The organism is Ruegeria sp. CDSC042, assembly GCF_059610745.1.
The window spans coordinates 57,672-113,083 of the sequence record NZ_JBXWOF010000008.1; the positions used below are offsets into that span (position 1 = coordinate 57,672).

Annotated in this window: 58 protein-coding genes (1 of these 58 only partly in view); 22 read left to right on the top strand and 36 right to left on the bottom strand. The window is 58.3% G+C overall.

What is annotated here, in order from left to right:
• A protein-coding gene (locus AC2FHX_RS15620; RefSeq protein WP_496702648.1) for a permease crosses the window boundary here: on the bottom strand, positions 1 to 477 show its 5' portion. It extends 555 nt beyond the left edge of the window; only the first 477 of its 1,032 coding nucleotides appear in the window; it begins with the start codon at positions 475 to 477; its stop codon lies beyond the left edge, outside the window.
• Positions 470 to 778, bottom strand: a complete 309-nt coding sequence (locus tag AC2FHX_RS15625) for an ArsR/SmtB family transcription factor (RefSeq protein ID WP_496702650.1) — start codon at positions 776 to 778, stop codon at positions 470 to 472. The genes AC2FHX_RS15620 and AC2FHX_RS15625 overlap by 8 nt, the downstream gene beginning before the upstream one ends.
• A 135-nt stretch (positions 779 to 913) precedes the next feature.
• On the opposite strand from AC2FHX_RS15625, the gene pdxR reads away from it, so the two are divergent.
• The 6 genes from pdxR to AC2FHX_RS15655 all read left to right on the top strand — a co-directional run bounded on the left by pdxR (position 914) and on the right by AC2FHX_RS15655 (position 9,817).
• On the top strand, positions 914 to 2,374 hold the full coding sequence (pdxR, locus tag AC2FHX_RS15630; protein ID WP_282021956.1) for a MocR-like pyridoxine biosynthesis transcription factor PdxR: 1,461 nt from the start codon (positions 914 to 916) through the stop codon (positions 2,372 to 2,374).
• 126 nt (positions 2,375 to 2,500) lie between these two features.
• On the top strand, positions 2,501 to 4,279 hold the full coding sequence (gene xsc / locus AC2FHX_RS15635) for a sulfoacetaldehyde acetyltransferase (RefSeq protein WP_142637005.1): 1,779 nt from the start codon (positions 2,501 to 2,503) through the stop codon (positions 4,277 to 4,279).
• Positions 4,280 to 4,284: 5 nt separating this feature from the next.
• Complete coding sequence (gene pta / locus AC2FHX_RS15640) at positions 4,285 to 5,298, top strand: phosphate acetyltransferase (RefSeq protein WP_496677819.1); 1,014 nt, start codon at positions 4,285 to 4,287, stop codon at positions 5,296 to 5,298.
• Positions 5,299 to 5,385: 87 nt separating this feature from the next.
• A complete protein-coding gene (locus AC2FHX_RS15645; protein WP_496702653.1) occupies positions 5,386 to 8,199 on the top strand; it encodes a molybdopterin oxidoreductase family protein in 2,814 nt (937 codons plus the stop codon).
• Positions 8,196 to 8,945, top strand: coding sequence for a 4Fe-4S dicluster domain-containing protein (locus AC2FHX_RS15650; protein WP_496702654.1), 750 nt, complete (start codon positions 8,196 to 8,198; stop codon positions 8,943 to 8,945). Before AC2FHX_RS15645 ends, AC2FHX_RS15650 begins: the two co-directional genes overlap by 4 nt.
• The gene (locus tag AC2FHX_RS15655; RefSeq protein ID WP_281973086.1) at positions 8,945 to 9,817 is read left to right on the top strand and encodes a dimethyl sulfoxide reductase anchor subunit family protein; all 873 of its coding nucleotides are present in this window, start codon (positions 8,945 to 8,947) and stop codon (positions 9,815 to 9,817) included. Before AC2FHX_RS15650 ends, AC2FHX_RS15655 begins: the two co-directional genes overlap by 1 nt.
• Before the next feature lie 99 nt (positions 9,818 to 9,916).
• Here AC2FHX_RS15655 and dapA read toward each other — a convergent pair whose 3' ends face one another.
• Positions 9,917 to 10,789, bottom strand: coding sequence for a 4-hydroxy-tetrahydrodipicolinate synthase (gene dapA, locus AC2FHX_RS15660; protein ID WP_496702656.1), 873 nt, complete (start codon positions 10,787 to 10,789; stop codon positions 9,917 to 9,919).
• Positions 10,790 to 10,922: 133 nt separating this feature from the next.
• Between dapA and AC2FHX_RS15665 the strand changes: the two genes are divergently transcribed.
• Positions 10,923 to 12,887 carry a lytic transglycosylase domain-containing protein gene (locus AC2FHX_RS15665; RefSeq protein WP_281995464.1) on the top strand — a complete coding sequence of 655 codons (1,965 nt, stop codon included), beginning with the start codon at positions 10,923 to 10,925 and terminating at the stop codon, positions 12,885 to 12,887.
• Here the strand turns inward: AC2FHX_RS15665 and AC2FHX_RS15670 are convergent.
• Positions 12,861 to 13,730 carry a DMT family transporter gene (locus AC2FHX_RS15670; RefSeq protein WP_496697645.1) on the bottom strand — a complete coding sequence of 290 codons (870 nt, stop codon included), beginning with the start codon at positions 13,728 to 13,730 and terminating at the stop codon, positions 12,861 to 12,863. The genes AC2FHX_RS15665 and AC2FHX_RS15670 overlap by 27 nt on opposite strands.
• On the bottom strand, positions 13,727 to 14,392 hold the full coding sequence (gene mnmC2, locus AC2FHX_RS15675; RefSeq protein WP_496702658.1) for a tRNA (5-methylaminomethyl-2-thiouridine)(34)-methyltransferase MnmC2: 666 nt from the start codon (positions 14,390 to 14,392) through the stop codon (positions 13,727 to 13,729). Before mnmC2 ends, AC2FHX_RS15670 begins: the two co-directional genes overlap by 4 nt.
• A gap of 49 nt (positions 14,393 to 14,441) precedes the next feature.
• Here mnmC2 and AC2FHX_RS15680 point away from each other — a divergent pair, with 49 nt between their 5' ends.
• Positions 14,442 to 15,482: an NAD(P)/FAD-dependent oxidoreductase gene (locus AC2FHX_RS15680; protein WP_496702660.1), complete on the top strand. Its 1,041-nt coding sequence runs from the start codon at positions 14,442 to 14,444 to the stop codon at positions 15,480 to 15,482.
• The gene (locus AC2FHX_RS15685; RefSeq protein WP_496692494.1) at positions 15,479 to 15,958 is read left to right on the top strand and encodes a GNAT family N-acetyltransferase; all 480 of its coding nucleotides are present in this window, start codon (positions 15,479 to 15,481) and stop codon (positions 15,956 to 15,958) included. Before AC2FHX_RS15680 ends, AC2FHX_RS15685 begins: the two co-directional genes overlap by 4 nt.
• Here the strand turns inward: AC2FHX_RS15685 and AC2FHX_RS15690 are convergent.
• The 4 genes from AC2FHX_RS15690 to AC2FHX_RS15705 all read right to left on the bottom strand — a co-directional run bounded on the left by AC2FHX_RS15690 (position 15,950) and on the right by AC2FHX_RS15705 (position 18,927).
• Positions 15,950 to 16,738: an HTD2 family dehydratase gene (locus AC2FHX_RS15690; protein WP_496677824.1), complete on the bottom strand. Its 789-nt coding sequence runs from the start codon at positions 16,736 to 16,738 to the stop codon at positions 15,950 to 15,952. The two genes, AC2FHX_RS15685 and AC2FHX_RS15690, sit on opposite strands and share 9 nt — an antisense overlap.
• 49 nt (positions 16,739 to 16,787) lie before the next feature.
• Positions 16,788 to 17,330: an NADPH-dependent FMN reductase gene (locus AC2FHX_RS15695; RefSeq protein WP_496677825.1), complete on the bottom strand. Its 543-nt coding sequence runs from the start codon at positions 17,328 to 17,330 to the stop codon at positions 16,788 to 16,790.
• A gap of 115 nt (positions 17,331 to 17,445) precedes the next feature.
• Positions 17,446 to 18,117, bottom strand: coding sequence for a YiaD family glycine zipper/OmpA-like lipoprotein (locus AC2FHX_RS15700; RefSeq protein ID WP_142637036.1), 672 nt, complete (start codon positions 18,115 to 18,117; stop codon positions 17,446 to 17,448).
• 117 nt (positions 18,118 to 18,234) lie between these two features.
• The gene (locus AC2FHX_RS15705; protein ID WP_271949714.1) at positions 18,235 to 18,927 is read right to left on the bottom strand and encodes a helix-turn-helix transcriptional regulator; all 693 of its coding nucleotides are present in this window, start codon (positions 18,925 to 18,927) and stop codon (positions 18,235 to 18,237) included.
• 103 nt (positions 18,928 to 19,030) lie between these two features.
• Between AC2FHX_RS15705 and AC2FHX_RS15710 the strand changes: the two genes are divergently transcribed.
• Positions 19,031 to 19,216 (top strand): hypothetical protein, encoded by a 186-nt coding sequence (locus tag AC2FHX_RS15710; protein ID WP_496692497.1) that lies wholly within the window; start codon positions 19,031 to 19,033, stop codon positions 19,214 to 19,216.
• Between the two features lie 2 nt (positions 19,217 to 19,218).
• Here the strand turns inward: AC2FHX_RS15710 and AC2FHX_RS15715 are convergent, their stop codons facing one another.
• Positions 19,219 to 19,902, bottom strand: coding sequence for an RluA family pseudouridine synthase (locus tag AC2FHX_RS15715; RefSeq protein WP_496702800.1), 684 nt, complete (start codon positions 19,900 to 19,902; stop codon positions 19,219 to 19,221).
• Positions 19,903 to 19,962: 60 nt separating this feature from the next.
• Between AC2FHX_RS15715 and AC2FHX_RS15720 the strand changes: the two genes are divergently transcribed.
• Complete coding sequence (locus tag AC2FHX_RS15720) at positions 19,963 to 20,373, top strand: nuclear transport factor 2 family protein (RefSeq protein ID WP_496702663.1); 411 nt, start codon at positions 19,963 to 19,965, stop codon at positions 20,371 to 20,373.
• Positions 20,370 to 21,086 (top strand): SGNH/GDSL hydrolase family protein, encoded by a 717-nt coding sequence (locus AC2FHX_RS15725; protein ID WP_496702665.1) that lies wholly within the window; start codon positions 20,370 to 20,372, stop codon positions 21,084 to 21,086. The genes AC2FHX_RS15720 and AC2FHX_RS15725 overlap by 4 nt, the downstream gene beginning before the upstream one ends.
• Here the strand turns inward: AC2FHX_RS15725 and rarD are convergent.
• The 10 genes from rarD to AC2FHX_RS15775 all read right to left on the bottom strand — a co-directional run bounded on the left by rarD (position 21,077) and on the right by AC2FHX_RS15775 (position 32,149).
• Positions 21,077 to 21,979: an EamA family transporter RarD gene (gene rarD / locus AC2FHX_RS15730; RefSeq protein WP_496702667.1), complete on the bottom strand. Its 903-nt coding sequence runs from the start codon at positions 21,977 to 21,979 to the stop codon at positions 21,077 to 21,079. The genes AC2FHX_RS15725 and rarD overlap by 10 nt on opposite strands.
• 142 nt (positions 21,980 to 22,121) lie before the next feature.
• Positions 22,122 to 24,575 (bottom strand): GcvT family protein, encoded by a 2,454-nt coding sequence (locus AC2FHX_RS15735; protein WP_496702669.1) that lies wholly within the window; start codon positions 24,573 to 24,575, stop codon positions 22,122 to 22,124.
• Between the two features lie 89 nt (positions 24,576 to 24,664).
• On the bottom strand, positions 24,665 to 25,639 hold the full coding sequence (locus AC2FHX_RS15740; RefSeq protein WP_496702671.1) for a GlxA family transcriptional regulator: 975 nt from the start codon (positions 25,637 to 25,639) through the stop codon (positions 24,665 to 24,667).
• An 11-nt stretch (positions 25,640 to 25,650) separates the two neighbouring features.
• Positions 25,651 to 26,541, bottom strand: coding sequence for a homocysteine S-methyltransferase family protein (locus AC2FHX_RS15745; protein WP_496702673.1), 891 nt, complete (start codon positions 26,539 to 26,541; stop codon positions 25,651 to 25,653).
• A 12-nt stretch (positions 26,542 to 26,553) separates the two neighbouring features.
• Positions 26,554 to 27,606 (bottom strand): alcohol dehydrogenase family protein, encoded by a 1,053-nt coding sequence (locus AC2FHX_RS15750; protein WP_496702675.1) that lies wholly within the window; start codon positions 27,604 to 27,606, stop codon positions 26,554 to 26,556.
• A gap of 2 nt (positions 27,607 to 27,608) precedes the next feature.
• Complete coding sequence (locus tag AC2FHX_RS15755; protein ID WP_496702677.1) at positions 27,609 to 28,085, bottom strand: cupin domain-containing protein; 477 nt, start codon at positions 28,083 to 28,085, stop codon at positions 27,609 to 27,611.
• A 19-nt stretch (positions 28,086 to 28,104) separates the two neighbouring features.
• Positions 28,105 to 30,555 (bottom strand): GcvT family protein, encoded by a 2,451-nt coding sequence (locus tag AC2FHX_RS15760; RefSeq protein ID WP_496702678.1) that lies wholly within the window; start codon positions 30,553 to 30,555, stop codon positions 28,105 to 28,107.
• Between the two features lie 15 nt (positions 30,556 to 30,570).
• Positions 30,571 to 30,951 (bottom strand): GFA family protein, encoded by a 381-nt coding sequence (locus tag AC2FHX_RS15765; protein ID WP_496692506.1) that lies wholly within the window; start codon positions 30,949 to 30,951, stop codon positions 30,571 to 30,573.
• Between the two features lie 5 nt (positions 30,952 to 30,956).
• Positions 30,957 to 31,580 (bottom strand): LysE family translocator, encoded by a 624-nt coding sequence (locus tag AC2FHX_RS15770; protein WP_281973074.1) that lies wholly within the window; start codon positions 31,578 to 31,580, stop codon positions 30,957 to 30,959.
• The gene (locus AC2FHX_RS15775; RefSeq protein WP_281973073.1) at positions 31,580 to 32,149 is read right to left on the bottom strand and encodes a helix-turn-helix domain-containing protein; all 570 of its coding nucleotides are present in this window, start codon (positions 32,147 to 32,149) and stop codon (positions 31,580 to 31,582) included. The genes AC2FHX_RS15770 and AC2FHX_RS15775 overlap by 1 nt, the downstream gene beginning before the upstream one ends.
• A gap of 117 nt (positions 32,150 to 32,266) precedes the next feature.
• Between AC2FHX_RS15775 and AC2FHX_RS15780 the strand changes: the two genes are divergently transcribed.
• Entirely contained in the window at positions 32,267 to 32,548 is a 282-nt protein-coding gene (locus AC2FHX_RS15780; protein WP_496702681.1) for a DUF1294 domain-containing protein, read from the top strand.
• A gap of 39 nt (positions 32,549 to 32,587) precedes the next feature.
• Here AC2FHX_RS15780 and AC2FHX_RS15785 read toward each other — a convergent pair whose 3' ends face one another.
• From AC2FHX_RS15785 to AC2FHX_RS15795, 3 genes are all read right to left on the bottom strand, one after another.
• On the bottom strand, positions 32,588 to 33,112 hold the full coding sequence (locus tag AC2FHX_RS15785; RefSeq protein ID WP_496702682.1) for a GNAT family N-acetyltransferase: 525 nt from the start codon (positions 33,110 to 33,112) through the stop codon (positions 32,588 to 32,590).
• A gap of 57 nt (positions 33,113 to 33,169) precedes the next feature.
• Positions 33,170 to 33,637 carry a GAF domain-containing protein gene (locus AC2FHX_RS15790; protein WP_271949692.1) on the bottom strand — a complete coding sequence of 156 codons (468 nt, stop codon included), beginning with the start codon at positions 33,635 to 33,637 and terminating at the stop codon, positions 33,170 to 33,172.
• A 73-nt stretch (positions 33,638 to 33,710) separates the two neighbouring features.
• A complete protein-coding gene (locus AC2FHX_RS15795) occupies positions 33,711 to 34,883 on the bottom strand; it encodes a thiolase family protein (protein ID WP_496692510.1) in 1,173 nt (390 codons plus the stop codon).
• Between the two features lie 100 nt (positions 34,884 to 34,983).
• Between AC2FHX_RS15795 and AC2FHX_RS15800 the strand changes: the two genes are divergently transcribed.
• From AC2FHX_RS15800 to AC2FHX_RS15810, 3 genes are all read left to right on the top strand, one after another.
• Positions 34,984 to 35,322 carry an STAS domain-containing protein gene (locus AC2FHX_RS15800; RefSeq protein ID WP_496677829.1) on the top strand — a complete coding sequence of 113 codons (339 nt, stop codon included), beginning with the start codon at positions 34,984 to 34,986 and terminating at the stop codon, positions 35,320 to 35,322.
• Between the two features lie 32 nt (positions 35,323 to 35,354).
• Positions 35,355 to 35,795, top strand: coding sequence for an ATP-binding protein (locus AC2FHX_RS15805; protein WP_496692511.1), 441 nt, complete (start codon positions 35,355 to 35,357; stop codon positions 35,793 to 35,795).
• 212 nt (positions 35,796 to 36,007) lie between these two features.
• Positions 36,008 to 37,585, top strand: coding sequence for a gamma-glutamyltransferase family protein (locus tag AC2FHX_RS15810; RefSeq protein WP_496692512.1), 1,578 nt, complete (start codon positions 36,008 to 36,010; stop codon positions 37,583 to 37,585).
• A 34-nt stretch (positions 37,586 to 37,619) separates the two neighbouring features.
• Here AC2FHX_RS15810 and hspQ read toward each other — a convergent pair whose 3' ends face one another.
• Positions 37,620 to 37,946 carry a heat shock protein HspQ gene (hspQ, locus tag AC2FHX_RS15815; RefSeq protein WP_142637073.1) on the bottom strand — a complete coding sequence of 109 codons (327 nt, stop codon included), beginning with the start codon at positions 37,944 to 37,946 and terminating at the stop codon, positions 37,620 to 37,622.
• An 80-nt stretch (positions 37,947 to 38,026) separates the two neighbouring features.
• On the opposite strand from hspQ, the gene AC2FHX_RS15820 reads away from it, so the two are divergent.
• Both AC2FHX_RS15820 and AC2FHX_RS15825 read left to right on the top strand, forming a co-directional pair.
• Positions 38,027 to 38,908 (top strand): AEC family transporter, encoded by an 882-nt coding sequence (locus AC2FHX_RS15820; protein ID WP_496677830.1) that lies wholly within the window; start codon positions 38,027 to 38,029, stop codon positions 38,906 to 38,908.
• 60 nt (positions 38,909 to 38,968) lie between these two features.
• A complete protein-coding gene (locus tag AC2FHX_RS15825) occupies positions 38,969 to 39,550 on the top strand; it encodes a transglycosylase SLT domain-containing protein (RefSeq protein WP_282021966.1) in 582 nt (193 codons plus the stop codon).
• 12 nt (positions 39,551 to 39,562) lie between these two features.
• Here AC2FHX_RS15825 and AC2FHX_RS15830 read toward each other — a convergent pair whose 3' ends face one another.
• The 4 genes from AC2FHX_RS15830 to AC2FHX_RS15845 all read right to left on the bottom strand — a co-directional run bounded on the left by AC2FHX_RS15830 (position 39,563) and on the right by AC2FHX_RS15845 (position 45,719).
• Positions 39,563 to 40,159, bottom strand: a complete 597-nt coding sequence (locus tag AC2FHX_RS15830) for a LolA family protein (protein WP_496702685.1) — start codon at positions 40,157 to 40,159, stop codon at positions 39,563 to 39,565.
• Between the two features lie 39 nt (positions 40,160 to 40,198).
• Positions 40,199 to 43,087, bottom strand: a complete 2,889-nt coding sequence (locus AC2FHX_RS15835; protein WP_496702687.1) for a DNA translocase FtsK — start codon at positions 43,085 to 43,087, stop codon at positions 40,199 to 40,201.
• A 14-nt stretch (positions 43,088 to 43,101) separates the two neighbouring features.
• Entirely contained in the window at positions 43,102 to 44,283 is a 1,182-nt protein-coding gene (locus AC2FHX_RS15840; RefSeq protein WP_496702689.1) for an aminotransferase class I/II-fold pyridoxal phosphate-dependent enzyme, read from the bottom strand.
• Between the two features lie 107 nt (positions 44,284 to 44,390).
• On the bottom strand, positions 44,391 to 45,719 hold the full coding sequence (locus AC2FHX_RS15845) for an amidase (protein WP_496702691.1): 1,329 nt from the start codon (positions 45,717 to 45,719) through the stop codon (positions 44,391 to 44,393).
• A 53-nt stretch (positions 45,720 to 45,772) separates the two neighbouring features.
• On the opposite strand from AC2FHX_RS15845, the gene AC2FHX_RS15850 reads away from it, so the two are divergent.
• Positions 45,773 to 47,035, top strand: a complete 1,263-nt coding sequence (locus AC2FHX_RS15850; protein ID WP_496702693.1) for an FAD-dependent monooxygenase — start codon at positions 45,773 to 45,775, stop codon at positions 47,033 to 47,035.
• Here the strand turns inward: AC2FHX_RS15850 and AC2FHX_RS15855 are convergent.
• From AC2FHX_RS15855 to AC2FHX_RS15880, 6 genes are all read right to left on the bottom strand, one after another.
• Positions 47,032 to 47,217 carry a Trm112 family protein gene (locus AC2FHX_RS15855; RefSeq protein ID WP_142637084.1) on the bottom strand — a complete coding sequence of 62 codons (186 nt, stop codon included), beginning with the start codon at positions 47,215 to 47,217 and terminating at the stop codon, positions 47,032 to 47,034. The two genes, AC2FHX_RS15850 and AC2FHX_RS15855, sit on opposite strands and share 4 nt — an antisense overlap.
• Complete coding sequence (locus AC2FHX_RS15860) at positions 47,214 to 47,855, bottom strand: LON peptidase substrate-binding domain-containing protein (protein ID WP_142637086.1); 642 nt, start codon at positions 47,853 to 47,855, stop codon at positions 47,214 to 47,216. Before AC2FHX_RS15860 ends, AC2FHX_RS15855 begins: the two co-directional genes overlap by 4 nt.
• 27 nt (positions 47,856 to 47,882) lie before the next feature.
• Entirely contained in the window at positions 47,883 to 48,797 is a 915-nt protein-coding gene (trxA, locus tag AC2FHX_RS15865) for a thioredoxin (RefSeq protein ID WP_496702695.1), read from the bottom strand.
• A gap of 75 nt (positions 48,798 to 48,872) precedes the next feature.
• On the bottom strand, positions 48,873 to 49,661 hold the full coding sequence (locus AC2FHX_RS15870) for an exodeoxyribonuclease III (protein ID WP_496702697.1): 789 nt from the start codon (positions 49,659 to 49,661) through the stop codon (positions 48,873 to 48,875).
• A gap of 71 nt (positions 49,662 to 49,732) precedes the next feature.
• Complete coding sequence (locus AC2FHX_RS15875; RefSeq protein WP_496730921.1) at positions 49,733 to 50,125, bottom strand: GFA family protein; 393 nt, start codon at positions 50,123 to 50,125, stop codon at positions 49,733 to 49,735.
• 228 nt (positions 50,126 to 50,353) lie between these two features.
• The gene (locus AC2FHX_RS15880; RefSeq protein WP_142637092.1) at positions 50,354 to 51,040 is read right to left on the bottom strand and encodes a response regulator transcription factor; all 687 of its coding nucleotides are present in this window, start codon (positions 51,038 to 51,040) and stop codon (positions 50,354 to 50,356) included.
• Positions 51,041 to 51,203: 163 nt separating this feature from the next.
• Here AC2FHX_RS15880 and ribA point away from each other — a divergent pair, with 163 nt between their 5' ends.
• Both ribA and AC2FHX_RS15890 read left to right on the top strand, forming a co-directional pair.
• The gene (ribA, locus tag AC2FHX_RS15885) at positions 51,204 to 52,298 is read left to right on the top strand and encodes a GTP cyclohydrolase II (protein WP_271949672.1); all 1,095 of its coding nucleotides are present in this window, start codon (positions 51,204 to 51,206) and stop codon (positions 52,296 to 52,298) included.
• On the top strand, positions 52,295 to 52,795 hold the full coding sequence (locus tag AC2FHX_RS15890) for a L,D-transpeptidase family protein (protein WP_496702701.1): 501 nt from the start codon (positions 52,295 to 52,297) through the stop codon (positions 52,793 to 52,795). The genes ribA and AC2FHX_RS15890 overlap by 4 nt, the downstream gene beginning before the upstream one ends.
• On the opposite strand, the gene AC2FHX_RS15895 is transcribed toward AC2FHX_RS15890, so the two are convergent.
• Together AC2FHX_RS15895 and AC2FHX_RS15900 are read right to left on the bottom strand one after the other, a co-directional pair.
• Positions 52,779 to 53,438 (bottom strand): YggS family pyridoxal phosphate-dependent enzyme, encoded by a 660-nt coding sequence (locus AC2FHX_RS15895; RefSeq protein ID WP_496702703.1) that lies wholly within the window; start codon positions 53,436 to 53,438, stop codon positions 52,779 to 52,781. The genes AC2FHX_RS15890 and AC2FHX_RS15895 overlap by 17 nt on opposite strands.
• Before the next feature lie 102 nt (positions 53,439 to 53,540).
• A complete protein-coding gene (locus AC2FHX_RS15900) occupies positions 53,541 to 54,578 on the bottom strand; it encodes a porin (protein ID WP_496692521.1) in 1,038 nt (345 codons plus the stop codon).
• Positions 54,579 to 54,861: 283 nt separating this feature from the next.
• Here AC2FHX_RS15900 and AC2FHX_RS15905 point away from each other — a divergent pair, with 283 nt between their 5' ends.
• Positions 54,862 to 55,350 carry a DUF3576 domain-containing protein gene (locus tag AC2FHX_RS15905; RefSeq protein WP_142637277.1) on the top strand — a complete coding sequence of 163 codons (489 nt, stop codon included), beginning with the start codon at positions 54,862 to 54,864 and terminating at the stop codon, positions 55,348 to 55,350.
• Positions 55,351 to 55,412: the final 62 nt, after the last annotated feature.

The window sequence follows — 55,412 nt, forward strand, 5'->3', positions numbered from 1 at the left end:
CACTGCGGCTAAGGCTTTTCCGATAGCAAAGGGCCATCCCAAAGCGCCAGCCGTAATCAACAGCGTCGGCGGGTCGATCAGCGGAGAGCTGAGCCAGAACGCCATAACCGCAGACAGTGGCGCCCCAAGCGCCAGTAAACCAGCAATGAACGGGATGACCTCGCAGGAACAGAATGGGGCCAACCCGCCAAACAGGGCAGCCAAAAGGATCATCCGCGTCTCGCGGCCCTCAAAGGCTCGGGCCACCATGACTTCGGCACCGGTGGCCTTGAGGTATGACAACAGCAGCACAGCAAACAGAATATATTGGCCGGTATGGGCCAGTGCCTTACCGGCAAATGTTATCACCTCCATTAGATTGCCTGGGTCGAGTATCGCCACCGCGATCAGAATGGCGACAATCACCGCCCATGGGGTTTTGATCAGGTCGAAGACGGTTTTGAACGGGGCTCGAGGGCTCTGAGTAAGGTCAGCCATCGTTTGCCGCCTTTCCAATTTCGTCCGCACAACATTCCGACAGAATGAACTGCGCGAGGTTTCTGAGATGGTCATACCGGGCACGGTTGATCGTGGTGCGCCCGATCTTTTCCTGTTCGACAACATCACCGGCCGCAAGAAACCGGAGGTGATGGGCCAGCGTCGACGGGGCAATGCCGGTTCTCTCCTGGATTTCACCTACGGTGAGCCCGGTCTCTCCGGCGCGAACGAGTGTCTTGAGGACTTTCAGTCGCGCCTCTGACCCCATCGCCGAAAATCCTGCTGCAGCGGTTTCCCACATATCCACAACTCCAATAAACTAGATTTCTAGTTATATAGAAGTATTGAAAGCTACCGTCAACAAATTCTGATCAGAATTCGTGAAAAGAGAGTGAGTCCAGATTGCTCAATCAATAAGGCCACTCTATAAGGTCTTATGGGGATTTCAGTAGATACGTTCTTTCTAGAGCTGAATGGGCAAGGCACCTTGCAGGCCCAGATTCAGCAGATGATTGCAGAAGGCATCCTGTCAGGCCGGTTCCATGTCGGAGAAAAGCTGCCCTCGTCGCGTAAACTGGCCTCGCATCTGGGTGTCAGCCGGATCACCGTGACATTGGCTTATACCGAGCTGTTGGCCAATGACTACCTGACCGCCCGGGGCCGATCTGGGTATTATGTGTCGGAAAATGCGCCAGTACCGCCTAAATACACGCCCATCCAACGGGGCACTGAGACCGTGGATTGGGACAAGGCGCTGGCCCGCCGGTTTGTAGATTCGGATGTGTTGCCCAAGCCCTGGAATTGGCGGGACTATACCTATCCTTTTATCTATGGTCAGGCGGACCGAACCCTGTTCGATCATGCCAACTGGCGACTATGCGCAGTGCGGGCATTGGGGCACAAGGATTTCGAATCGCTGACCCGCGACTATGTCGATCAGGACGATCCGTTGCTGATCGAGTTCATCGCCCGCCACACTCTGCCCCGCCGTGGAATCTCGGCCCGCCCCGAAGAAATATTGATCACACTGGGGGCGCAGAACGCACTTTGGCTGGCGTCGCGCATTCTGCTGACTCACAATCACACCGCCGTCATCGAAGACCCCTGTTACTATGCGCTGCGCAGCCTGTTGAACCATTGGGACTGCGCGGTCGTACCCATTGGCGTGGACAAGGATGGCCTGCCACCCGAGGCGCTGCCCGATGAAACGGATGTCATCTTCACCACGCCCAGCCATCAGAGCCCGACAACCGCAACCATGCCGATCACCCGTCGCCGCCAACTTTTGGATCGTGCACGGGATCTGGACGCAATGGTGGTCGAGGATGACTATGAATTCGAAATGGCGTTTCTGGGGGCGCCCTCACCCGCGCTGAAGTCCATGGACCGGGATGGACGTGTCATCTATGTGGGCAGCTTCTCAAAATCGCTGTTCCCTGGATTGCGCCTTGGTTACATGGTTGGATCCGAGCCGTTTATCCGCGAGGCGCGCGCGCTGCGCTCTTTGGTGCTGCGCCACCCGCCGGGCCACATTCAGCGCACTGCAGCGTATTTTCTGTCTCTGGGACATTACGATGCTCAGATCCGGCGCATGTCCAAAGAGCTGTCCAAGCGGCGGGATGCAATGGACAAGGCTATCGACGAATACGGGCTGTCGGTGGCCGGGCGCGGTGTGATGGGCGGATCTTCGATGTGGATGTCCGCCCCCGAACATGTCGACATGTCCCAGCTGGCGCGCAGCCTGCAAAACCAAAGCGTTCACATCGAGCCTGGTGCACCGTTTTTCGCAGGGCCAGATCGGCCACAGAACTTCTACCGGCTCGGATACTCATCCATCGCGCCCGACCGCATCGCTCCGGGCGTGAAGCTGATCGCGGATGCCATCCAAACGCAGTAGCCCGCGTCTGGACCTAATCCGCATTTCGTTTTGGACCTAACGCCATTCCGTCCCTTGGGCCACAACCGTACCCAAAGGCTGGGCTGATCGTCCGGCTTCATCCACAAATCCGCGGAGACAAATCAGATGAAAATGACCACCGAAGAGGCCTTTGTTAAAGTTCTGCAGATGCACGGGATCGAGCATGCGTTTGGGATCATCGGTTCGGCGATGATGCCGATCTCGGATATTTTTGGAAAAGCTGGCATTACGTTCTGGGATTGCGCACACGAAGGCTCGGGTGGGATGATGGCTGACGGGTACACACGCGCCACCGGCAAAATGTCGATGATGATCGCGCAGAACGGACCCGGGATCACCAACTTTGTTACTGCCGTCAAAACCGCCTACTGGAACCACACCCCGCTGCTGCTGGTGACCCCTCAGGCCGCAAACAAGACCATGGGTCAGGGCGGTTTCCAGGAGATGGAACAAATGCGCATGTTCGCGGACTGCGTCTGCTACCAGGAAGAAGTACGCGACCCTTCGCGGATGGCCGAAGTTCTTAGCCGCGTTATCACCAAAGCCAAGCGCGCCTCGGCACCGGCACAGATCAATGTTCCACGTGATTTCTTCACTCAGGTTGTCGATATCGAACTGCCTGCCGTAGTTGAATTTGAACTGCCTTCTGGCGGCGCATCAGCTGTTACCGAAGCCGCCGCGCTGCTGTCGGATGCCAAGAACCCTGTCATCCTGAACGGAGCGGGCACGGTTCTGTCTGCGGGCGGCATCGAAGCCTCGAAAGCACTGGCCGAGCGTCTGGACGCCCCGGTTTGTGTTGGCTACCAGCACAATGACGCCTTCCCGGGCTCGCACCCGCTGTTTGCTGGCCCGTTGGGTTACAATGGCTCGAAAGCCGGTATGGAGCTGATAAAAGAAGCAGACGTGGTTCTGTGTCTCGGCACTCGCCTGAACCCGTTCTCGACTCTTCCTGGCTATGGTATGGAATACTGGCCGGCGAATGCAAAGATCATTCAGGTTGACATTAACCCCGACCGCATTGGCCTGACCAAGAAGGTATCTGTCGGTATTGTTGGCGACGCAGCCACCGTTGCAACCAATATCCTGGCACAGCTGTCGGACACCGCAGGTGACGAAGGACGCGATGCACGCAAAGCGAAGATTGCGGAAACCAAGTCACGCTGGGCGCAGGAACTGACTTCGATGGACCACGAGCAGGACGATCCGGGCACAACCTGGAACGAACGCGCCCGTGCAGCCAAGCCCGACTGGATGAGCCCGCGCATGGCGTGGCGCGCCATTCAGGCAGCCCTGCCGAAAGAGGCGATCATCTCGTCCGACATCGGCAATAACTGTGCCATCGGCAACGCCTACCCATCCTTTGAAGCGGGCCGCAAATATCTGGCCCCCGGGCTGTTCGGCCCCTGTGGATACGGATTGCCATCTGTCATGGGTGCCAAGATCGGTTGCCCGGATGTGCCTGTCGTTGGATTCTCGGGTGACGGCGCCTTTGGTATTGCTGTAACCGAACTGACCGCAATCGGCCGCGATGAATGGCCCGCAGTCACCCAGATCGTTTTCCGCAACTATCAGTGGGGTGCTGAAAAGCGCAACTCGACCCTGTGGTTCGACGACAACTTTGTCGGAACCGAACTGGACACCAAAGTGTCCTATGCCGGTATCGCTCAGGCCTGTGGCCTGAAAGGTGTCGTGGCCCGCACACAGGATGAGCTGACTGCAGCCCTGAATCAGGCCATTGAGGATCAGAAGAATGGGATCACCACGCTGATCGAAGCCATGATCAACCAGGAACTGGGCGAGCCGTTCCGTCGGGACGCAATGAAGAAACCGGTCGCGGTGGCAGGCATCAGCAATGACGACATGGAACCGCAGGCCGGGGTATAATCCGCGTGAAACCGCTGCGCGCCATTCTTGGGACGGCCAGCGCGTCGGACAAGATCATCGCCCTGTCAGAGGGCGATGATCCCCGCGTCGTGGAAGGTGCGGTCAGGGCCGTAAAAGAGGACGTTGCACGGATCATCCTGATCGGCGACGGGGCCAAAATTTCGGCCCTTCTGGATGCGCATGAAGGATTTGATCCCACTCGGATAGACATTCTTGACCCGGCGCATTCCTCAATCACCACGGAACTGGCTGAAGCGCTGTTTAATCGCCGCAAGCACAAGGGCATGACCCTTGAAGAGGCAGGGCAACAGATCACCAACCGGCTGACCTTTGCCGCCATGCTGGTGCATCAGGGTATCGCTGACGGCACCGTGGGCGGAGCGGTTGAAACCACCTCTGACACAGTTCGCGCGGCGTTGCAGATCATCGGAACAGCGCCGGGTACAACAATGGTATCCAGTTTTTTTCTCATGCTGTTCTGCCAGGATCATCACGAGGTCAAAGGCGCGCGCATCTTTGCCGATTGTGGCCTGGTAGTGGATCCAAACGCCGAAGAAATGGCGGAAATTGCCCGCGCATCGGCCGCATCCTATTCAGCTTTGACTGGAAACACGGCGCGTGTGGCGATGCTGTCTTTTTCCACCTCGGGAAGCGCCGAACATCCAAAAGTATCCAAGGTCGTCGAGGCAACCCGGATCGCACGCGAAAAAGATCCGAACCTTCTGATCGACGGAGAGCTGCAGTTCGATGCCGCCTTTGTCCCCGAGGTTGCGGCGCAAAAGGCGACGGATTCGCCACTGAAGGGCGAAGCGAATGTCTTTGTCTTCCCCAGCCTGAATGCGGGCAATCTGGGCTATAAGATCGCACAGCGCATCGGAGGGGTTGAGGCAATCGGGCCAGTCCTACAAGGCCTGGCCAAGCCGGCAAATGATCTATCGCGCGGCTGTACGGCAGAGGACATCCTTCACATGATCGCCGTGACTGCTGTTCAAGCACAACATGGCGAAAACGGAATATAAGTCTCGACAAGTCCGTGAAAAACAAATTTTATTCCGGTTCCCGGCAATACTCGGGGGAATACCGGTCTGCAAACTACAGGGGCGCCTATGAACCAGCCAGTGATTGACACCTCGCCCAAAGTCTCGGACGAGATCCGGCAGACCACCTGTTACATGTGCGCCTGTCGCTGTGGCATCAACGTTCACATGAAAGACGGCAAGGTCGCCTATATCGAGGGCAACCGAGACCACCCGGTGAACAAAGGCGTTCTGTGCGCCAAAGGGTCCGCGGGCATTATGCAGGTTAACGCGCCGTCGCGCCTACGCAAACCGCTGCGCCGTGTCGGCCCGCGCGGATCGGGCGAGTTCCGCGAGATCGAGTGGGACGAAGCGATCAGCACAGCCGTCGGCTGGATGAATGAGCTGCACGAGACAGCGCCGCAAAAGCTGGCCTTCTTTACCGGTCGCGACCAAAGCCAAAGCTTCACCAGCTTCTGGGCTCAGAATTTCGGCACCCCAAACTATGCGGCCCATGGCGGCTTCTGTTCCGTCAACATGGCCGCAGGCGGCATCTACACCATGGGCGGCGCGTTTTGGGAGTTTGGCCAGCCCGACTGGGACCACACCAAGCTATTCATGCTGTTCGGCGTAGCCGAAGACCACGACAGCAACCCGATCAAGATGGGCATCGGCAAGATCAAGGCACGCGGCGCACGGGTGATCGGTGTGAACCCGATTCGATCAGGCTATAACGCCGTCGCCGATGACTGGGTCGGGATTACGCCCGGCACCGACGGGCTGTTCATCCTGTCGCTGATCCATGTGCTGATGAAGGCCGGCAAGATCGACCTGGATTACCTCAGCCGTTATACCAACGCGCCTGTTCTGGTGAACGCATCCGAAGGCCCCGAGAAGGGTCTGTTCTTGCGCGATAGTGACGGCAAACCGCTGGTGATCGACCGGGCCACAGGCGAACTCACTGCGTTCGACAAGCTGGGCGTGCGCCCGGACTTGTCGGCTACTTACGAAAAGGACGGCGTCACCCATCGCCCGGTTTTCCACCTGATGGCCGAGAAATACCTAAGCGACGAGCACGCCCCTGAGGCCGTGGCTGACCGCTGTGGCATCCCGGCCAGTCGCATTCGCGCCATCGCGGCGGAAATCGCCCGCGTCGCCTTTGACGAGGCGATCGAGCTGGATCAGGAATGGACCGATTTCCGCGGCGAAACCCATGCTAAGATGATCGGTCGCCCGGTCAGCTTCCACGCCATGCGTGGCATCTCGGCCCATGCCAACGGGTTCCAGACCTGCCGCGCGCTGCATGTGCTGCAGATCATCCTCGGTACGGTTGAGGTGCCTGGCGGCTTCCGCTTCAAACCACCCTACCCCAAACCGATCGAGGCGCATCCGACACCGCATGGCGACCGCCGCCCCGGTCGCCCGCTGGAGGGCCCGCACCTGGGCTTCCCCCGTGGCCCCGAAGACTTGCTGCTCGATGACTGCGGCACGCCACAGCGCATCGACAAGGCCTTTACCTGGGAAAACCCGATGTCGGCCCATGGGCTGATGCATATGGTGATCTCAAACGCCGCCGCCGGTGATCCTTACAAGATCGACACGCTGTTCATGTATATGGCGAATATGTCGTGGAACTCCTCCATGAACACCAAAGGTGTGATGGAGATGCTGACCGCCAAGACCGAAGACGGCAAATACGTCATCCCGAACATCATCTACTCGGATGCCTATTCCTCGGAAATGGTGGCCTATGCCGACCTGATCCTGCCCGATACGACCTATCTGGAACGGCACGACTGTATCTCGCTGCTCGACCGCCCGATCTGCGAGGCAGACGCCGCCGCCGACGCAATCCGCTGGCCGGTGATCGAGCCCGACCGCGACGTGCGAGGCTTTCAGTCGGTGCTGGTGGAACTGGCCAACCGCATGAGCTTGCCAGGCTTTACCAACGAAGACGGTACGCCGAAGTGGAAAGACTACGCTGACTATATCGTTAACCATCAGCGAAAGCCCGGTATTGGCCCACTGGCCGGGTTTCGAGGCGAAAATGGCGACAAGGAAGGTCGTGGCGAGGTCAACCCCGACCAGCTGAATCGCTACATCGAAAATGGCGGCTTCTACGTCGCGCATATCCCCGAAGGGGCGGATTACTACAAACCCTGGAACGCTGCCTATCAGGATTGGGCCGTGGGCATGGGAATCTACGACAGCCCGCAACCCTATCTGTTCCAACTCTACTCAGAACCGATGCGCAAATTCCAACTGGCCGCCGAGGGTCATGGCGACCGCCAGCCCCCGGAAAATCTGCGTCAACGCCTCAAAGACACCATGGACCCGCTGCCGATCTGGTACGAAACCGACCAACAGGGCAACGAAGGCTTCACCATCAACGCCCTGACCCAGCGCCCGATGGCGATGTACCACTCATGGGGCACCCAAAACGCCTGGCTGCGCCAGCTACACGGGCGCAACCCGCTATACGTCCCAACCAAACTGATGCGCGAACACGGGCTGCAGGACGGCGACTGGGCCAAAGTCACCTCTCCGCACGGGGAGATCACCGTGCCGGTCATGGAGATGGCCGCGTTGAACGAAAACACTGTCTGGACCTGGAACGCCATCGGCAAACGCAAAGGCGCATGGGCCCTGCAAGAAGACGCGCCCGAGGCCACCAAAGGCTTTTTGCTGAACCACCTGATCCACGAACTGCTGCCGTCAAAAGGCGATGGAATGCGTTGGGCCAATTCTGATCCGATTACAGGTCAGGCTGCTTGGTTCGACCTGAAGGTCAGGATCGAAAAGGCGGCGCCACCTTCGGATGCAGAAAGCCAGCCCGAATTCAAACCGATCAAATCACCGGTCGGCACCGGACCAAAAGATCTGGCGTGGAAGGTAGGAAAATGACCCAGCTCCCCCAATCCACAGACAAGAAAATGGGTCTGGTCATCGACCTGGACACCTGTGTCGGCTGCCATGCCTGTGTGATATCCTGCAAAGGCTGGAACACCGAAAACTACGGGGCGCCCCTGTCGGATCAGGACGCTTATGGCGGCAACCCGTCCGGCACCTTCCTGAATCGCGTACATTCCTACGAGGTCCAACCCGAACAGGGTCACGCTCAGCTGATCCACTTCCCCAAATCCTGCCTCCATTGCGAGGACGCGCCCTGCGTCACCGTCTGCCCCACCGGGGCCAGCTATAAGCGGGTCGAGGACGGTATCGTATTGGTCAATGAAAGCGACTGTATCGGCTGCGGGCTTTGCGCCTGGTCCTGCCCTTACGGCGCGCGTGAGATGGATATGGCCGAGGGCGTGATGAAGAAATGCACCCTCTGCGTGGATCGCATCTATAACGAGAACATACCCGAAGTGGACCGCGTGCCATCCTGTGTCCGGACCTGCCCCGCCGGAGCCCGCCATTTCGGTGATCTGGGCGACGCAGATAGCGATGTCAGCAAATTGGTCGCCGAACGTGGTGGCATGGATCTGATGCCTGAATTGGGCACCAAGCCCGTCAACAAATACCTGCCACCTCGCCCTAAAGATCAGATCGAGGACCAGATCGACATTCTCGCGCCCCTTCTGGCCCCGGTAGCCGAAGAGCCCAAGGGCTTTCTGGGTTGGCTCGACAAGACACTGGAGAAGCTCTGATGCATCCGGCCCCATCCGTCATTATCTTCACCACCTTGTCCGGTCTGGGCTTTGGGCTGCTGTTTTTTCTGGGCCTTGGGATGCCGGATGTCACCGGATGGGTGGCCTTCGTATTCTATGCCATGGCCTTTGGCCTGTCGGTGGGTGGGCTGATGGCCTCGACCTTTCACCTGGGCCATCCTGAACGTGCGTGGAAAGCATTCACCCAATGGCGGTCAAGCTGGCTCAGCCGTGAGGGTTGGTGCGCAGTGATCGCCTTGATTCTTATGGGCCTCTACGCGCTGGGCGCTGTCATCTTTGGTCAGCGTTGGGGTGTTCTGGGCGTCCTTGGCGCGTTGTTTTCGCTGGCAACAGTTTTCACCACCTCAATGATCTACACCCAGCTCAAGACAATCCCACGTTGGAACATGAAACTGACACCAATCATGTTTCTGAGCTTCAGCTTTGCCGGTGGCTCGCTTCTGGCCGGTCAGGTCAGCCTTGCCGTCCCTCTGTTGGTGGTCGCTGCCGTTGCGCAGACATTTTACTGGTGGCAAGGGGATAAGGCATTTGCGAACTCAGGAACAAACCTTGGCACCGCTACGGGTTTGGGGCAGCGCGGGGCAGTGCGTGCGTTTGAGCCTCCACATACAGGTACAAACTATCTTCTGCGCGAATTTGTCCACGTGGTTGGCAGGAAACATGCGGACAAATTGCGGGTCATCTCGTTTGTGCTGGCCTTCCTATTGCCGGTCATCCTGCTGATCCTGCCGTTCAACCACTTCTTCGCTCTTCTGGCTGCGCTGTCGCATGTGGCAGGCGTTGCAGTTTCGCGCTGGCTGTTTTTTGCGCAGGCCGAGCATGTCGTGGGTTTGTATTACGGCAAACGGTAAAGAAGGGGGCCAGCCCCCTTCTTGGCCCTAACAGGCCAATTCATCCCCCGAGGTATTTTTGGCCAGATGAAGATCGGATCAGGCCAAGAACACCCCTGGTTACAGCAGACCTGCGTGGTTCATGGCTGCGTCGATGGCTGTTTTGGTGCTGTCGTCCAACGTGGTCAGGGGCGAGCGAACTTCTTCGCTGCACAGGCCCAGCTTGCTGAGGGCGTATTTGGCCCCGACCAAACCGGGTTCGATAAAGATCGCCTCATGCAGAGGCATCAGGCGGTCCTGATAAGTCAGCGCTTTGGCATAATCCCCCTGCAGGGTGGCCTGCTGGAATTCGGCACATAGCTTGGGCGCAACATTCGCCGTGACCGAGATACAGCCCACACCACCATGCGCATTGAAACCCAGCGCCGTGGCGTCTTCGCCCGACAGTTGGCAGAACTCGGGCCCGCAAGAGGCGCGCTGTTGGCTGACACGCCCCAAATCTCCGGTTGCGTCTTTAACCCCAACGATCCTTGGCAACTCGGCCAGCTCACCCATCGTCTGGGGCGTCATGTCGATGACGGAACGGCCTGGAATGTTGTAGATGATGATCGGAATATCAGAACAATTATGTAGGGTACGGAAATGCTGAATTAGGCCCTTCTGGGTCGGCTTGTTGTAATACGGGGTCACCACCAGAGCGGCATTCGCGCCGACTTGCTGCGCAAATTGAACGAATCGGATCGCCTCGACCGTGTTGTTCGAGCCCGCACCAGCGATCACCGGGACACGACCGGCTGCGGCACTGACAACTTCTGCTACCACCGTTTCGTGTTCTTCATGGCTGAGGGTTGGGCTTTCACCGGTGGTCCCCACCGGCACCAAACCGGTCGAGCCTTCCTGAATTTGCCATTCCACCAAACGTTTGAGCGTGCCCAGATCCAACTCGCCATTCGAAAACGGGGTAACGAGGGCTGGCATCGAGCCTTTGAACATGACACGCTCCTTGCTGTGCGGTTAGCAATTTTTGCGCCTTGGGCAATCACATTCCTAGCAATGTGTGTTGATCCCGCTGGCGCAAGGTTTATCCTAAATGGCTCTATCCTTGGTTGGTTGGGAAATGCAAGGCATGACACGCGTTCTGGCGCTTTTGACAGCGGTGATTCTGGCATCCTTCGGGCCGGCCCAAGCCGACTCGGTGGGCGATCTGCGCGCTGGCATGTATGAAATGCGCAAGGGCGATTGGAACGCCGCGCTGCAAGAGGCAGGCCCGCGCGGATCTGTGTCACGTGACATCATCGTATGGCATTGGCTGCGCGAGGGGTTCGGAAGCTCGGGCGATGTGCTGGTATTTCTGAACCGCAGGCCGGATTGGCCGGGGCTGGCATGGTTACGGCGCGAAAGCGAACCCGCCTTTACCGGGGCTGACCCGGACCGGGTGTTGAAATTCTACGCCGGCACTGCCCCACAAACGGCGGAAGGGGCGCTGAATTTCGCCGTAGCGCTGAAGGCTAAGGGACGGCAGGGTGATGCGCAGGCGGATATCGTCACCGCCTGGCGCACGATGCCGATGGGATCGGGCCTGCAGAAAGACTATATCGAGAACTTTGAAACATTGCTGAAACCCCACCACGCGGCGCGGCTAGACCGGATGCTGTGGGACGGTCATCTGATCAGCGCAGGACAAATGCTGCCATTGGTGAATGACGATCAGCGCAAGCTGGCCGAGGCGCGGATTGCATTGCAAAAACGTGCGCCGGGTGTTGATGCCAAAGTAGGCGCGGTTCCCGATTCCGTGGCCGGATCGGCGGGGCTTGCCTTTGACCGCTTTGTCTGGCGAGACAAAAAGGAACTGGATGACAGTGCGATTGATCTGATGCTGGCGCGGTCATCCAGCCCGGATGCTCTGGGCGAGCCAGACAAATGGGCCGAGGGCCGTCGCCGGTTGGCCCGGCTTGAGATGCGCAACGGTGATATGAGCCGCGCATACAAGATTGCCTCTAGTCACCATATGACGCCGGACATGGGCTATGCCTATGCCGATCTCGAATGGCTTTCCGGGTTCCTTGCCCTGCGTCGGTTGAATGATCCCGCAACGGCTGTACGGCATTTCCAAAACTTCTCGGGCGCGGTGCAGTCACCGATTTCCAAGGGACGCGGCGGGTATTGGCTGGGTCGGGCCTATGCCGCGCAGGGGGATGCGGAAAAGGCTTATGAGGCCTATGCCATGGGTGCTGATCACCAGACCTCGTTCTACGGGCTTCTTGCCGCCGAACGGATAGGGCGCCCCTTCGACAGCGATCTGGCAAACCCGCGAAGGGCACCGCACTGGAAACAAGCGGAGTTTGCCGATTCCAGCGTTCTGGAAGCGGGGCTATTGCTGTTGCGCGCAGGTGAGGCAAACCTATCCGAGCGGTTCCTGACCCATCTGGTTGAGGGGCTCGACCCCGTTCAGGCAAGTCAACTGGGCGATTTGGTCATCGAACTGAACGAACCACATCTGGCGGTGATGATCGCCAAGCGCGCCGCGACCACCGGCGTTGTCCTGCCCGCCGCGTATTACCCGGTTCATCCGGTGGCAGATCTAGGCCTGCCTATGGCAAAGGAAATGACGCTAGCAATCGCCCGGCGCGAAAGCGAGTTTGACCCGGTTGTCATCAGCGGCGCGGGCGCGCGCGGGCTTATGCAGGTGATGCCCGCAACGGCGAAAGTTGTGGCTCGGAATATGGGCATCCTAAGCAGCCACCAAACCGGAAAACTGACCTCGGACTGGCGATATAACGCCAAGCTGGGGGCGAATTACCTGTCCGAGCTGGCAGCAGAATTCAACGGCAATGTGGTGATGATGGCTGCGGGGTATAATGCCGGGCCGGGCAGGCCGATCTCGTGGATGAAACGCAATGGTGACCCGCGCCGGGGTGAGGCCGATATCGTCGACTGGATCGAATTCATACCCTTCAGCGAGACCCGCAACTATGTCATGCGCGTCGCCGAAAGCCTGCCTGTGTATCGCGCACGGTTGGGGCAGCAGGCGTTGCCGGTGCCATTTTCCGAGGAACTGATCGGGTCAACTCTGGCGTCGTTCGCGCCATAAAGTGAACAGTCCGGCGGCAATAACCAATGTGGCCCCTGCAACAACCGCGGGTCGCAAGCTTTCACCAAAGACCGAGATTCCCAGAATGGCGCTCCACATCAGGTGAAAATAGGCAAAGGGCTGCACGGCGCTGGCCTCGGCCATTTCGTAGCACTTAATCAACAACCAATGCCCCAGAACTCCGGTCAGGCAGAGTAGGCCCATCCAAACCCAGTCACCGCCCTGCATAGGTTCCCAAAACCACACGCCCACGGCCGTCATGGCAACCGCCCCGGCGATCCCGGTCCAGAAAAAACTGGTGGCGGTAGTGTCGCGCCGCGCCGCATAGCGGGTCAGCAGGCCATAGACGGCAAACATCAGGGCCGAGATCAGCGGGATCACCGCCCAAGGGTTAAAGACGCCCACTCCCGGCTGCAGGATGATCAGCACGCCGATGCAGCCCACGCCGATGGCGGACCAACGGCGCCAACCGACTTTCTCGCCCAAAACCGGGCCGCTGAGTGCCGCCACCAGCAGCGGGTAGCAGATGAACACGGCCTGGCTTTCGATCAGGCCCAGGATGGTAAAGGCATAGACCGCGACGCAAATCTCTCCGGCCAGAAGCACCCCGCGCAGGATCTGCAGGCCAAGCTGACTGGTGCGGGCCGTGGCCGCGATACCGCCGGGTGCACGCAGCGCCAGAGCGACGACAAATGCTGCGAAGAACCAATAGCGGATCATCACGACCATATAGGTGTTATAAGTCCCGGCCAGATGGCGCGAGATACCGTCCTGCAGCGCAAAAACCACAGTCGCCGCGATCATCAGCGCGATACCGGCGCGAGTGTTGTTCTGTTGGGTCATGGCTTGACCGCCCGCGTCATGTGACGCTTGCGCCCATAGCCCGGCGCGCGGGTGACGTTGAACCCCGCGTCTTGGAGCCCGCGCCGGACGAACCCGGCGGCGGTATAGGTGGCGGCGGTTCCATTGGGCGCCGTGTGGTCGGATACCTGCTGCATCAGCTCTGCGCCCCAAAGCTCGGGGTTTTTGGCAGGCGAAAACCCATCCAGAAACCACGCATCCGCCTGCCCCGACCATGCGGACAGGGTGGACCGCGCGTCGCCCTCGATAACCTCAAGCCGCAGGGTGCCCAGATCGCGGGTACCGCCCTGCCATTGGGACAGGAACCGGTCGGCCCAAGGGGACAACTCAGGAAAGGCGGCCAGAGCGCGCGTCATGTCGTCTGGCGCCATTGGATAGGCTTCGAAACTAGTGAATGTCAGCGGGGTCGTTTGGCCAGCCTTTTCCCATTCGGACCAGACAGTCAGCAAGTTCAGGCCGGTGCCAAAACCAAGCTCGGCAATATGAAACCCCGGCGCAAACCGCGCGGGCAGGTCATTGCCCGCCAAAAACACATGCCGCGTCTCCTCCAACCCGTTCTGCAACGAGAAATAGGGGTCGTCGAAACGGTCCGAGACGGGTATCTGCCCGTCTTTCCAGGTCAGTTCGGCGCGCTGGTCTGCCATCGGGGAATCCTGTAGCTAAGCGGCGCGACACTGAACAAGGAAAAGGGGAATGGCAATGGTCGATGTGACGGTGCGAGGCGCGGGCATTTTTGGCCTTTCGATCGCCTGGGCCTGCGCAAAACGCGGCGCAAAAGTTCAGATCATTGACCCTTTTGGGCCCGGTGCCGGGTCCAGCGGCGGTCTGGTCGGGGCTTTGGCACCACATGTGCCCGAGAATTGGAATGCCAAGAAAGCATTTCAATTCGAAAGCCTGATCATGGCCGAACCCTTCTGGAAACAGGTTGAGGCGACCGGAGGCGTCTCAGCCGGATATGCCCGGTTGGGTAGGCTGCAGCCCATCGCAGATAGCCTCACGCTGGATCTGGCCTATGCACGTACGGTCACCGCCGCGGAGCTATGGCAGGGGCGGGCCGAATGGCGCGTTGTTGCAATGGATGAGGTCGGGTCGTGGTGCCCTCCCAGCCCCACCGGCTTTGTGATCCACGACACGCTTAGCGCCCGGATGCACCCAAGGCGGGCATGCTCTGCACTGGTTTCGGCGCTGGCGGTGATGGGGGTTGAGGTCAAGACCGATGCGGCCAATCAAGGGCAGATCATTCACGCCACCGGGCTTTCCGGCCTGCTAGAACTGAACGACGCCTTTGGCAAAACGGTCGGCAATGGCGTCAAAGGACAGGCGGCTTTGCTGCGGTTCGATGCCGGGGACGTTTCCCAGCTGTTTGCAGATGCCGTTCACATTGTCCCGCATGCGGATGGCACATTGGCCATCGGATCGACCTCGGAACGGGACTATGACGACCCAACCAGCACCGATGCGGCGCTGGATGATGTCCTGGATCGGGCCACGCGGGCGGTTCCGGTCCTGCACGGTGCCGAAGTGATCGAACGCTGGGCCGGGATCCGACCCCGCAGCAAAAGCCGTGCGCCGATGCTGGGTGCACATCCGCTGCACGCCGGAGAATTCATCGCCAATGGAGGGTTCAAGATCGGCTTTGGCATGGCGCCCAAAGTGGCAGAAGTCATGGCCGAACTGGTGCTTGAAGGGCGCGATGAAATCCCCGCAGATTTTCAACCCGAGGCTTCTTTGTGACCTCCCTCGACAACACCCCAGTTCGCCTGCAACCAGACGATCCTATATTGCCACAGGTGTTACGCCTGATCCGCCACAGCTTTGCATTCATGGAGGGGCGTATAGACCCGCCCTCGTCAATGCATCGCCTGACCGAGGAAACGCTTCGGCAACAGGCCCGCGACCACGAGGTTTGGATCATAGGCAATCGCCCGGATGCGGTCGTCTTTCTGACACCCAAACAGGACAGCCTGTATCTGAGCAAACTGGCTGTGGACGAAACCCGACGTGGTCAGGGGCTGGCACAGCGTCTGGTCGATCTGGCATCCGCGCGGGCGGTTGAAATAGGTTTTGCTACGCTGGAACTGAAGACACGGGTCGAATTGGTCGAAAACCATGCCTCCTTTGCCCGGATGGGCTTTGTCAAAACGGCGGAAACGGCGCATCCCGGGTTCACCCGGGCGACCTCGATTACCATGCAGAAACATTTAGGCTGAGGCTTCGGCAATCATACATTGGCGCCCGTCTGCCGCACGCACCCACAGGGTATTGCCCCTCCGGCACAGGCTCGCAGTTTCGAAATGCATCAATGCCGAGGTTGCGCGGAAAGAAAACTGCGCCAATGGGCCCATCACATCTTCCGCAAACAACATCAGGTGCTGCGCCAAAAGCGGGCCATGCACGACCAGCCCGGGATATCCTTCGACATCACGAGCATAGTCGATGTCATAGTGAATGCGGTGTCCGTTAAATGTCAGGGCCGAGTAGCGAAACAGCATCGTGCTGTCGAAGGACAGCTCGCGATGTTCGGTTTCATCTTGCCTGGCCAGTGGTGCGGGAGGGGTGACCGTATCCGCCGAGGGGTCTTGGCGGTAAACCAGATCCTGCCATTCGGTCAGGCGCAGCGCACCGCCCTGCCAAACCTCGTGGCGCAACGTGACAAAGCCCAAGGGGCCGGTGCGTCCCGATTTCGAACTCGAACTTTCACATAGCGATCGCCGTTCGGCTAACTGACCTGCTATCAGAGGCGCGAAAAACTCCAAGCGTCCGCCTGCCCACATTCTGCGGGGTAGGCCCATATCGGGGATCAGGCCCCCGACTTTGGGATGTCCGTCGCGCCCAAGTTGGCCGGGTGGCTGCGGAGTCCAGAAATACAGGTGATGAAAGAACGGCGGCAACGCAGTGCCGCCCCTCGCAGTTGCCTGTTTCCCAAGCGCCACCTGCAGCGCGCCAGCACGGGCTGCGTCCATCACATCTGTCTGAATTTCCATCGACATAGCGCAAGATTAGGCGGCCTGCCCCATACGGGCAAGCAAACCGGCAGTTTCAGAAACCGGCCTCTGACCGCAAGTTCTTCATCAAGGTCCGAAGGGCGTTTTCATAGCGTTCGTTAACCAGCTTGCCCTGCGCGTCGAATTCGTTCGAACTGTCGGCCAGATGAATTTCCGGCCCTTGCAAGATGCGCGTCTGGAACGGAACCATATAGCTGCGCAGTATCATCTGTGCACGTTCCCCGCCGGCACGGCCCGCAGCGGCAGACATCACCGCAACCGGCTTGCCTGCCCAAGGCTTGTCCTTGGTGCGGCTGACCCAGTCCAGCGCATTCTTCAACACACCTGACGGCGCTTTATTATATTCCGGCGTCGAAATGATGACCGCATCCGAACGGGCAATCTGATCCGCCAAAATCTGGACGGTCACGGGAACCCCTTCGCCTTCTTCAAGATCACCGTCATATAATGGCAAGTTCAAGTCAGCCTCGATATGAGTGCCCGGCTCAAACAGCCGCGCCGCCTCGCGAAGCAGTTTTCGGTTGGTGGCATTTTGGCGCAGCGAACCTGACAGGCTCAGAAGGATCGGTTCGGACATAAAAGGTCTCCGTTCAGGCGTTTTCCAGAAGGTAGCGCCTGATCACCGCCAGCCAAAGCCCACTTGACGCGCAGTCAATGTGCAAAAACGGGCACCTTGTCGGTGCCCGGTCACATCAGGTGTTGCCGTTGGGGATGATTTCGATATCGACCCGACGATTCCGCGCCTTCCCTTCGGGTGTGAGATTCGAGGCCGCAGGTCGGTTCTCACCCAAACCGATGGTGCTGATACGGGCCCCGTTTACACCATTGGCTTGCAGAACATCCGCCACGGACCTCGCCCGACGCTCAGATAGGGCCTGATTATAAGAGGCTTCGCCATCACTGTCCGTATGGCCAATGACCTGAACGGCCGAGTTGGGATATCTCACCAAGTTCTGACCCACCCGGACCAAATCAGAACGCAATGCAGGCCGCACGGTCGAGCTGTCGGTGTCAAAGGTGATGTCGTTGGGGACGGTAACAATCAGGCGGTCGCCCGCGTTGACGATTGTGATGCCGTCATTTGCCAGCTGCTGGCGCAACTCAGCCGCCTGGCGGTCCAGTTGATTGCCGATAAGGCCGCCACCTGCTGCACCGATTGCACCACCAGCCAGCGCACCCAGAAGCGGATCCGAGTCGTTCGCAATGGCCCCGACACCGGCACCAACCAACCCACCCAAAAGCGCACCCTGTTTGGTATTTTGGTTGGGGTCCGAGGGCAAGTTCAGCGTTCCGGGGTCGGTGCAGCCCGCCAAGAACAAGGCCGAGCAAAGCCCAGCAGAAACAACAAGCTTGGAAATCGTCATGATATCACCTTCTGCTCAGAGGCCCGTTTGCCGGGTCCCATTATTTGGCACAGTATATCGCGCTGCCCCCCCGCAGGCTCAAGCAACAATCAGGTGATATCGGCGAATACCCGCCGTTCAATGGGCCTCGGCAGGGGAACCCCATTGGTTCTGCTCCTGCCAGATCTCCCGCAGCGGCTGCCCTTGGCCGCAGAAATGATCGTCAACCATTTCGCAGGCCCAGACGCGATCGGTCCGAAAATGGCGAAAACCGTTGCGCAATTCGCACCACGCAACCAGCATCGTGCACTCGATGTGATAGATCAGGGCAACCGGACGGACGACCCGTTCGGAGCGAACGTCTTGCGAGCTGACATATGTGAGGCGAAGTTTGCGCTCGTCCCGGATGGCTTCGCGGTAATTCACGACCGGGATACAGCCCTTGGCCGGATCATCAACCGGAGCCCCCCAAGGCGCGACCTGCAACCAGTCGGGACTTGCGCGCAGGCCTTCTATTTTCCGGCAAATGCGTTTGGCGGCCTCTTGCAGGGTACTGTCGCCGGTCCGTGCCAGCATTGACAGACCGACCCAAAGCGCCTCGACCTCTTCAGCGTCGAAGTTCAGTGGTGGCAAGTCATAGCCCCGCCGCATCAGATACCCGACGCCGGCTTCGCCCTCGATCGGTGTGCGTTGGGCCTGCAGTGCCGCGATGTCGCGATACACCGTGCGCACCGAGACTTCGAGCTTTTGCGCCAGCATCTCAGCGGTAACCGGGGCGTCGGCGGCACGCAGAATCTGGATGATTTCAAACAGGCGGGACGAACGGCGCATGGCAAACTCCGGTTTCTCTGCTGACACCTTAGCACACCCCCCTGACAACGCGCTGTCAGGAGTGATGCGGGATGCTGGTTCAACAATTCACAGGAGATTACTGATGCCCAGCCTCGACAATCACGTAATGATGACACTGCAACTGGGACGCTGGTCCCAGGACCATACCCTGCGCGCCTTTGAAATCGAACGCGAGATCATGGCCAGCCGACAGCCTTGCGCCCCTAGGAAACAGGTCAGACGATTTTCACTGGGCAATCTCAAACTGCTTTGGACCAACCCCGCCTGACTCTAGAACTCGGCATTTGCGCGAAACTTCATCGACGTCCCGCTATCGGGGCTTTTCAGCCGCAATTCCTCGGAATGCAGCATGAGGCGCGGGAAGGCTCGTGCCTCACCTTTTGCATAGAACGGATCACCCAAAATCGGATGGCCCAGCGCCAGCATGTGAACCCGCAGCTGGTGCGAGCGCCCGGTTTTCGGGAACAGGCGTATGCGGGTAGTGTTGCCTTCATATTTGACCACGCGCCAATCCGTCACCGCAGGTTTGCCGGTCTCATGACACACCATTTGCAGCGGCCTGTTGGGCCAATCCACAATCAACGGCAGATCAACGGCTCCGGTCTTTGCCTCGACCAGACCCCAGACCCGGGCGATATAGGTCTTGCGAGTTTGACGCTGTTCGAACTGCATGCTCAGATTGCGCTGAGCATGAGGGGTTTGGGCAAAAACCATCACGCCCGAAGTGTCGCGGTCCAACCTGTGTACAAGCAGGGCTTGCGGGAACGCCGCCTGCACACGGGTCAACAGACAATCGGCCAGATGCTCTCCGCGACCCGGTACGGACAAAAGCCCCGAGGGCTTGTTCACCACAATCAGATGCGCATCTTCGTGCAGCACATCCAGCGGTGTTTTCGGGGGATCGTAGGTCTCGCTCATGCGGGTCTGCCTATCGCAAGCGACAACCTCCCGCAACGTCGTGCTTGCCTGAACTGAATAGTTCAGCAAATCATGCGACAACTCGGAGGAGAAACAATGCACCCAACAATCGAACAACTCAAAGATGTCATCACAAAAGGCGATGACAGTCTGATTCACGAGTTTCTGGCCGAAGACGTGCGTTTTCTGCCGCCGACCTACTACAGCACCTGGGCCGGGCGCGAACCCGTGGCGGCTCTGCTAGGGCATGTGAAGCAGGTATTCTCGGACTTCAGCTATCGTCGGATCATGGGTGACGGCAAAGACTGGGCGCTGGAATTTCAGTGCAAGGTTGGTGATCTGGATGCGGTTGGTGTGGACTTGATCCGGCTGAATGATGAAGGCTTGATCGAAAAGTTCGAAGTGGTCATGCGCCCACTTAAAACTATTGCAGCCCTGCGCACCGAGATGATGGCACGCGTGGCAAAAGACCCTCGCTTTATCAATTTTAAGGACGCTTTGGGTTGACCAAGCCTGCCCGGATCGGAGCTGATCAGTTTCTGAGACTACCGCTGTTGCCACTATTGGCGGCACAGGGGATTTCAGTTCGACGAAAGGCGCGGTTCCTGCCCGAACCGACCGGGCCGCGCGAAGGCCGTGAAGGGCGCGGCCCGCGTTTGCGGTTGCTAATCGCAGGCGACAGCTCGGCAGCAGGTGTTGGCGCTGGCACCCAGGCGCAGGCTTTGTCCGGGCAGTTGGTCGCACAGCTAGCAAAAAGCCACAGTGTCGAATGGCGGCTCGAGGCTATGACAGGGCATACAACGCTGGATACACTGAAACGCCTTGACGGTCTGACAGATCAATTTGATGCGGCCATTACGGCGCTTGGCGTCAATGACGTCACCCGTGGCGTCACTAAAAAGCGGTTTGTCGAACACCAATCCCGTCTGATGCACCTGATCACCGACCAGCTTGGAGCCCGGCGTGTCATTGTAACGGCCGTTCCCCAGATGGGTCGGTTTCCCGCCTTGCCTCAACCGCTTGCCTGGGTGCTGGGGCGTCAGGCAGCCCGCCTGGACCAAGGCCTGCAACAGATTGCGACCGGTTTCCCGCAAATCCGCCATCTGTCCATTGATTTACCCGATGACCCGGCGCTGGCCGCACCGGACGGCTATCATCCCAGCCCCAAAGCCTATGCGATCTGGGCGCAGAAGGCCGCCGAATTGCTGCGTCAAACCTGAGCGCGTATCTGCCGGATCATCGGGATCGAATAGACCACAAGTGCGGCCCAGATCAGCGGAAACGCAATCATGCGGCCACGGTCAATCTGCTCTCCAAAAACCGCGATGGCAGTCACAAAAATCATGGTTGGCGCGATGTATTGCAGGATGCCCATCGTCGACAGGCGCACCAGTTTGGCACCATTGGCATAGATCAGCAACGGCACCGCGGTCACCACCCCTGCCCCGGCCAGCAGCATGGTGTCGGTTGCGACCAGCCCGAAATGCCCCGTCCCGTTGATCCCCAGCCAAGTCACATAAACCAATGCGGGGATCAGCAGGATCAGCACTTCCAGCAAGAACCCCTGATTTGGCCCGATGGGGAGTGAGCGTTTGAAGAAGGCGTAGAACCCCCAGCTGAACATAAGCCCCAGCGCCGCCCAAGGCAGGCTTCCGGCCTCTACAACAAGAACCACCACCCCGGCTGCGGCCAACCCAACAGCAATCAGCTGCGTCCGGTTCAAAGGTTCGCGCAGCAGCACCGCGCCCAGCGCGATACTGAACAGCGGATTTATGTAATAGCCCAGCGCTGCGTCCAGCGCATGCCCACTGGCAATCGCCCAGACATAGATCGCCCAGTTCACCGATATCAAAGCAGCTGTCAGGCAGGCCATACCCAGCATCTTGGGATCGCGCAGAGCTGACTTCAAATCCCGCGTCCGACCCAGTGCGATCAGCAATAGCCCGGCCAAAGGCACCGACCAGATGATACGATGCGCCACAACCTCAACCGGCGCGATATGGGCCATCGCCTTCATGTATAACGGCAAAAAACCCCACAAAACATAGGCCGTTACCGCCAGAACAAGTCCTTTTGGCGTATCGGCATTTTGTGTGGGTGTTGCGTCAGCCATTGCGGATCTCCGGGAATACCGGTCGTCTTTACGGCAACCCGGACATACTTGGGAACCGCGAAAACTGTGAAGCAACCCATCAGGATATTTGATATGTGAGACCAGAACAAAGCCGGAGCGCCGCAGCGCTCCGACAATTTGATTACACTTTGACGCGTTCGGATTTCGGATCGTACATCGGTTTCAACGATGCCTCGGCCATTACCTTCACGCCGCACACGTCGATTTCATAGGTTGACCCCAGAACATCCGCCGCCTTCTCACCCTCGCAGGGCACATAGCCCATACCGATAGCGCCACCCAAAGTATGACCATAATTGCCCGAGCTGAGATAACCGACATATTCCCCGTCCCGCACGATCGGTTCATTATGGAACAACAGCGGTTCCGGGTCGGTCAGGCGGAACTGAACCAGACGGTTTTTGGGCCCGCTTTCCTTGCGGGCAATCACTGCTTCGCGCCCGATAAAGTCACAGCCTTTGTCCACCTTGACCGCAAAACCAAGCCCGGCATCCACGACGTTGTCCTCGCAAGTGATGTCATGACCAAAATGGCGAAAACCCTTTTCGATCCGGCAACTGTCCATCATGTGCATGCCACAGAGTTTCAGGTCCATGTCCTGACCGGCCTCATGCAGCGTCTCGAACACATGGCCCGCCATATCGGCGGACATGTAGATCTCCCATCCCAGCTCGCCCACATAGGTCACCCGATGAGCGCGGGCCAGGCCCATGCCAATCTCAATCTCTTGTGCGGTGCCAAAGGGGTTGGTCGCGTTCGAGAAATCCGCCGGCGAGACCTTTTCCAGCAAAGCGCGCGCATTGGGGCCCATCACGGCCAAAACGCCTTCGCCAGCGGTGACATCGGTTATGACCACGTTGAAGCTACCCACATGGCGCATCATCCAGGTCTGATCCGCCAGCCGCGTCGCCGCCGGGGTCACGACCAGATAGGCGGTCTCGGTCAGACGGGTCACCGTCACATCCGCCTCGATCCCGCCGGTGCGGTTTAGGAACTGGGTATAGACGATCTTGCCGTTCGGCACCGAATAATCGCCGCCCCCGATATAGTTCATGAACGCCTCGGCATCCGGTCCTTCAACGCGAATCTTGCCAAAAGAAGACATGTCGTACATGCCCACATTCTCGCGCACCGCGCGGTGTTCAGCAGCTGAGTTCTCGAACCAATTCTGACGTTTCCAACTGTACTGGTATTCGCGCTCCTGCCCAGGATTTGCGTACCAGTTTGCACGCTCCCAGCCCGCCAGTTCACCAAACACCGCGCCCTGCTCTTTCAGATGGTGATGGAACGGGGTGCGCCGAACACCGCGCGCAGTGGCTTTCTGGCGATAGGGGTAGTGGTCGGCATAGAGCAGGCCCAGCGTCTCTTTCGAACGCTCAAACAGATATTGCTTATTGCCCTGAAACGGTTGCATCCGGCTGATATCCACATCGCCCAGATCAAACGGTTTCTCGCCGCTATCCATCCATTCCGCCAGCGCCATGCCCGCACCGCCCGCAGATTGAATGCCGATCGAGTTGAAGCCCGCTGCGACCCAGACATTGTCCATCTCGGGCGCGAGACCCAGATGATAAGCGTCATCCGGAGTAAAGGATTCAGGGCCGTTGAAAAAGGTATGAATGCCCGCCTCGGCCAACATCGGCATCCGGTTACACGCCGCTTCTAGAATGGGCTCGAAATGATCAAAATCTTCGGGCAGCTGATCGAATTCGAAACTGTCCGGGATGCCCTTCATCGCCCAAGGTTTGGCATTGGGCTCAAACGCGCCCAGCAGGATTTTACCGGCATCTTCCTTGTAATAGGCGCATTCATCGGGCACTCGCAGAACCGGCAGTTGCGAAAGCCCGTCAATGCCTTCGGTGACGATGTAGAAATGTTCGCAGGCGTGCAGCGGGACGTTCACACCGGCCATGCGGCCGACCTCGTGCCCCCACATGCCGGCACAGTTCACCACCATGTCGCATTCAATATGACCCGAAGCGCTGCCGTCATCGGCAACCCAGTCCACACCGGTCACAGTGCGACCTTGTTTAGTGATGTCGGTGACCTTCACCCGTTCCTTGGTAATGGCACCGCGTTGCCGCGCGCCCTTAGCCAGGGCCAGCGCGATATTGGCCGGGTCACCCTGCCCGTCCAGCGGAAGATAGACCGCGCCCTTGACGTCTTCGACATTCAGATGCGGATACATTTCCTTGACGCGCTCATTGGAAATCTCTTCGACCTCAACGCCAAAGGCGCGGGCCATGGCGGCCAGGCGATAGATCTCTTCACGGCGTTCCTCGGTCAACGCCACGGTGATCGATCCACAGCGCCTAAGCCCGGTGGACACACCGGTTTCCTCTTCCAGCGCGCCGTAAAGCTCCTGCGTGTATTTCGCCAGTTTGGTCATGTTGGACGAGGCCCGCAGCTGAGCGATCAGACCCGCCGCATGCCATGTGGTGCCGCTGGTCAACTGCTTGCGTTCAAGCAGCACAACATCACTCCAACCTTTCTTGGTCAGATGATAGGCGACCGAGCATCCGATGACGCCGCCGCCGATGATGACAACTCGGGCTTTGTTTGGAAGATCAACCATCCTGAGGTCTCCGCTGAATCAGGTTTTGGGCACGTTGCCATGGAAGATCGACAATAAATGCACCAAAAGCGTCATGTTATGGGCGATTTTCACCTATGTGACGCAGCCCGTCTTTCGCGTCTCAGAACAAAGGGCGTGACCCCGAAAAAGCTTTTGTAAACCGAGGAGAAACCGTTCGGAAAGCCGCAGGCCAGACCTATTTCCCGAACGCTCATCGTGGTGTTCAGCAGCAGGTTGTTAGCCTTCGCCAGCCGCATCTCGCGATAGAAACCGTTTGGACTGGTGCCAAAGAAAGCTTTGAATTTTCGCTCAAGCGATCGGTTCGAAAGATTTAACGCCTCGACAATTTGCTGGATGGGTAAGGGGTCTTCGATATTGGCCTGCATCAGCTTGATACATTGATCCAGCTTGGCGTCCCCAGTTGCTGTCAGTTGCGCCCCCGAGAAAGGCTGCATCGATGAAAAGTCGCGGATATTTTCGTGCAGCATGATATTGGCCACCGTCATCTTGGCAGGCCCCGAGATGTGGCGTCCGATCACGGACAAAGCAACATCGGTTGTCGCCTCCATCCCTGCGCAGGTCACGACCTGGCCCTGTTCTGTGGCTATCGACAGCTTCGCCTCGAACCGGGCCCCGCGTTCACTCAGGAAAGAGGCGTTTTCCCAATGGGTCGCCATGTCTGCGGAGCCGAATTCGTCAATATAGCGGCTGGCAGCTTCGGCCAGCAAAAAGACCTGAGCGCCTCGGAACGTATAGTCCGATACAACCCGTCCGATGGACAGATCGGGGTGGTCAGGGTCGGAATTTCCGATCACAAACAGATAATCCGCCTTCGGATGGGTTGATACGGGTTCCGTTTGGACCGTCGCATCGCTGCTGCTGGCAACGGGCCCACCTTTCAGAGACCTATAGGTAAAGCTGAAGGGCGGGTTGGGGCAGACGCGGTTGGCCAGCCTCAGAACCTCAATCAATGCGGCAAGCTCCAACAGCACATAGCCCGGCGCGACCAGAACATCGAAATGTGTCTGCGCCTTGTCGGTCAAGCTATCTGGTCGTTGCCGCATCTTTACCCCCTTCAGACGAGGCTGTGGCCAGCAGCGCACAGCCGATCTGCCAGTCGCTGAATGTGATCGGGACCGACTTCGCAGCATCCGCCGATGATAGTTGCACCCTGCGCCACCCACCCCATCGCCTGATCAGCATATTCATCCGGCCCAAGGTCGTGGCGCTGTTGCAGCGCATCGACGGTTGGGGCGTCTTGTAGAAATTCCTGGGTAATCCCGGTGAAGCCATTGGCATATGCCCCAAACGGACGCCCGAAGGTGGCGATAATATTCAGCGCAGCAGGCACCGCCTCCGGGCGCGAGCAGTTGATCAGCACGGCCTCAGGCGTAAAGCGATCAACCAAAGATGCTATTCCCGACAATGGCTCACCCGACCGCAGCCGCGTCCCATCATCATCCATCACGGACAGCGCCAGCCAGACCGGCTTGTCTGCCTGTTCCGTTCCACGCAACGCGCCTTCGGCCTCTTGCACCGACGACACGGTTTCGATCAGGAACAGATCAACGCGATCTGCCATCATCGCCACCAGTTCGGAGAATTTCTCTGCCGCCTCTTCGACCTCTGGATTCAGGTCCGGCCGGTAAGAGGCGAGAAGCGGACCCAAAGCCCCAGCGATGCGCCTACCCGCCGGGCGCGCACGCTCGGCCTGCGACAGGGCCGCCTCGATCAGATCTGGCAGCTGATCACCCAAGCCGACACGGTCCAGACGCGACCGGTGAACAGCATAGGTATTTGTCGTGGCCACAGTCGCACCGCGTGAGAAATAATCCGCATGCACATCCCCGACCAACTCGGGATGGTCCATCATCACCCGGGTCGACCACAAAGGCGTCGGCGCATCGCCGCTGCGTTTGACCAGTTCCTGCCCGATAGACCCATCCAGAAGGGTTATGTCTGCCATTGATGAACCTCCTCAGGGAACCAGAACCAGTTTTCCCGGAAACGTTTTTGACTGAAAATCCTCTTGCGCCTTCGCAATGTCTTTCAGCGGATAGGTTTTTGAAATCAGGGGCTTGATCCGCCCCGCATTCATCAGTTCGACCAGGCGACCGAAGACTTCGAACGGCTGATGGGTGCTGCCGTGAATGGTAATGTCGCGCAGATAGATATCCCGCAGATCGGCTTGAACAATCGGGCCAGCAATCGCACCCGCAACGGCATAGTTACCGCCCGGTTTCAACGCCAGGATCAGGTCAGCCCATGCAGGTCCGCCCACCACGTCAATGACCACGTCGAACATGTCGGCGGGCAGCGACGCATCCCGGTCGAACGTGGCGGTCGCGCCCTGGCTTTTCACCGCTTCGGCCTTGGCCGCACCGGTCACGCCCCAAACCGAGGCACCGCGCAGCGCCGCCAGTTGCACAGCGGCAAGGCCGACGCCACCGGATGCGCCGGTGATCAGCACTTTTTGCCCGGCAGTCACACCGGATCGGGTCAGCAAAGCCTCGGCAGTTCCGAAGGCGCAGGGGATGGCGGCAATTTCAATATCAGACAGGGGTGAGGCGCTGACATCGTAAAGGTCATCGGCCTGCACCAGACAATATTGCGCAAAGGCGCCGTCAATCTCGGACCCAAGCACGATGAAGCCTGTCGGGTTGCCCGGTCGCGGACGTGGCAGGTTGATCGGGCAGGTCACGCGCTGGCCCGGGGTGAACCCGGTCTCGGGCCCCGCGATTTCGACGATGCCGCAAAGGTCACCGCCCTGAATGCGCGGGAAGTTCAACGCGCCGCCCCAGCCTCCGGCTTCGACCTCTTGATCCACGGCATCTGTGGCGCCGGTCACGTCCGAGGAATACCAGCCGATACGGGTGTTGATATCGGTGTTGTTCACCCCGGCTGCGGCCACACGGACCAGAACCTGCCCCGGCGCAGGGGTTGGGACGGGTATATCGTCACGCCATTCCAGCGCCTCGGGCCCGCCGTGACAGGTCAGGAATACACCGGACATCGTTTTAGGCAGTGTCATGATCAAACCTCGTCATCGGGATGAGGCGGCACAGAGCCCATCGGGACAATGTCATACCGCGCGTTCAATTTGGCCATTTTCGCCTCATCGGCGAAGTCCGCCTCGGTCATCTTGGCCAGTTCAGCAAGGAATCCGTCAAAACCGGCAGGCTGGAAAATCATCAGCATCTTAGCAGGTGCATTTCCAGCAACGCGGCAGGCATGCGGCACGCCGGGCGGCACATGCATCGTGCTGCCCGGCCCACAGCGATGCCAGTCGCCATCAACATAGAAATCCACTTCGCCTTCCAGAAAATAGAAGCTTTCGGCATGGGTTTCATGGCGATGAAGGCCAAGCGCAAAGCTGGCCTTCAGATTGTCTTCCATGAGCGTATAGGCGCCATCAGTATCCCGGGTCGAAACCTTCACAAATGTGTGGTCATTTTCCCAGTCATAATTGAGGCCCTCTCCGGGCCCCCGTTTTGAATAACGCGTGCTCATGCAGGTCTCCTTCGGGCGATCAGGCGCGCAGCCGCTCGTTTTCTGGATCCCAGAGCGGTTTATCGTCCTGTACCACGGCGCGTCGCTTTTCACCGAAGATTTCGATTTCAAGCTCGGTGCCGGGGTTAGCAAGCTCGGATTTGATCATGCCCAGCGCGATGGATTTGCCAACCCGGTAACCCCAGGCACCCGAGGTGGTCTCACCCACGATCTGATCGCCCTGCCAGATGCAGGACATGTAAGGCGCGTCGCAATCGCCCGCCTCAACGGTCAGCGTGACAAAGGATTTCTTCACCCCCTGCTGCTTTTCGTTCAGGATCGCGGCCTTGCCGGGGAAGTCCTGCGGCTTGTCCAGCTTGACAAAGCGTTCCAGCCCGCCTTCCAGCAGCGAATAATCGGTCGACAGATCGCCCTTCCACGCGCGATAGCCTTTTTCGATGCGCAGCGAGTTCAGAGCATACATGCCGAACGGTTTGGCCCCGGCCCCAAGGATCGCATCATAGATCCCGGGCATATGCTCGTTCAGCGCATGCACCTCCCAGCCCAACTCACCGGCAAAAGACACCCGGATCAGAAAAGCGGGCTGGCCTGCAACGGTGGCGGATTGATGGGTCAGCCAGCCGCTGGTCAGGTCGGCGTCGCTCAGCCCCGACAGGATATCGCGCGAACTGGGCCCGGTCACGATCAGCGTGTCACGGGTGGTGGTCACGTCCTCGACACTGACGCCTGCGGGCATCGCAGCCATCAGTAGATCCCGGTCATGCCATTGCGCCGTGGCCGCTGTGATCATCAGGAACGCATCTTCGCCCAGACGGATGCAAGACATCTCGGTCAGGATGCGGCCCCGCGCGTCCGAGATATAGACCAGATTGATGCGCCCAACCTTGGGCAAACCGCCGGTTACCAGACCGCGCAGCGCCTCGGCCGCACCGTCACCCTTGACCATGAACCGAGAGAAGCCCGGCAGGTCCAGCACGCCGCAATGGTCACGCACAGCCTCGCATTCCTCGCGGATGCGCTGCTCCCACGGGCCGGAGCGGCCCCAGGTGTGGGTCGCATCCAACGAGGTGTCATCGCCCGGCTGCGCGAACCAGTTGGCGCGTTCCCAGCCGTTATAGGCCCCCATGACACCGCCCTGCGCGATGACCTTGTCATGCACTGGCGACAGTTTCTTGTCGCGCGCGGCGGGCCATTCGTGATGCGGGAAATGCATGGCGTATTCGTTGCCATAGACCTCCAGACCCTTCTGGTTGCAGTAATCCTGATCGGTGTAATCGGTGTAACGGCGCGGATCGACGGCCCACATGTCCCACTCGGTTGCGCCATCGACGATCCATTCGGCCAGCACCTTGCCGGCACCCCCGCCCTGCGCGATGCCAAAGGTAAAGGTGTGGGCTTCAAAGGCGTTTTTCACACCCGGCATCGGCCCGATCAGTGGCAGCCCGTCGGGCGCATAGGGGATCGGGCCATTGATCACCCGGCCCACGCCCGAGGTCGCCATCAGCGGCACCCGCTCCATCGCGTCGGTGACGATGTCTTCGATCCGGTCCAGATCGTCATTCCACAGTTGAAAGCTGAAATCCTCGGGCATCGGATCGTCTTCGGTCATCCAATGGCCCTTGCAGTTGGGCTCATAGGGGCCGAGGTTGAATCCGTTCTTCTCCTGCCGAAGGTAATAGGAGATATCCACGTCGCGGAGCAGCGGCAGTTTTTTACCGCCATTGGCCTTGGACCATTCCTCGATCTCGGGCACTTCGTCGGTCAGCAGGTACTGGTGGCTCATCACCATGGCCGGAACGGTGCGACCGCCGAAGGGCTTGAACCATTCACCCACGCGCTGGGCGTAATACCCGGCGGCATTGACCACGTGGTCCGCTTCGATATCGCCCTTGTCAGTATGCACGATCCAGGTCTTGTCTTCCTTCTGGGTCACACCCGTGGCCGGGCAGAAACGCAGGATCTTCGCCCCCATGTCGCGCGCACCCTTGGCCAGTGCCTGGGTCAGCTGCGCCGGGTCGATATCGCCATCGGTCGGGTCGAACAGAACACCTTCAAGGTCATGAGTTTCCAGGAACGGGTAATGCTCTTTGGCCTGTTCGGGTGACCACATCTCCATCTCGATGCCCTGATAACGGCCCATCGCCATTGCCCGCTCGAACTCTTGCACCCGTTCTTTTGAATGGGCCAGTCGGATCGAGCCGGACTGGTGATAGTTCATCGGGTAATCGACCTCCTCCCCCAGACGGGCATAGAGCTCGGTCGAATAGCGCTGCATGTTCATGATCGCCCAAGAGGTCGAAAAGGTCGGCACATTGCCCGCCGCGTGCCAGGTCGATCCGGCGGTCAGCTCATTCTTTTCCAGCAGAACACAATCGGTCCAGCCCTTTTTGGCCAGATGATACAGGGACGATGTCCCCACCACTCCGCCACCGATAATAACCACGCGGGCTTTTGTCGGAAAATCACTCATGTCTTTCAGTCCCTGTTACTGTGCCTCTTGAGGCAGATCGTCCGTGATGTCGTAGTAATCGCCTTTGTCAGCCACAAATATATGGCGGGCGAGGGTCAGTCCGGTGGGTGCATCCAGCGCCCCCATAGCAATGGCAATCCGGTCTTCGTCCTTATGCTGCCAGAACAGATAAGAGCCGCAGGCGTTGCAAAATCCCCGCCGGGCGATGTCGGTAGCACGAAACCAGCTCAGCGTATCGCTAACGGTGAAGGTGATGTCGTCTTGATGGGCCGAGGTCGAGGCCCAGACATGACCCGACTGTTTGCGGCATTGACCGCAATGACAGGCCGAGGCGGCAGGAAGATCGCCTTCGATCTTGAACGTAACCGAGCCGCACAGACAGGAACCTGTATGCATTTCGCTTATCCCCTAGCTGCTGGCGCGCTGGTGGTGCCCAGCAACACGCCATAAATGATGAAACAGGTGGCCATGACCCGGCGCACCCAGATGTTGAACACGGCCCCCAGCGCGGCCCGCCCCATAAGCGCACCTAGAAGAGTGAACCCGATGTAGCTGAGCGTTGTGATGATCAGCGCCGTTGGCATGATGACCAACATTTGCTCCCAGATCGGCACATCCGGCTGCACGAATTGCGAGAATGCAGCAAGATAACCCGCGACGCTTTTGGGGTTGATTGTCGCGACGGCCAGCGCGTGCAGATAGACATGCCGTGCAGGGCGTTCGGATATAGGGGCGGGATTTGCTGCAGCCTTCCAGCCTCGGACACCCAGCCAGATCAAAAACCCTGCGCCCACCAGCTTGGCGATGAAGAATCCGGTGGGTGAGGCCGCGATCAAGGCCGTCACCCCAAGCGCCGACAAAACCAAAAAGGCGCTGGCTTGGGTCAGGATCGCCAAGACACCCAGCATCGCTTTTGCGAAGGGCAGGCTCATCCCGTTCGAGATACAGTTCACCGCGTTAGGCCCCGGTGTGGTTACAAACACCACCCAGAACAGCGCGAATATGGTCCAGGCCTCGAAACTCATCAGTACACTGGAGGGGCGATGACCCAGATGACCACAGCGGGCTCATCATGAGGGTTCGCCCAAATATAGGGTTCGTTCTTGATCCGAAAACTGTCACCGGGCCCAACCGAAAAGCTTTGCGCGCCGATGGTCAGATTCAACTGACCGGAAATCACATAGCCAACCTCTTGCGTGGGGCGGTCCGCCGGGTTCTGCATCTTGGAATGCGGCTTAAAGGTGGAATGCACCATCTCAAAATCGTCAGTCAGATCGGGTGACAGCAGTTCCTCAATCAGACCTTCTTCGCCCGACCCCATAGGGCGGCGCGACCCGGCGCGCACGACATAGCCTTGTTCATTGGCGGGGGCGGCAGAATGGGCGAACAGCATGGACATCGGCACACCCAGACATTCCGCGATCTGACGCAGGTCTGAAATTGACGGTTCGGACTTGTCGCGTTCAACCTGGCTGAGCCATCCGACCGACCGGTTCAACCGCTCTGCGATCTCGGTCAGCGTCAACCCACGCGCCTTACGCAATGCGCGAATGTCGGCTCCGAGCGTTGCACTGTGGGGGGCTTGGCTGTTCACCGAACTCTCCGATATCTGGTGAAATTTTCCTCGTGTTTTTCACGATGCCGCGAATCGGTGAAAATTCCAAGCATTTTTTCACTTGGGAAAATCGACGCATTTAGCTATCCGTCAGCTATGTGGATTGCGGTTATATACCTGTGGGTCATCAACGGCCTGACTTTGCTGGCCTTTGGCTGGGACAAACTGCGCGCCAGACGCAGAAAAAGCCGGGTTTCGGAACGCAGGCTATTGTGGCTGGCTGCACTGGGCGGCAGTCCCGGTGCCCTGGTCGGGCGTTGGATTTTCAATCACAAGTCCCGAAAAGGCCGGTTTTCCCTGTCGCTGTTTGCGATCTTTGCGACTCAGGTCGGGCTGGCATATTTCCTAATCACGGAAATTCTGCCTGACATTCTGTAGTTGGCTTGATCCGCAGGCCACGTAAGATCCCGATGGGATCTAGGAAATGTCGCAGACATACATATCGGTATCGTCGGTGGAGTGACCTGAGGATCGCGTGAACCCCGATTTCTGTAGCACACGAGCAGAGGCGGGATTGCTGTGCTCGACCCCGGCCAAAACCCGAATGGCGCGACCCGTGCCGCAGGCCGGGATAAAGCCGGACACAAGTTCGGTTGCATAGCCACAGCCCCAGGCTCGTTCGGCAAACAGATATCCAAGGTGGATGGTTGGTGCGGCCTGATCTTCGGGTTCTGAGGCCAGTATCAGCAGTCCGATCAGCTGATTATTTTGCCTTAACCGAACAAGAAGAACATCGCTTTCGGTCTTGCGAGCAGCGATCCAGTCGGTCATCCCGCTGGGCGTTTCTTCAACCTGCATCGAAGGCGGCAGGGGCTCAAGAACCGCTGGCGTCAGGACGGTTGCCAACTCGGCCGTCAACGCTGAAAGGCGATCAGCTTCAGAGACTTCCACTTGCCAGTGGAACACGGCAAGCCGCTCTGTGGTGAATTGGTCCGGGATCATGCCTTGGCCAGTTGCAATTAGTGTCCATTCCAGTCTAACAGACGGACCGATTTTGCATCAGGCCCCTCTTAACTCGCCCGAGAACGCCTTTGACAATATTGCAGACAGCTTTTCTGCGTCCTCATCCGTGAATGCATCCGGCTGGTCACTGTCGATGTCAAAAACCGCGATGACCTCGCCCGAGGCATTGCGCACCGGAAGCACCAGTTCGGACTGCGTAGACGAGGCGCAGGCGATGTGACCTGGAAACGCATGCACATCCGCCACCAACTGTACCTTTCCGGTCCGCGCCGCGGCACCACAGACACCGCGCCCGAAGGGAATAACCAGACACCCGTGACCACCCTGATAGGGGCCTATTTTCAAAATGCCCGGATCTGTTACGCGATAGAACCCCGTCCAGTCAAACCGATCATCGGCGTGATGAACTTCACAGGCGATTGTCGCCATCAGAGCAACTTGATCTGTCTCGCCTGCGGTTAGGGCGACGATTGTCTTGGTCAGCGTATCGTAATCAACGGTCATGGGGGGCGGGTCCGGTCAGTGATCTTGTAAACAGGTTCTACAGCACCGGACCTATGGTGGAATCGGCCCCGCGTCAAACACGCTCAATCGCGATTGCAGTGCCCTCTCCACCACCGATGCAGATCGCCGCCACGCCGCGTTTCAGATCCCGCTTTTCCAACGCGTTCAGCAGGGTGACCATGATACGCGCCCCCGAAGCGCCGATAGGATGACCCAGGGCGCATGCACCACCATTCACATTTACCTTGTCACGCGTCAGACCCATCTCATGCATGAATGCCATCGGCACCACGGCAAAGGCTTCGTTTACCTCCCACAGATCCACATCATCATTGGACCAGCCGATTTTGGCCAAAAGCTTTTGCGCAGCGGGAACTGGCGCAGTCGTGAACAATCCCGGAGCCTGCGCATGGCTGGAATGACCCAGAATGCGCGCCCGAACCGAGAGGCCTAGCGCTTCGGCGGCTTCAGCTGACGCCAGAACCAGAGCTGCCGCCCCATCAGAGATCGACGACGCGTTGGCCGCCGTCACCGTTCCACCCTTGCGAAAAGCCGGTTTCAGCGAAGGTATCTTTTCCGGGCGGGCGGTTTTCGGCTGCTCGTCCGCGGACTGCGTGACCTCGCCTTTCCTTGTGCGGACGGTTACCGGAGTGATTTCACCGTCGAACGCGCCGCTGTCCTGCGCGGCCAGCGCGTTGGATAGGGACTGCAGGGCGTACTCGTCCTGCGCTTCGCGGGTGAACTGAAACGCCTCGGCACAGTCTTCGGCGAAAGTGCCCATCAGACGACCTTTGTCGTAGGCGTCCTCCAGCCCGTCCAGAAACATGTGGTCGACGACCTGAGCGTGCCCCAAGCGCGCACCCTCACGCATTTTGGGCAACAGGTAGGGCGCGTTCGTCATACTCTCCATCCCGCCTGCGATCATTGTGTTGGCATGGCCCAATGCGATCTGATCGAAGGCCATCATCGCAGCCTTCATCCCTGATCCGCACATCTTGTTGAGCGTCGTGGCCGGGACCTCTTGGCCCAAACCCGCTACAAACCCAGCCTGACGTGCAGGGGCCTGACCCTGACCGGCTGGCAGAACGCAGCCCATCAGCACTTCGTCAACCGTTTCAGCACCGGCACCCTGCAGCGCGGCCCGGATCGCGGCTCCACCCAGATCGGCGGCAGAAACACCATCGAACATTCCTTGAAATCCACCCATCGGGGTACGTGCTGCTCCGGCGATTACAACTTGCTTCATCTGGGCGCTCCTAAATTCTTGTCGTTCAATGGATACCGAATGGTAAGAATTCCCGTCTAGCGTATTTCTACGAGCGATTTCAGTTAAAGGACCGTCACGTATGGGCCTGTCGAGTACTACGACCAAAAATATTCAAATAATTACTGTACAATCCAACCGGATTGATGCCGCAATGGCCATTCAGTTCAAAGAAAACATGCGCACGGAAACCGAAGGTGGGTCTGTGCGTGTGGTTCTGGACCTCAGCGGCGTCGAATTTATCGATTCCAGTGGTCTGGGCGCTATCGTTGCCGCCATGAAACAACTCGGGGCTGAACGGCGCCTGGATCTGGCAGGTCTTCAGCCTTTTGTGGAAAAGGTGTTTCGTCTTACGCGCATGGACACAGTGTTCAAGCTTTACCCAACGATGGATGACGCACTGTCCGGTGCGCCGGATTGAACACAAGGAGAAACTGAACAGGCGTAAAGCTAATGTGTAACGGCATCAGTTTCGATTTGAGCTTCGCTGCGACCGAGGTCGAAGCAAGTTCTGGCATTGCCAAGTTGAGCCAGGCACTGTCCTCTAAAGGGCTGCCTTCACACAAAGCGGCTGATGTCAGAATTGCCCTGGCCGAAGCCATTAACAATGTCGTTGAACACGCCTATGCCGGAACCACGCCCGCCAGCGTAAAGGTACACTGCCGCCTGCATCAGAACTGGTTGGAAATCCTCATCTCGGATACCGGCAATCCCCTTCCTGGCTTTCGCGTACCAGAAGGTGCACCTGCACCTCTGGGGGAAAGACGTGAAGACCTGCCCGAGGGGGGATTTGGATGGTTTCTGATCCACCAATTGACCAGTGAAATCCGCTATGACCGTAGCGAAGGCTGCAACCGGTTGTCACTGCGATTCAGTTTTCTCGACGCGGATTAGGGCTATAAAACGTCACAATAAGGCCCTTTTCGAACCATTGTAGCGCCGCAAACAAAGATCAAAGTCTTAACTGTAGCTCAGATAGCTTCCCTCGGCATCGTATGTCACAGCCCCCACCCAGTGAACGATGCCGAGGAACTTCCCCTTTGATTTGACTGGACAATACCCGGACGCGCGATACCTTCTGCGCGATCACACGGGAAGGCAGCGCAATGCGGGATTTTCAGGCACCAGGCAGATCCGAAGTTTTTTCGACCGAAGGGATGTGCGCCACATCTCACCCGCTGGCAGCCCAAGCGGCCCTTGGCATTCTACAGCAAGGTGGCAACGCGATGGACGCAGCCATCGCCGGGGCAGTGCTTTTGGGATTTTGCGAACCACAAATGACCGGCCTGGGCGGAGATTGCTTTGTTCTGTACAACCGCGCCGGAGAAGATGAGGTTCGGGCCCTCAACGGCTCTGGCCGGGCGCCGGCAGCAGCCAACGCTGGCAGCTTGCGCGATAAGGGACTGACTGCAGTTCCACTCAATACACCGGATGCGGTCACCATTCCCGGCGCGGTCGAGGCGTTCTGCCAACTGGCCGAAACCGAGGGCAAACTAGGGTTGGACGCCATCCTGCAACCCGCCATCCGCTATGCAGACCAGGGCGTGCCGGTCGCACCACGTGTGGCTTTTGATTGGGGCCCGGGTGCTAACACGTTGCAGGGGGCAGCCAGGAACCACTATCTGCTGAAAGGAGACGTTCCAAAGACCGGAGACATGTTCCGGTCCGCCGGGCAGGCAGAAGTGCTGCGCAGAATCGCCAAATACGGACGAAAGGCGTTTTACGCGGGCGAGGTCGCAGAAGATATTATCTCGACCCTGACGGCCATGGGCGGGGTACACACAGCAGAAGATCTGGACGCGACCGCCGCCACACCTACAGTTCCGGTCGCAGGGCACTATCGTGGCTTGGACCTGCTGGAACATCCGCCCAATGGCCAAGGTGCAACCGCCCTTTTGCTGCTGAATATCCTCAAGAACTTTGACCTCGGATCCATGGATCCGCTATCCGCAGAGCGTCTGCATATCGAGGCCGAAGCCTCAAAACTCGCCTACGATGCCCGCAACAGGTTCATCGCCGATCCGGATCATACGACACACGCAGACAGGTTTTGGGACCAGACAACAGCCGATCGGCTGGCAGAGCTTATCAATCCAAACCATGCCATGCCCGCTGCTGCCCCACTGACCGAAGCCATCCACAAGGACACGGTTTATATCACGGTGGTCGACAGGGACAGGATGGCGGTATCGCTGATCTATTCGATCTTTCATAGCTTTGGATCCGGTATCGCTTCTGAGAAATTCGGCATTCTGCTGCAAAACCGTGGGTCTGGATTTACGTTGCAATCAGGCCATCCGAACGAGTTCGGCGGCGGCAAACGTCCGATGCACACAATCATTCCCGGCATGTTGAAACAGAAAGGCAAAATCCTGATGCCCTTCGGTGTGATGGGTGGCGCCTTTCAGCCCACAGGGCATGCAAAGCTGGTCTCGCTACTAACCGACGATGAGTTTGCGCTGCAGCAGGCCATAGACACACCGCGCGCCTTTGCAGACGGACCTGTCTTGAAACTGGAACGCGGAATTCCGCGTAATGTTGCGCAACAATTATCTGAAATCGGCCACAAAGTTTTGATTTCAGAAACACCTCTTGGCGGGGCTCAAGCGATCCGAATCCAGAAGAGCGGCGTTTTGCAAGGCGCAAGCGATCCACGAAAAGATGGGTGCGCGCTTGGTTATTGACAGTATGGGCCCGGCTTCACCCACGCTTCCAATTTTAGTTCAAATGGAAATGCAACGGATATGCGCCGTTTTCAAACGGACCAAACATATCAGGGATATCCGGATGCTCGACCGGTTCTCCGGACTGGTCAGCAATCAGATTTTGTTCAGAAACATAAGCAACATAGAAGGATTGGTCATTTTCCGCCAACAGATGATAAAACGGCTGATCCTTGATCGGCCTGCTGTCTTCGGGAATGGCCTGATACCATTCTTCGGTATTTGAAAACTCTGGGTCCACGTCAAAAATCACCCCTCGGAAGGGATGTTTTTTGTGGCGGACGACTTGGCCCAGCCGGTACTTTGCTTGTGTCTTTAGCATCACGTTTGCCCCCAAAGGTCTTACTACCCGTTTCCTCATAGGAATGCCAATCATTGATCTAAAATAATGGGAAACAGTCTGTGAACCTCTTACTGACAGTACTCGAAATCGTGGCCCCGGTCTTCCTCTTGGCGGGGATCGGGTTTGCCTGGGTCAAACTTGGCTTTGAATACAGGCTGCAATTTGTGACCCGCCTTGCGGTGACGCTCGCCGTGCCCAGCCTGATTTTCGTGGCCCTGATGCAAACCCAGATCCCGCCCGGAGAGCTGACCCGTTTCACTTTGGCCGCCATCACAGGCCATGTCGGGCTGGCGGTCGCATTTGGCGTATTTGTCCGGGCCAGCAAGCTGGAAAGGCGCACCTATCTGGCGCCGCTGATATTCGGCAACACGGGGAATCTGGGCCTGCCTCTGGCCATTTTCGCATTTGGGCAGGCAGGCTTGGGTTTCGCGGTGATATTTCTGGCCGTTACCGCCCTGTTTTCCTTTACTTACGGGATCTACCTGGTGGCGGGAAAAGGCGCTTTCGGCAAGGTAGCACGTGAACCCATGGTTTGGGCTACTCTGCTGGGGGCGCTGTTTCTGTGGCAGGGCTGGCAAACACCTGTCTTCGTGACCAATACGCTGGACCTGCTGGGACAGATGGCGATTCCGATGATGCTGATCACGCTTGGTGTTGCGATTGCGCGGCTGACCACCAGAAAGCTAGGGCAAGCGGTCTGGCTATCGGCGTTGAAACTGGTCGTGTGTTTTGCCCTGGCATGGGCAATCGCAAAAGGGTTTGATCTGGATAACGTCGCGTTCGGCGTTCTGGTGGTGCAGATGTGTACGCCGGTTGCCGTAACCTCATACCTGCTGGCCGAACGGTTCGAGGCGGATTCTGACGCGGTTGCGGGGCTGGTTATGGTCTCAACCCTGATGTCCGTCGGCGCTTTGCCTATAATTCTAGCTATTGTTCTGTAGCGATTGTGATTTCCTAATCGCTCAATCTGCGCTAGAATGAAGAAAAAAGGCACGAGGCACATGAGCAGAATTCTTATCGTACTCTTCGGGGTGCTGCTTTTGGCATCCTGCGGGGGTGGCTCCAACCAGCCACCCAGCAAGCTGAATGATGCATGCAGCATTGCGCGTGAACGGCCCGAATATATCAAGGCGTTCAAAAGCACCGAGCGGAAATGGGGAATCCCCGTTCACGTTCAGATGGCAACGATCTATCAGGAAAGCCGGTATCGCCACGATGCGCGAACGCCCCATCAATATGTTCTGGGTGTGATTCCGATGGGCCGTCAGAGCAGCGCCTATGGCTTCAGCCAGGCGCTGGACGGGACTTGGGATGAGTATCAGCGCGAAACCGGCAAACGCCGGGCCAAGCGGGACCGTATCCGCGACGCTTCGGATTTCATCGGCTGGTACATGAACAAAAGCTATGAGCGGAATGGCATCCAGCCAAGCGACACGCGCAATCAGTATCTGGCCTATCATGAAGGCCATACCGGTTATGCCCGCGGCAGCCATTACAGCAAGACGTGGTTGCTGAACGTGGCCAATGATGTGGATGCGCGCGCCCGGATGTACCAGGCGCAACTGTCAGGCTGTCGTTACTGAACAAACAGCGGGTCAGCGATTGCCTGACCCGCTTCTGTTCTTGTTCGAAAACAAGCTGCTGCTTAGATTTTTTTCGGTATCAAGCTGACCCAGCAGAACCGTTGTCTGTCCGCCTGCATTATCGTGGATCACCCATTTTCGCAGCTCAACCGGATCGCCGGTGAACATCAGCTCAATTCGACCGGAGTCAGGGTTTTTCGGGTCCTGTGCTGTCACGACAGTGGCCGTTCCGTCAAAGTCATGCCCAACCACCATATTAGCCTGACCCAGATCGACATTCCGTGCCAGAACCAGAGACAGAGGTGTTCGCTTTAACGGATACTGCTCGGGCGGTTGATTGGATTTCGGATCGAATATCTGAACGGTGCCAGCGCGCGCCAACACAACGGCGCTGTCTGGCGGGTCATATTCGAACCGCATCTTTCCAGGCCGTGCGATCCACAGCTTTCCTGTGCTCAGTGAGCCATCATCATTGACCTGTGTAAATGTCGTCTCGACAGTTTTCAGACCATTCAGGTAATTCGATATCTGCGACAGCGGCAACTTGTCCGCAGCCCAGGCGGCGGGTGTGGCCAGTGTCAGTGTAAGGGCAAAAGCAATCTGTTTCATAAGACCCAGATAAGCGCTCTGCCCTTGTTATTAAATATCCTATTGCTCTGGCACCAGGATTTCGCGTTTTCCGACGTGATTTGCCGATGAAACAATGCCTTCGTCCTCCATCTGCTCAACCAGACGCGCAGCTTTGTTATAGCCAATGGCAAGTTTCCGCTGGATATACGAGGTCGAGCATTTGCGATCCTTGATCACAATCGCCACGGCCTGATCGTACAGGGCGTCTTCGCCATTGGTGTTGCCCCCGGTGTTCAAACCCAGAACAGCGTCGATATTATCAGCCTTTTCCTCGGTCGGTCCATCGACCACACCGCTCATATAATCCGGCGGGCCGAATTGCTTCAGATGGTTGACGATTTCCTCGACCTCTTCATCCGAGACAAACGGACCGTGGCAACGGGTGATCTTCGCGCCACCCGCCATATACAGCATGTCACCCTGACCCAGCAGTTGTTCGGCGCCCATTTCACCAAGAATGGTGCGGCTATCGATCTTTGACGTCACCTGGAAGGAAATCCGAGTCGGAAAGTTCGCCTTGATCGTGCCGGTAATCACATCGACCGAGGGGCGCTGCGTGGCCATGATCAGGTGGATACCTGAGGCCCGCGCCATCTGCGCCAGACGTTGGATGCAGGCCTCGATCTCTTTGCCCGCGACCATCATCAGGTCGGCCATCTCGTCGACAATAACAACGATATAGGGCATCGACTCGGGTGCGAATTCCTCGGTCTCGAACATCGGTTCACCTGTTTCGTCGTCAAAACCGGTCTGGACCGTGCGGCTGAACATTTCGCCCTTGGACAGCGCGTCTTTCACCCGGCCATTATAGCCCGCGATGTTACGCACGCCCATCTTGGACATCTTGCGATAGCGATCCTCCATCTCCCCCACGACCCATTTCAAGGCGACAACCGCCTTCTTCGGGTCTGTCACGACCGGAGAAAGCAGATGCGGGATGCCGTCATAGACCGACAATTCCAGCATCTTGGGGTCGATCATGATCAGGCGGCATTCATCCGGCGTCAGCTTATACAGCAACGACAGGATCATCGTGTTGATCGCCACCGATTTACCGGAACCGGTGGTCCCCGCGATCAGCAGGTGGGGCATCTTGGCCAGATTGGCCACAACGGATTCACCGCCGATATCCTTGCCCAGCGCCAAAGGCAGCGCCTGATTGCCGTCTCCGAAGTCACGGCTCGAAAGGATTTCGCGCAGCACCACCATTTCACGGTTTTCATTGGGCAGTTCGATCCCGATGACCGAGCGGCCCGGCAGGGTCGAAACCCGCGCCGACAGGGCCGACATCGAGCGGGCAATGTCATCCGACAGACCAATAACGCGGCTGGCTTTCAAACCCGGAGCCGGCTCAAGTTCGTACATGGTGACAACTGGACCGGGGCGGACGCTGACGATCTCACCTTTGACGCCATAGTCATCCAGCACATTTTCCAACATCCGCGCATTCTCTTCCAGGGCCTCATCGCTCAGGTGATGGCGCTGAATGCTGGAGGGGTTGGACAGCAGGCCCAGCGGAGGCAGTTCGAAATCGGAGTGCTTTTCCTCGAACGACAACGCGGGCTGCGCCTCAGCCTGGGCCCGGCGCGAGGGCGGCGGGGTGCGGCGCACGGGTTGCGCAACCACAGGCTTGCGCGGCTCGGCCACGGGGATTTTCATCGCTGGGCGGGCTTGCGGCATCTCATCGGCGTCATCCTCGAAAACGGCCTCGTCATCGAAATCTGGCTCGGGCGCAAAATCCTGATGCAGCGGTTCCTGCCATTCTGTTTCAGGCTTCGCTGACAGCATCGGTTCGGGCGGCAGCCCGGTTGATGTCACTGGCGGCTCGGGCGGCAGATCGTCCGCAGGCCCTGCGTTCAGGATCAACGGGTCGGGTCCACGGCCCCGCCCTTTGGTCAGCGGCAGGTCGGGATCGGGCTCAGGAGCTATCTCTCCGACTGCAACCTTACGGTTGCGCACGGCGGCAGAAATCTTTGAACGGATACGGTCCTCGCCCGGCATTTCCTCGTAACCCGCGACAGGTTCACGGTCGATCAACTCGGGTTCGGGCATGGGGTCCGGGCGGCGGATCAGATCAGGAATGCGCGACAGAAGGCCGGTCTTTACCGATTCGGGCGCTTCCAGAAGTGGCTCGTCGAAAACAGGGTCCGCAAAGGCAATCTCGTCGTCGAACACGGCCCCTTCGGCGCGGGCCATCTTGCGTTCGTCCCATTGGGCACGACGTTCGCGCGCAGCCTCCGCTGTTGCGGCAGCCCCACGGCCCAGCAGATTCATCAGTATGTCATAGGACATGACTAGCCCAAGCAGGAAGGCACGGAACCCCTTGCGCACGTCGTCCTTGGTGAAACCAAGAACAAACACGCCCAGCGTCAGCATCCCAATAGCCATCGCCAGAGACATCAGCTTGACAATAAAATGCGAGGATATGGGCAACAAGGTCAGGAAGGCACCCATGACCGTATCCCCAAACAATCCACCCAGACCAAAACTATGCGTTACGCGCCAAGCCTCACCCGGCACCAATGTCGCCGCATAGACCGAGACAATGGCGATCCAGATCGGTGCAAATATCAGGCGGGCGACGGCACGATCTTCACCGAAATGTCCGGCAAAACGCACACCCCAACCGATCAACACCAACGCGATGCTCCAACTGCCCCAACCGACAATCATGAACAATGGCGCCGCGATCGAGGCACCAACACGCCCCATCCAGTTCTGCACTGGTGCATCCGTCGACACCATCCAGTTCGGGTCATCCGGTGTGTAGGACCAGATCATTGCCGCCGAAGCCAACCCAAGTAGGATCAGGGCGATGCCGATCAACTCTTTGCTGCGCCTCTCGATGGCGGCCTGAGTCGTGCTGTCCAGCAATGGATCGCGGTTGCGCGCGTTATATGATGCCATTTTGCCCTCGTACCTCACGAATAAATGCAGTCGCGGAGCGTGATCAGCCCCTGCCGCATCTCTGTTTTTGGGGCCACCATAGCGACCCGGATAAATTGCTCGCCCGGGTTTTGCCCCGGATCACCTTGAGAAAGATATGCCCCCGGCAGCACCCGAACTCCGGTCTGCTGCCACAGTTTCAATGCGGTTTCCTCGCCATTATCCACCGGCAGCCACAGAAAGAACCCTGCCTCGGGCGGCATATAGCCCTGGATGCCTGCAAACACCTGGTCTGCGATTGCGTATTTCTCCTGATACAGCGCCCGGTTTTCGGCCACATGCGCCTCATCGGCCCAAAGTTTCGCGGCAGCGGCCTGTAATGGCAGAGGTAATGGCGCTCCCGCATAATTGCGTAACTGCTTGACCCGCTTGATCGTTTCCGGCCCGCCTGCAATCAGACCTGACCGCAGCCCGGCCACATTCGACCGCTTTGACAGCGAGTTGAACAGCGTGACCCGTTCGGGATCAGCGCCCAGTTCCTTTGCGACCGTCAAAACACCCGTTGGCGCTGTGTCGCGGTAAATCTCGGAATAGCATTCATCGGCGAAGATGCGGAAATCATATGTCTCGGCCAGCCGGATCAGCTCGGCCCAATATTCGCGCGTGGCCACTGCGCCCTGCGGGTTGGCGGGGGAGCAGATATAGGCGGCGACGGTGCGGTTCAGCACATCGGCGGGCAAACCGGCATAGTCAGGCAGATGATCTGTGGCCGCCGTGGCAGGGACAAAAACCGGCTCGGCCCCGACCGAAATCGAAGCAACCATATAGACCTGATAGAACGGGTTCGGGCACAGAATAACCGGCTTTTGCCCGTTTTTCTGCTCGGGGCACAGCGCCATTGCGGCGTTATACAGCCCTTCGCGCGTCCCGTTCAGGGCCATAACCTGCGTGTCCGGGTCCATCGTGACGCCATAGCGGCGTGCAATCCAGTCAGTGATCGCGCCGCGCAGCTCGGCCGAGCCCTCATTCGGCGGGTATCCCTGAAACCCGGCAGCGTTTTCCGCGATAACATCGCTGACCCAGGCAGGAAATGCGTGCATCGGCTCACCAATGGTCATGTGAATCACTTCACCGCCCGGTTGGTGATGATCCAACAGGGTGCGCAGGCGCGGGAATGCGTATTCCGGAAGGTTCGAAAACCGCTCGGGGAAATTCATAACTACTGCCTCAATATCGGGATCATTCCGCCCCGTTTTCAAGCAGGTTACAGGCCGGGCGGGGCTTCGTCCAGACAAAGAGGTGCCGAATCAGGGGATTGTGGCATTCAAGCCAATGCGGCCTCGGCCGCGGAACCAAGCCGCAAAAGCGCCTCTTCGGACCCCGGATAACCCATCATCATCAGCCCGCAGCCCGGTTTTCCGGTCGGCAAGGTCAGCGCTGCCAGCCCCATGAGGTTGCCGATCCGGGTGTTCCGCAAAGCCAGCAGGTTTTCGGTGACGTAATAGTCATGATCGCTCATCAGCCGTTCAAGATTGGGCGGCAGGATCGGTGCAGTTGGGGCCAAAACGGCGTCAAACCCGGCAGTGGCCACGTCCCATGCACCGCGACAAGCCTTCAGCCTTGACCAGGCTGCAACATAATCGGGGCCCGAAGCATTTCGTCCGGCACGGAACCGTTCGAGTATTTCGGGATACATCACATCTGGGTTGGCCTCGATCACATCGCGCCACAGGCCATAGGCTTCGGTGGTGTAAAGAACCCCCGACAGCCCCATCGCGTCGGTTAGTTCAGGGACCTCAAGAGGCAGGATGTCTGCACCGGCCTCACGCAACCGATCCAGGGCATCCTCGTAAGCGACACGCGGTTCTGCGCGCAAATCATCCTTGGCAACAGTCTGTAAATCCGCGAAACGACGCCCCTTTAGATTGGCTCCGCGCAAATCAGCTGGCGTACCGCCCTCCAGCATGGCCAGCATATGGGCCGCATCTTCGACCGAGCGGGCCAGCGGTCCAACGGTATCAAACCGCAGGCACAACGGGACTGTACCCTCCAGGCTGACCCGCCCGGCAGTGGTTTTCAGCCCAACCAAATTGTTCCAGGCTGACGGTATCCGCACTGACCCACCAGTATCCGAGCCGATCGCGCAAGCCGCCAATCCCCAAGCCACGGATGCCGCAGCCCCCGAAGATGATCCTCCGGGAACCGCATCCTCATCATCTATGCAGGGCGGCGTTCCGGTGATTGGATTCAAACCCAGGCCGGAAAAGGCCAGCTCGCTCATATGGGTTTTGCCAAGGCATACAGCGCCCATGGCACTGGCATTTCGCAGCACGATTGCATCAGTTTTGGGAACCCGATCTTTCAGCAGTGCCGTTCCTGCCTCGGTGGCAGTCCCGGCAGTATCGAACAGGTCTTTCCAACTGATCGGCACCCCATCCAACAATGATCGGCGCAATCCCAGCTTGGCCCGTTCCTGCGCCGCCTCAGCCTCGGCTCGGGCGCGCGCTTCGGTCACGCGGGCATAGATTCGGTCGCGATGCGGGTGGGCTGCTATCGCAGTCAGAAAGGTCTCTGTCAGTTCAACCGGGTCAATCTGGCCCATGCCAATGCCCCGACCCAGATCACAAGCCGTCATCGACAACCAATCCTGCATCACTGCCCCCTTCGATTTCTGCATTCCCAGCGACGGTAGCGACAGGACCGCACATGGACAATCCCGAATGGGCGCGCATAGTGCGCAGCATGGAACAGAGCTCGGATATCCTGATCGTCGGCGGCGGCCTGAATGGCCCCGCTTTGGCTTTGGCACTGGCACAAACAGGGCACAGAGTTACCGTCATTGACGCGCTGGCCGAAAAGGTTCGCAAAAATGCGGCTTTTGACGGCAGAGCCTATGCGTTGGCCCTGGCCTCGCAGCGCCTGCTAGAGGCGATTGGGGTTTGGACACGGGTTGCCAAACACGCCCAGCCAATGCTCGAAATCAAGGTCACCGATGGCCATGCAGGCGCTGGCCCGTCGCCGTTTTTCATGCATTTCGACCATGCCGAGATCGAAGAAGGTCCGATGGGCTTTATGGTCGAAGACCGCCACCTGCGCCGTGCCTTTCTGGACGCGATGGCCGCGGAAAAGGCCATTACCCAGATCAGCGGCAAGACGGTAGTGTCACAGCAGACCTCGGGAACAGGCGTCAGCCTGACATTGGATGATGGCGCGGTCGTCAAGGGTGCGCTGCTGATCGGATGCGATGGGCGTCGCAGCGGCACAGCGGAACGTGCCGGGATCAAACGCACAGGATGGGATTACGGGCAGACCGCGCTGGTCTGCGCCATCGAACATGACTTGCCGCATCACGGCATCGCGCATCAGTTCTTCATGCCACCCGGCCCTTTGGCCATTCTGCCTCTGACCGGCAATCGCAGCTCTATCGTCTGGAGCGAGCGAACAGAAATGGCCAAGCGCATCAACGCCCTGCCCGAGGAGGACTATCTGCAGGTCCTGCGCCCCAGATTCGGCGATTTCCTGGGCGAAATCCGTCTGGCCGGAGATCGGTTTACCTATCCGCTGAACCTGACCATCGCCAACTCTTTCATCGGAGAACGGATGGCACTGGTCGGAGACGCAGCCCATGGAATGCACCCGATTGCAGGCCAGGGCCTGAATGCGGGCCTGCGCGACGTGGGCGCCCTGGCCGAGGTACTGACCCTGGCCGGACGGCGCGGGGAAGATATTGGTTCGCCACTGGTTTTGGAGCGTTTTCAGGAATGGCGACGGTTTGATACCGCGTCTTTGGCGATGGCGACGGATGTGTTCAACAAACTGTTTTCCAACGACAATCCTCTACTACGGATCGGACGGGATATCGGGATGGGCGTCGTCGGGTCACTACCCGGCCTGCGTCGCGGTTTCGTGCGCGAGGCCGCCGGCCTGACTGGGGACCTGCCAAAACTACTGCAGGGTCGGGCGATCTAGTCCAGCTCGCGCGCCTCATCCACCAACATGACGGGAATGCCATTGCGGATCGGAAAGGCCAAACCCGCCGCTTTTGACACCAGTTCCTGCTTTTCAGCGTCATAATGCAGCGTTGTATGCGTCTTCGGACAAATTAGCGCCTCAAGCATGTGGCGGTCAAAAGCGTGTTCAACGGTGGTCATTGTAGTGTTTCCTCATTCGCTCCGCCGCGCATGGCGAATTCAATCAGTGTCACCAAAGTCTCGCGCCGGGTGCGCAAACAGGGAGCCTCTAGCAAGGCTTGTTTTTCTTCCGGATCAAAATCCAGCAACATCGACAGCGAATTCACAAGCAGTTCATCATTCGCGTCTTTCAACATATCCCAATCAGCCGACAACTTTCGCGACGAAAAGAACTTTTCCAACAGCTTCAAAAGCCCCACGCGATCAAAGCCCTCGTCGTGCTCGACCTTGCCAAGATCACGGTCAAACCCGCGCCAGGTCACGTTACAACGGCGGTATGGGGTAAATGCATCCAACTCGGCCTGAATACGGAACCGGGAGATGCCAGTCAGAGTGATCAGATAGCGGCCGTCTTCAGTTTCGGAAAACTGCGTCACCCGCCCTGCGCAGCCAATTTGGTGCAGCTTGTTTTCGTTGCTTTGACAGGGATTCGGTTGAACCAACCCGATCAACCGTTCCTGGGTTTTCAAAGCGTCGTCCAGCATCTGCAGATAGCGCGGCTCAAATATATGCAGCGGCAAGCGCGATCGGGGCAGCAACAGCGCCCCGGGCAAAGGGAAAACGGATACCGTTTCCGGCAGATCAGCGGGATGCATCATGTACCCGAGTGTAGCTCTGATCCAGAATTAGGCAAATATCATCGAGCTGAGCTTGCGCCGCCCGTTCAGAACAATCGGATCATTAGGTTTGAGCGCATCAAATATCGTGAACAGCTGAGACTTGGCCGCGCCTTCGTTCCATTCACGGTCACGGCGGAACATTTCCAGCAGCTGCGCCACCGCCTCTTCAACCTCGCCATTGGCATGCAGGGCCTGCGCCAGATCGAACCGTGCCTGATGATTGTCAGGATCGGCCTCAACCGCTGCGGTCAATTCGGCCACCGGGCCGGCATCTGCCGCTTGCTTGGCCAGTTCCAACTGTGCGTTTGCCGCTTCAAGCTCTGGCGATGTGGAAATCTCCGCCGGGGCCCCGTTCAAAATTGCCTCGGCCTGCTCCAGATCACCCGTGGCGATATGCGCGCGTACCAGCCCGCCATAGGCAGCGGCGTGGTTCGGATCTTCGCCCAGAATGGCGGCAAAGGTCTGTGCCGCATCCCCCGCAGCACCTTCGGTCAACATTTCCTCGGCCGCCTCAACGGCATCGTCCAGTTGACCACCAGGGCTTTCGCCGCCTGTCGCCTCGATCACACGGTCGACAAAGGCCTTGATCTCGGACCCGGGCACCGCGCCCTGAAACCCGTCAACCGGCTGACCCTTGTGAAAGGCATAAACGGTCGGAATGGACTGAACCCGCATCTGTGAGGCGATCATCTGTGCTTCGTCCACATTGACTTTGACCATCTTGACCGCACCCTTGGCGGCGGTCACAGCCTCTTCCAACAGCGGGCCCAACGTTTTGCATGGGCCGCACCACGGCGCCCAGAAATCAACGATGACCGGCACGTCCTGCGAGGCTTCGACCACATCCGCCATAAAAGTGGCTTCGGTCCCGTCCTTGATCAGATCGGTGGCGGGGGTGTCTGCGCCGTTCAGAAGGTCCATGGCTGTCACTCTTTCGATTAAACTTGCGCTCTATATGCAGTCGCTTGACCCGGAAACCAAGGGCAGAGTTTTACGTCAGACGTCAAAGGTCGCAAAGACCGGGGCGTGATCACTGGGCTTTTCCCACCCGCGCGCGTTGCGCAGAACGCGGCTGGAATGGCCTGCATTCGAGATATCCGGGGTCGCCCAGACGTGATCCAGCCGCCGCCCCTTGTCGGCCACGTCCCAATCCCGCGCGCGATAGGACCACCAGCTATAAAGCTGCCCTTCGGGGATGTCCTGCCGGGTGACATCGACCCAACTGCCTGAGTCCTGTGTTTCGGCCAAAGCCTCGACCTCGACCGGTGTATGCGAAACGACCTTGAGCAACTGTTTGTGCGACCAGACATCATCCTCACGCGGAGCGATGTTCAGATCACCAACCAGAATGGATTTTTCCGGCTTTTCCGCGTGGAACCAGTCACGCATATCGGTCAGGTAATCCAGCTTCTGGCCAAATTTCTCATTCACCTCACGATCCGGCACATCACCGCCCGCAGGGACATAGAAATTGTGAATCGTCACGCCGTTTTCCAGCCGCCCCGCGATATGGCGCGCATGGCCGAGATCTGCGAAATCCATGTCTCCCGCCTCGACCATCGGCAGGCGAGACAGGATCGCAACGCCGTTGTAGCCCTTTTGCCCGCGCGCAACCATGTGAGTGTAACCCAGTTCGGCAAACCCTTCGGTGGGGATCTTGTCCACCGGAGACTTGCATTCCTGCAGGCACAGAACATCCGGCGCCTCTTCGCGCAACAATTTCAGCACGATAGGCTCGCGCAGGCGGACCGAGTTGATGTTCCATGTGGCAAGAGTAAAAGGCATAGGGAATTCCTCTGTCGCGGTTGGCGCACCCTAACGCGGTGCTTTCACAGGTACCATCGTAAAAGAAATTATCAGGACGGATGCCCTGAGGATTGGGGCGCATCATCGCAAATCTCGTACCAATGCGGTATCTCAGATACGGATTCGTGAAACTGGACTTTCAGATCAAACGGAGTGTCCAGCGCATTAGCCGCAATCGGAAAACTGTCCGCATCAGCCAGAATTTCACCAAGCGACGTCCCACAGGTATCGCAGAAACACCTGCCATATTTATAGGGCGGTTCAGGCTGGTAAGTGACAACTCGGTCCTTACCGTCCAGCCAAACAACATCATCTTTCTTGACGAAGACAACAGTGCTTGCACCTGCCTTCCGACAACGCGAACAATGGCATGTTCCCATAACCGAAGGTTCACTGGTAAGTTGGAATTTTATGGCGCCACACAGGCAACTTCCATGAATCACTTTCGCCTCCAATTTTGCATTCCAGAAATAGAACATTACATGAACATATAGTTTGTCGCAATCCGCTAGGAGCCGCAAAACATTTTGCAGCACAAACAAAAAAGGCCGGGCCATAAGGCCCGGCAGTCCAACAGGGAGGTACATGTCATTACCCGGACATGTACGGGTTGGGAGTAACTTAAAGATGTCTACAGGGTATCACTTTGATCCAAGTCAATCCACATCAAGTTACGATACCAAGCGATATCCACCCGATTCTGTGACCAAAAGGCGCGCGTTGGATGGATCGGGCTCGATCTTCTGACGCAGGCGATAGATATGAGTTTCCAGCGTATGTGTGGTGACACCGGCATTATAGCCCCAGACCTCATGCAGCAGAATGTCACGGGCGACGACACCGTCGGCGGACCGGTACAGGAACTTGAGGATATTGGTTTCCTTCTCGGTCAGTCGAATCTTGCGGTCTTCGTCGGTGATCAGCATCTTCATCGCCGGCTTGAACGTATAAGGCCCGAGTACAAATACCGCGTCTTCTGATTGTTCATGCTGGCGCAGCTGCGCACGGATACGTGCCAGAAGGACCGGAAACTTGAACGGCTTGGGAACATAGTCATTGGCACCGGCATCCAAACCCAGGATGGTGTCCGCGTCACTGTCATGACCGGTCAGCATCAGGATCGGGCTTTTCACACCTTGCTTGCGCATCAGGCGGCACAGCTCGCGCCCATCCGTGTCGGGCAAGCCAACATCCAGAATGACCAGATCGTAAATCGCCTCGCGAGCCCGCTCCATGGCTGATGCCCCGTCCGACGCTTCGAATACATCAAAATCCTCGGTCATCACGAGCTGTTCGCTCAACGCTTCGCGCAGATCCTCATCATCATCCACTAGCAGGATTTTCTTTAGCTGTGCCATATCCGGTCCTCCTAAGCCCTTTTCCACCACTTGCGCGCGAAAGATGCAATCAACAAGGTTTGCTGCAACCGTTTCACGCCCTCGTGTCTCAGGATGAGGAATTGTTTCACATTTCCTTTTGATCAGGCTACATGAAGGGCTGATCGTTACAGGGTAACAACAGATGAGTCTTATCCCGGATATCTCGGAACTGCTTGCTCGGGCACGGGCTGACCTGCGCATGGGCTTGCCGGTCGCCCTGACGGATGACACCGGCTTTAGCGTACTGGCCATTGCGTCGGAAACGCTGAGCGCACAGCGGCTTGCCGACTTGCAAGGTCTGGGTGGCGATCCTGTAGTCGCAGTGACTGTCCGACGGGCCGAGACATTAAAGGCACGGGCCTATGACGGTGACCTGGCGCGTGTGATCGTTCCGGCAGATGCCGATGTTGCCTGGGTGCAGGCGGTGGCCGATCCCTCGGACGATCTGAACGCGCCTATGAAAGGCCCACTGATGACAGAGCGTCAGGGCAACGCCAATCTGCATCGCATTGCCATTGCTTTGACCAAGTCAGCCCACCTTCTGCCGGCGGCAATCGTTGTTCCTGTTCAAGATGGTCGAACCTTCGCTACTGCACATGGCCTGACATGTATTGACCATACCCGCGCCGCGCCACATCTGTCGGATCGGAGCCTTTTGAATGAGGTCGTGGCCGCCCGACTGCCGATGGAGGTATCCGAAGCCGGGCGCCTGCACGTTTTTCGCCCTGAAGATGGCGGCGAGGAACATTACGCAATAGAGATCGGCCGCCCCGACCGCAGCAAACCGGTATTGGCTCGGCTGCATTCGGCCTGCTTCACCGGTGATCTGATGGGCAGCTTGAAATGTGATTGCGGGCCACAACTGCGTGGGGCCCTGGCCCAGATGGGGTCTGAAGGGGCAGGAGTACTTCTGTATCTGAATCAGGAAGGCCGCGGGATTGGCTTGGCCAACAAGATGCGCGCCTATTTCCTGCAGGATCAAGGGTTCGATACAGTCGAGGCCAATCACCGTCTCGGGTTCGAGGATGACGAGCGCGATTTCCGTCTGGGCTCGGACATCCTGAAATTGCTCGGCTTCAGTTCCGTAAGGCTGTTGACCAACAACCCCGCCAAGATCGCGATGATGGAGAAGACCGGCATCGCCGTCACCGAGCGCGTCCCGCTGAAAGTCGGCGAAACTGCCCATAACCGCGACTATCTGGCCACCAAAGCAGCCAAGTCGGGACATTTGCTGTGACACCCGCAGATCTGGTTCTAACCCGCCGCGGCGTTCGTTTTCGCGGCGGGTATTTTCCCTGTTCGATCGGGAAAGGTGGGTTAAGCAACAGCAAGCGTGAGGGGGACGGCGCCACGCCGACCGGCTGCCTCTACATCGTTGGTATGCTGTACCGGCCCGACCGGCTCGCAAGACCGTCGCCTTGGGCCATCCCAATCGGTCCTCAGGACCTCTGGTCAGATGATGTGCAAGACACGCAGTACAATCATATGGTCAGCGCACCTTATCCTTTCAGCCACGAAAAACTCCGCCGCGCGGACCCGCTTTACGATCTGGTTCTGATCACTGACTGGAACTGGCCCAATGCGGTGGCCGGGCGCGGTTCAGCAATATTCCTGCATCAATGGCGACGGCCCGGTTTTCCTACAGAAGGCTGCGTTGCCTTTCGGCGCGACCATCTGCGGTGGATCGCACGTCGAATCGAGCCGGGCACGCGGCTGATTATCCCTCAGGCTTAACTCGTTCACCGAAAATGGCCGAGCCGACGCGCACATGGGTCGCTCCAAGTGCAATGGCCTGCTCGAAATCGCTGCTCATCCCCATGGATAGCCCTTTCAGACCATTGCGTTCAGCTATCTTGGCAAGCAAGGCGAAATGCAGAGATGGCTCTTCCTCGACAGGTGGAATGCACATCAGGCCCTGAATCGGAAGGTCGAGCCCGCGGCAATCGGCAATAAATGCATCCGCCTCGGCGGGTAGGATTCCTGCCTTTTGTTCTTCTTCACCGGTATTGACCTGAATGAACAGATCCGGGCAAGTGCCGACCTCTTGCGCGAGCCGGGCCAGAGTATTGGCCAGTTTGGGGCGGTCAACAGAATGGATCGTGCTGAACAGCTCGAGCGCCTGACGGGCTTTGTTCGTTTGTAGGGGGCCAATCAGATGCAAATCGACATCCGGATATTGCAGCTTGAATTCCGGCCATTTTCCGACGGCTTCTTGAACCCTGTTTTCACCGAAACAGCGATGCCCTAAAGCAAGCACTTCCGCTACACGCTCATTCGGCTGAACCTTTGACACGGCGATCAGCTTCACGGCCCCGACGCCCCGCCCCGAGGCAGTTTCGGCTTTGGTTATCCGGGCAGAAATTTCTTGCAGCGACATTTGGGTCCTCGATCAGTTATGGGCGAAGAAAAACACTATGTCGGACAAAAAGAAAAGGGCAGGTCCGAAGACCTGCCCTTAAACCTTGCGGCTCAGATCAACTTAGAAGTTGAACTGTGCACCAAAGTCGGCACGTGTGGTCGAGTCGTCACAGACGTCACAGTCGCTGACACCTACACCACCGCGCAGCGATACACCGCCACCCAGGTCGTAGATGGCGCCGATGCCGTACTGCTGCGTGTCCGCATCAGCGTTACCGTCACCGTAGGCGAAGGTCAGAGTGGTCGCGGCGCCAACATTGTAGGCACCCGATACACCCCAAGCAGTGCCGTCGGTGGCGTCAACTTCGGTTTTATCGTCAGCAACAAACAGCGTACCCGAGAAGTCGCCGAATTCTGCACCCAGGGTGAAGACCAGCAGGCTTGGATCGTCGCCACCAGTGCCCGCGTCAGTTTGACCATAGGCCAGCGCTGCAGTGATGTTGTTGAAGGTGTAAGTCGCGCTTACGTCCCAACGATCCGCGTCGGTTGTGCTGCCACCACCGTTAAAGATAGTTGCTTGGTCGTACGACGCACCAAAGGCGAAGTCACCAACTGCGTACTGGAAGAACACAGCGTTCGAACCCGAACCGGTCGACGAGTAACCCAGGAAGCTATAGTCAACGGCAGAATACTGACCGATGAAGTTTTCCAGGCCAGGCTCGTTACCGTAGTAGTTTGCCAAGTTGTCGAAAGAACCAGCAACGTTGCCGGCGTCAACACGCAGACCACCGTAGATGACCGAGAAGCGCGCGCCGTTCAGGCCAGCCGAGTTGGCTTCGCCGGTGGACGAGTCTTCGTCAGCCTGCAGACGTACACGAGCCGAGAACTCAACGCCGCCATCGGTTTCGGCTGTGCCGTCGATGTTCAAGCGGAAGCGCGAGACCAGGATTGCGTCGTCAGTGTCGTTCGCGAACACGTTAACGTTCTGAACAGTTGCACTACTTGCAGTAGTGGTGGTGGTAGTGGTGGTGGTGGTGGCCGCTGTGCGGTCCTCCTGATAACCAATACCAAAACGGCCGTAGCCGCTGAACTTAACTTCGGCCGCTGCAACACTTGCGGTTGCAATCAGTGCGGTCGATGCGAAGAGAACTTTTTTCATCTTGTTTCCCTCGGTTTCAAAAGTTTTTTAACTCGACACGTGCTTAGGCACATGTCTCAGCACGGGAACCGTTTCGCCCTTTTTGCCCCTGTCACGCAAGCTTGGCATAAAAACTGACGCGCATTGGCCTAGAATTGGTGCAAGGATGCCACAGTCTGATTTGCCCACTGAATCAACCCCGAAGCCTGCTCTGGATGTGACAAGATTAAGCTTGTTGACGAACCAGACCTTGTCTAGGAGTAACGTGAATAACCTAAAACCAACGAAACGGAACCTGTCCAACATGCGCCTGCAGACAATTTTCGGTTTGATCATAGTGACAGCCGCGGTGTCGGCTTGCGGACAGAATCGCAACGCAGAACCCAGTGCAACGCCACTCAATGTGGATGGCGGTCGCTCGGACGAGCGTGAGCTGAACGATCCGAATCGCTCAACGATCTGGGATGTATTCAACACCGCAGACGCCGAGCAGGTTACCAATGTGAACCGCTATCTGTGGGCTGCCTCGCTGGATGTCCTTAACTTTCTGCCTGTGCAGGAAGTCGATCCCTTTACCGGTGTAATCGTAACAGGTTACGGCACGCCTCCGGGTGGCGGACGGCAATACAGGGCCACGGTTCACATCAGCGATCCCGCCCTGGCGGCACGATCCTTGTCGGTTGCGCTGCAGACCAGCGGGGGTGCCCCGGTCAGCGCGGCAACCACACGCGCAATCGAAGATGCAATCCTGTCCCGCGCCCGTCAGCTGCGCATTGCGGACAACAAGCTCTAGCAACCCGCTTCAAATCACAATATTACCACGCCGGGTTCATGCCCGGCGTTTTCATTACGAAG

Excerpts from the sequence above, each read along its gene's own strand:
- AC2FHX_RS15625 (WP_496702650.1), bottom strand. The coding sequence starts at position 778 with ATGTGGGAAACCGCTGCAGCAGGATTTTCGGCGATGGGGTCAGAGGCG.
- pdxR (WP_282021956.1), top strand. The coding sequence starts at position 914 with ATGGGGATTTCAGTAGATACGTTCTTTCTAGAGCTGAATGGGCAAGGC.
- xsc (WP_142637005.1), top strand. The coding sequence starts at position 2,501 with ATGAAAATGACCACCGAAGAGGCCTTTGTTAAAGTTCTGCAGATGCAC.
- AC2FHX_RS15645 (WP_496702653.1), top strand. The coding sequence starts at position 5,386 with ATGAACCAGCCAGTGATTGACACCTCGCCCAAAGTCTCGGACGAGATC.
- AC2FHX_RS15650 (WP_496702654.1), top strand. The coding sequence starts at position 8,196 with ATGACCCAGCTCCCCCAATCCACAGACAAGAAAATGGGTCTGGTCATC.
- AC2FHX_RS15655 (WP_281973086.1), top strand. The coding sequence starts at position 8,945 with ATGCATCCGGCCCCATCCGTCATTATCTTCACCACCTTGTCCGGTCTG.
- dapA (WP_496702656.1), bottom strand. The coding sequence starts at position 10,789 with ATGTTCAAAGGCTCGATGCCAGCCCTCGTTACCCCGTTTTCGAATGGC.
- AC2FHX_RS15665 (WP_281995464.1), top strand. The coding sequence starts at position 10,923 with ATGACACGCGTTCTGGCGCTTTTGACAGCGGTGATTCTGGCATCCTTC.
- AC2FHX_RS15670 (WP_496697645.1), bottom strand. The coding sequence starts at position 13,730 with ATGACCCAACAGAACAACACTCGCGCCGGTATCGCGCTGATGATCGCG.
- mnmC2 (WP_496702658.1), bottom strand. The coding sequence starts at position 14,392 with ATGGCAGACCAGCGCGCCGAACTGACCTGGAAAGACGGGCAGATACCC.
- AC2FHX_RS15680 (WP_496702660.1), top strand. The coding sequence starts at position 14,442 with ATGGCAATGGTCGATGTGACGGTGCGAGGCGCGGGCATTTTTGGCCTT.
- AC2FHX_RS15690 (WP_496677824.1), bottom strand. The coding sequence starts at position 16,738 with ATGTCGATGGAAATTCAGACAGATGTGATGGACGCAGCCCGTGCTGGC.
- AC2FHX_RS15695 (WP_496677825.1), bottom strand. The coding sequence starts at position 17,330 with ATGTCCGAACCGATCCTTCTGAGCCTGTCAGGTTCGCTGCGCCAAAAT.
- AC2FHX_RS15700 (WP_142637036.1), bottom strand. The coding sequence starts at position 18,117 with ATGACGATTTCCAAGCTTGTTGTTTCTGCTGGGCTTTGCTCGGCCTTG.
- AC2FHX_RS15705 (WP_271949714.1), bottom strand. The coding sequence starts at position 18,927 with ATGCGCCGTTCGTCCCGCCTGTTTGAAATCATCCAGATTCTGCGTGCC.
- AC2FHX_RS15710 (WP_496692497.1), top strand. The coding sequence starts at position 19,031 with ATGCCCAGCCTCGACAATCACGTAATGATGACACTGCAACTGGGACGC.
- AC2FHX_RS15720 (WP_496702663.1), top strand. The coding sequence starts at position 19,963 with ATGCACCCAACAATCGAACAACTCAAAGATGTCATCACAAAAGGCGAT.
- rarD (WP_496702667.1), bottom strand. The coding sequence starts at position 21,979 with ATGGCTGACGCAACACCCACACAAAATGCCGATACGCCAAAAGGACTT.
- AC2FHX_RS15735 (WP_496702669.1), bottom strand. The coding sequence starts at position 24,575 with ATGGTTGATCTTCCAAACAAAGCCCGAGTTGTCATCATCGGCGGCGGC.
- AC2FHX_RS15740 (WP_496702671.1), bottom strand. The coding sequence starts at position 25,639 with ATGCGGCAACGACCAGATAGCTTGACCGACAAGGCGCAGACACATTTC.
- AC2FHX_RS15745 (WP_496702673.1), bottom strand. The coding sequence starts at position 26,541 with ATGGCAGACATAACCCTTCTGGATGGGTCTATCGGGCAGGAACTGGTC.
- AC2FHX_RS15750 (WP_496702675.1), bottom strand. The coding sequence starts at position 27,606 with ATGACACTGCCTAAAACGATGTCCGGTGTATTCCTGACCTGTCACGGC.
- AC2FHX_RS15755 (WP_496702677.1), bottom strand. The coding sequence starts at position 28,085 with ATGAGCACGCGTTATTCAAAACGGGGGCCCGGAGAGGGCCTCAATTAT.
- AC2FHX_RS15760 (WP_496702678.1), bottom strand. The coding sequence starts at position 30,555 with ATGAGTGATTTTCCGACAAAAGCCCGCGTGGTTATTATCGGTGGCGGA.
- AC2FHX_RS15765 (WP_496692506.1), bottom strand. The coding sequence starts at position 30,951 with ATGCATACAGGTTCCTGTCTGTGCGGCTCGGTTACGTTCAAGATCGAA.
- AC2FHX_RS15770 (WP_281973074.1), bottom strand. The coding sequence starts at position 31,580 with ATGAGTTTCGAGGCCTGGACCATATTCGCGCTGTTCTGGGTGGTGTTT.
- AC2FHX_RS15780 (WP_496702681.1), top strand. The coding sequence starts at position 32,267 with ATGTGGATTGCGGTTATATACCTGTGGGTCATCAACGGCCTGACTTTG.
- AC2FHX_RS15785 (WP_496702682.1), bottom strand. The coding sequence starts at position 33,112 with ATGATCCCGGACCAATTCACCACAGAGCGGCTTGCCGTGTTCCACTGG.
- AC2FHX_RS15790 (WP_271949692.1), bottom strand. The coding sequence starts at position 33,637 with ATGACCGTTGATTACGATACGCTGACCAAGACAATCGTCGCCCTAACC.
- AC2FHX_RS15795 (WP_496692510.1), bottom strand. The coding sequence starts at position 34,883 with ATGAAGCAAGTTGTAATCGCCGGAGCAGCACGTACCCCGATGGGTGGA.
- AC2FHX_RS15800 (WP_496677829.1), top strand. The coding sequence starts at position 34,984 with ATGGGCCTGTCGAGTACTACGACCAAAAATATTCAAATAATTACTGTA.
- AC2FHX_RS15805 (WP_496692511.1), top strand. The coding sequence starts at position 35,355 with ATGTGTAACGGCATCAGTTTCGATTTGAGCTTCGCTGCGACCGAGGTC.
- AC2FHX_RS15810 (WP_496692512.1), top strand. The coding sequence starts at position 36,008 with ATGCGGGATTTTCAGGCACCAGGCAGATCCGAAGTTTTTTCGACCGAA.
- hspQ (WP_142637073.1), bottom strand. The coding sequence starts at position 37,946 with ATGCTAAAGACACAAGCAAAGTACCGGCTGGGCCAAGTCGTCCGCCAC.
- AC2FHX_RS15825 (WP_282021966.1), top strand. The coding sequence starts at position 38,969 with ATGAGCAGAATTCTTATCGTACTCTTCGGGGTGCTGCTTTTGGCATCC.
- AC2FHX_RS15830 (WP_496702685.1), bottom strand. The coding sequence starts at position 40,159 with ATGAAACAGATTGCTTTTGCCCTTACACTGACACTGGCCACACCCGCC.
- AC2FHX_RS15835 (WP_496702687.1), bottom strand. The coding sequence starts at position 43,087 with ATGGCATCATATAACGCGCGCAACCGCGATCCATTGCTGGACAGCACG.
- AC2FHX_RS15840 (WP_496702689.1), bottom strand. The coding sequence starts at position 44,283 with ATGAATTTCCCCGAGCGGTTTTCGAACCTTCCGGAATACGCATTCCCG.
- AC2FHX_RS15845 (WP_496702691.1), bottom strand. The coding sequence starts at position 45,719 with ATGCAGGATTGGTTGTCGATGACGGCTTGTGATCTGGGTCGGGGCATT.
- AC2FHX_RS15850 (WP_496702693.1), top strand. The coding sequence starts at position 45,773 with ATGGACAATCCCGAATGGGCGCGCATAGTGCGCAGCATGGAACAGAGC.
- AC2FHX_RS15855 (WP_142637084.1), bottom strand. The coding sequence starts at position 47,217 with ATGACCACCGTTGAACACGCTTTTGACCGCCACATGCTTGAGGCGCTA.
- AC2FHX_RS15860 (WP_142637086.1), bottom strand. The coding sequence starts at position 47,855 with ATGATGCATCCCGCTGATCTGCCGGAAACGGTATCCGTTTTCCCTTTG.
- trxA (WP_496702695.1), bottom strand. The coding sequence starts at position 48,797 with ATGGACCTTCTGAACGGCGCAGACACCCCCGCCACCGATCTGATCAAG.
- AC2FHX_RS15870 (WP_496702697.1), bottom strand. The coding sequence starts at position 49,661 with ATGCCTTTTACTCTTGCCACATGGAACATCAACTCGGTCCGCCTGCGC.
- AC2FHX_RS15880 (WP_142637092.1), bottom strand. The coding sequence starts at position 51,040 with ATGGCACAGCTAAAGAAAATCCTGCTAGTGGATGATGATGAGGATCTG.
- ribA (WP_271949672.1), top strand. The coding sequence starts at position 51,204 with ATGAGTCTTATCCCGGATATCTCGGAACTGCTTGCTCGGGCACGGGCT.
- AC2FHX_RS15895 (WP_496702703.1), bottom strand. The coding sequence starts at position 53,438 with ATGTCGCTGCAAGAAATTTCTGCCCGGATAACCAAAGCCGAAACTGCC.
- AC2FHX_RS15900 (WP_496692521.1), bottom strand. The coding sequence starts at position 54,578 with ATGAAAAAAGTTCTCTTCGCATCGACCGCACTGATTGCAACCGCAAGT.
- AC2FHX_RS15905 (WP_142637277.1), top strand. The coding sequence starts at position 54,862 with ATGCGCCTGCAGACAATTTTCGGTTTGATCATAGTGACAGCCGCGGTG.